The sequence below is a fragment of the Streptomyces sp. NPDC087906 genome (assembly GCF_055584925.1).
Map to the genome: position 1 here is coordinate 1 of NZ_JBVJLC010000018.1, position 57671 is coordinate 57671.

At 70.6% G+C, this 57671-nt stretch carries 47 protein-coding genes (1 of these 47 running past the window's edge); 15 read left to right on the plus strand and 32 right to left on the minus strand.

Features of this window, described 5'->3' with window-relative positions; translation table 11 throughout:
• Positions 1-314: 314 nt before the first annotated feature.
• The 3 genes from ACZ63I_RS33295 to thyX form a co-directional block, all read right to left on the minus strand.
• Positions 315-2000, minus strand: a complete 1686-nt coding sequence (locus ACZ63I_RS33295; RefSeq protein ID WP_469343140.1) for a ribonuclease J — start codon at positions 1998-2000, stop codon at positions 315-317.
• Positions 2001-2126: 126 nt separating this feature from the next.
• Complete coding sequence (dapA, locus tag ACZ63I_RS33300) at positions 2127-3026, minus strand: 4-hydroxy-tetrahydrodipicolinate synthase (RefSeq protein ID WP_469343142.1); 900 nt, start codon at positions 3024-3026, stop codon at positions 2127-2129.
• A 222-nt stretch (positions 3027-3248) separates the two neighbouring features.
• Positions 3249-3986: an FAD-dependent thymidylate synthase gene (thyX, locus tag ACZ63I_RS33305; protein WP_469343143.1), complete on the minus strand. Its 738-nt coding sequence runs from the start codon at positions 3984-3986 to the stop codon at positions 3249-3251.
• A gap of 172 nt (positions 3987-4158) precedes the next feature.
• Between thyX and ACZ63I_RS33310 the strand changes: the two genes are divergently transcribed.
• The gene (locus tag ACZ63I_RS33310) at positions 4159-4398 is read left to right on the plus strand and encodes a hypothetical protein (protein WP_469343144.1); all 240 of its coding nucleotides are present in this window, start codon (positions 4159-4161) and stop codon (positions 4396-4398) included.
• Between the two features lie 106 nt (positions 4399-4504).
• On the plus strand, positions 4505-5047 hold the full coding sequence (locus tag ACZ63I_RS33315; RefSeq protein WP_469343145.1) for a hypothetical protein: 543 nt from the start codon (positions 4505-4507) through the stop codon (positions 5045-5047).
• A gap of 56 nt (positions 5048-5103) precedes the next feature.
• Here ACZ63I_RS33315 and ACZ63I_RS33320 read toward each other — a convergent pair whose 3' ends face one another.
• The 6 genes from ACZ63I_RS33320 to eccD all read right to left on the minus strand — a co-directional run bounded on the left by ACZ63I_RS33320 (position 5104) and on the right by eccD (position 12215).
• A complete protein-coding gene (locus ACZ63I_RS33320) occupies positions 5104-5556 on the minus strand; it encodes a hypothetical protein (RefSeq protein ID WP_469343147.1) in 453 nt (150 codons plus the stop codon).
• A gap of 11 nt (positions 5557-5567) precedes the next feature.
• Positions 5568-6332 carry a 4-hydroxy-tetrahydrodipicolinate reductase gene (dapB, locus tag ACZ63I_RS33325; protein WP_469343148.1) on the minus strand — a complete coding sequence of 255 codons (765 nt, stop codon included), beginning with the start codon at positions 6330-6332 and terminating at the stop codon, positions 5568-5570.
• 19 nt (positions 6333-6351) lie between these two features.
• Complete coding sequence (locus tag ACZ63I_RS33330; protein WP_469343150.1) at positions 6352-7728, minus strand: M16 family metallopeptidase; 1377 nt, start codon at positions 7726-7728, stop codon at positions 6352-6354.
• Positions 7725-9950: a polyribonucleotide nucleotidyltransferase gene (locus tag ACZ63I_RS33335; RefSeq protein WP_469343151.1), complete on the minus strand. Its 2226-nt coding sequence runs from the start codon at positions 9948-9950 to the stop codon at positions 7725-7727. Before ACZ63I_RS33335 ends, ACZ63I_RS33330 begins: the two co-directional genes overlap by 4 nt.
• 351 nt (positions 9951-10301) lie before the next feature.
• Positions 10302-10592 carry a 30S ribosomal protein S15 gene (gene rpsO, locus ACZ63I_RS33340; RefSeq protein ID WP_041983738.1) on the minus strand — a complete coding sequence of 97 codons (291 nt, stop codon included), beginning with the start codon at positions 10590-10592 and terminating at the stop codon, positions 10302-10304.
• A 156-nt stretch (positions 10593-10748) separates the two neighbouring features.
• A complete protein-coding gene (eccD, locus tag ACZ63I_RS33345) occupies positions 10749-12215 on the minus strand; it encodes a type VII secretion integral membrane protein EccD (RefSeq protein ID WP_469343153.1) in 1467 nt (488 codons plus the stop codon).
• A gap of 184 nt (positions 12216-12399) precedes the next feature.
• Between eccD and eccCa the strand changes: the two genes are divergently transcribed.
• Both eccCa and ACZ63I_RS33355 read left to right on the plus strand, forming a co-directional pair.
• The gene (eccCa, locus tag ACZ63I_RS33350; RefSeq protein ID WP_469343154.1) at positions 12400-16350 is read left to right on the plus strand and encodes a type VII secretion protein EccCa; all 3951 of its coding nucleotides are present in this window, start codon (positions 12400-12402) and stop codon (positions 16348-16350) included.
• A 61-nt stretch (positions 16351-16411) separates the two neighbouring features.
• On the plus strand, positions 16412-16657 hold the full coding sequence (locus ACZ63I_RS33355) for a DUF397 domain-containing protein (protein WP_469343155.1): 246 nt from the start codon (positions 16412-16414) through the stop codon (positions 16655-16657).
• Positions 16658-16761: 104 nt separating this feature from the next.
• Here the strand turns inward: ACZ63I_RS33355 and ACZ63I_RS33360 are convergent, their stop codons facing one another.
• The 4 genes from ACZ63I_RS33360 to eccB all read right to left on the minus strand — a co-directional run bounded on the left by ACZ63I_RS33360 (position 16762) and on the right by eccB (position 20431).
• The gene (locus ACZ63I_RS33360; RefSeq protein ID WP_469343157.1) at positions 16762-17058 is read right to left on the minus strand and encodes a WXG100 family type VII secretion target; all 297 of its coding nucleotides are present in this window, start codon (positions 17056-17058) and stop codon (positions 16762-16764) included.
• A 56-nt stretch (positions 17059-17114) separates the two neighbouring features.
• Positions 17115-17453 (minus strand): WXG100 family type VII secretion target, encoded by a 339-nt coding sequence (locus tag ACZ63I_RS33365; protein ID WP_469343158.1) that lies wholly within the window; start codon positions 17451-17453, stop codon positions 17115-17117.
• 137 nt (positions 17454-17590) lie between these two features.
• The gene (gene mycP, locus ACZ63I_RS33370) at positions 17591-18874 is read right to left on the minus strand and encodes a type VII secretion-associated serine protease mycosin (protein ID WP_469343160.1); all 1284 of its coding nucleotides are present in this window, start codon (positions 18872-18874) and stop codon (positions 17591-17593) included.
• A gap of 12 nt (positions 18875-18886) precedes the next feature.
• On the minus strand, positions 18887-20431 hold the full coding sequence (gene eccB, locus ACZ63I_RS33375) for a type VII secretion protein EccB (RefSeq protein WP_469343162.1): 1545 nt from the start codon (positions 20429-20431) through the stop codon (positions 18887-18889).
• A 201-nt stretch (positions 20432-20632) separates the two neighbouring features.
• On the opposite strand from eccB, the gene eccE reads away from it, so the two are divergent.
• From eccE to ACZ63I_RS33415, 8 genes are all read left to right on the plus strand, one after another.
• Entirely contained in the window at positions 20633-21934 is a 1302-nt protein-coding gene (eccE, locus tag ACZ63I_RS33380; protein WP_469343163.1) for a type VII secretion protein EccE, read from the plus strand.
• Positions 21934-22734, plus strand: a complete 801-nt coding sequence (locus ACZ63I_RS33385; RefSeq protein ID WP_469343164.1) for a hypothetical protein — start codon at positions 21934-21936, stop codon at positions 22732-22734. The genes eccE and ACZ63I_RS33385 overlap by 1 nt, the downstream gene beginning before the upstream one ends.
• Before the next feature lie 335 nt (positions 22735-23069).
• On the plus strand, positions 23070-25976 hold the full coding sequence (locus ACZ63I_RS33390; protein WP_469343165.1) for an SCO5717 family growth-regulating ATPase: 2907 nt from the start codon (positions 23070-23072) through the stop codon (positions 25974-25976).
• Positions 25977-26173: 197 nt separating this feature from the next.
• Positions 26174-28045 (plus strand): ABC transporter substrate-binding protein, encoded by a 1872-nt coding sequence (locus ACZ63I_RS33395; protein WP_469343167.1) that lies wholly within the window; start codon positions 26174-26176, stop codon positions 28043-28045.
• A 3-nt stretch (positions 28046-28048) separates the two neighbouring features.
• The gene (locus ACZ63I_RS33400) at positions 28049-29125 is read left to right on the plus strand and encodes an ABC transporter permease (protein ID WP_469343168.1); all 1077 of its coding nucleotides are present in this window, start codon (positions 28049-28051) and stop codon (positions 29123-29125) included.
• On the plus strand, positions 29122-30081 hold the full coding sequence (locus tag ACZ63I_RS33405) for an ABC transporter permease (RefSeq protein WP_469343170.1): 960 nt from the start codon (positions 29122-29124) through the stop codon (positions 30079-30081). Before ACZ63I_RS33400 ends, ACZ63I_RS33405 begins: the two co-directional genes overlap by 4 nt.
• Complete coding sequence (locus ACZ63I_RS33410) at positions 30078-31097, plus strand: ABC transporter ATP-binding protein (protein WP_469343172.1); 1020 nt, start codon at positions 30078-30080, stop codon at positions 31095-31097. Before ACZ63I_RS33405 ends, ACZ63I_RS33410 begins: the two co-directional genes overlap by 4 nt.
• Positions 31094-32101: an ABC transporter ATP-binding protein gene (locus ACZ63I_RS33415; protein WP_469343174.1), complete on the plus strand. Its 1008-nt coding sequence runs from the start codon at positions 31094-31096 to the stop codon at positions 32099-32101. Before ACZ63I_RS33410 ends, ACZ63I_RS33415 begins: the two co-directional genes overlap by 4 nt.
• A 621-nt stretch (positions 32102-32722) precedes the next feature.
• Here ACZ63I_RS33415 and ACZ63I_RS33420 read toward each other — a convergent pair.
• The 8 genes from ACZ63I_RS33420 to rimP form a co-directional block, all read right to left on the minus strand.
• A complete protein-coding gene (locus ACZ63I_RS33420) occupies positions 32723-33676 on the minus strand; it encodes a bifunctional riboflavin kinase/FAD synthetase (RefSeq protein WP_469343175.1) in 954 nt (317 codons plus the stop codon).
• A gap of 104 nt (positions 33677-33780) precedes the next feature.
• Positions 33781-34680 (minus strand): tRNA pseudouridine(55) synthase TruB, encoded by a 900-nt coding sequence (gene truB / locus ACZ63I_RS33425; protein WP_469343176.1) that lies wholly within the window; start codon positions 34678-34680, stop codon positions 33781-33783.
• Positions 34677-35135 carry a 30S ribosome-binding factor RbfA gene (rbfA, locus tag ACZ63I_RS33430; protein ID WP_469343178.1) on the minus strand — a complete coding sequence of 153 codons (459 nt, stop codon included), beginning with the start codon at positions 35133-35135 and terminating at the stop codon, positions 34677-34679. The genes truB and rbfA overlap by 4 nt, the downstream gene beginning before the upstream one ends.
• 40 nt (positions 35136-35175) lie before the next feature.
• Complete coding sequence (locus tag ACZ63I_RS33435; protein WP_041994992.1) at positions 35176-35469, minus strand: DUF503 domain-containing protein; 294 nt, start codon at positions 35467-35469, stop codon at positions 35176-35178.
• Between the two features lie 136 nt (positions 35470-35605).
• Positions 35606-38734: a translation initiation factor IF-2 gene (gene infB, locus ACZ63I_RS33440; protein ID WP_469343179.1), complete on the minus strand. Its 3129-nt coding sequence runs from the start codon at positions 38732-38734 to the stop codon at positions 35606-35608.
• 149 nt (positions 38735-38883) lie between these two features.
• Entirely contained in the window at positions 38884-39174 is a 291-nt protein-coding gene (locus ACZ63I_RS33445; RefSeq protein ID WP_469343275.1) for a YlxR family protein, read from the minus strand.
• A gap of 74 nt (positions 39175-39248) precedes the next feature.
• The gene (gene nusA, locus ACZ63I_RS33450; RefSeq protein WP_469343181.1) at positions 39249-40265 is read right to left on the minus strand and encodes a transcription termination factor NusA; all 1017 of its coding nucleotides are present in this window, start codon (positions 40263-40265) and stop codon (positions 39249-39251) included.
• Positions 40266-40267: 2 nt separating this feature from the next.
• Positions 40268-40762, minus strand: a complete 495-nt coding sequence (gene rimP, locus ACZ63I_RS33455; RefSeq protein ID WP_469343182.1) for a ribosome maturation factor RimP — start codon at positions 40760-40762, stop codon at positions 40268-40270.
• A gap of 146 nt (positions 40763-40908) precedes the next feature.
• Between rimP and ACZ63I_RS33460 the strand changes: the two genes are divergently transcribed.
• From ACZ63I_RS33460 to ACZ63I_RS33470, 3 genes are read left to right on the plus strand one after another with little or no spacing between them, the layout of a single operon-like run.
• A complete protein-coding gene (locus tag ACZ63I_RS33460) occupies positions 40909-41385 on the plus strand; it encodes a hypothetical protein (protein ID WP_469343184.1) in 477 nt (158 codons plus the stop codon).
• On the plus strand, positions 41382-41804 hold the full coding sequence (locus ACZ63I_RS33465) for a DUF4439 domain-containing protein (protein ID WP_469343186.1): 423 nt from the start codon (positions 41382-41384) through the stop codon (positions 41802-41804). The genes ACZ63I_RS33460 and ACZ63I_RS33465 overlap by 4 nt, the downstream gene beginning before the upstream one ends.
• A 24-nt stretch (positions 41805-41828) precedes the next feature.
• Positions 41829-42713 (plus strand): aminoglycoside phosphotransferase family protein, encoded by an 885-nt coding sequence (locus tag ACZ63I_RS33470; protein WP_469343187.1) that lies wholly within the window; start codon positions 41829-41831, stop codon positions 42711-42713.
• A gap of 463 nt (positions 42714-43176) precedes the next feature.
• Here the strand turns inward: ACZ63I_RS33470 and ACZ63I_RS33475 are convergent, their stop codons facing one another.
• From ACZ63I_RS33475 to ACZ63I_RS33525, 11 genes are all read right to left on the minus strand, one after another.
• On the minus strand, positions 43177-44871 hold the full coding sequence (locus tag ACZ63I_RS33475) for a proline--tRNA ligase (protein ID WP_469343189.1): 1695 nt from the start codon (positions 44869-44871) through the stop codon (positions 43177-43179).
• Positions 44872-45002: 131 nt separating this feature from the next.
• Positions 45003-45590, minus strand: a complete 588-nt coding sequence (locus ACZ63I_RS33480) for a GNAT family N-acetyltransferase (RefSeq protein WP_469343190.1) — start codon at positions 45588-45590, stop codon at positions 45003-45005.
• 16 nt (positions 45591-45606) lie between these two features.
• Positions 45607-46467, minus strand: coding sequence for a GNAT family N-acetyltransferase (locus ACZ63I_RS33485; RefSeq protein ID WP_469343192.1), 861 nt, complete (start codon positions 46465-46467; stop codon positions 45607-45609).
• A 220-nt stretch (positions 46468-46687) separates the two neighbouring features.
• On the minus strand, positions 46688-47842 hold the full coding sequence (gene ispG / locus ACZ63I_RS33490) for a flavodoxin-dependent (E)-4-hydroxy-3-methylbut-2-enyl-diphosphate synthase (protein WP_469343194.1): 1155 nt from the start codon (positions 47840-47842) through the stop codon (positions 46688-46690).
• 181 nt (positions 47843-48023) lie between these two features.
• A complete protein-coding gene (locus ACZ63I_RS33495; RefSeq protein WP_469343195.1) occupies positions 48024-49325 on the minus strand; it encodes a M50 family metallopeptidase in 1302 nt (433 codons plus the stop codon).
• Complete coding sequence (gene dxr, locus ACZ63I_RS33500; RefSeq protein ID WP_469343196.1) at positions 49322-50575, minus strand: 1-deoxy-D-xylulose-5-phosphate reductoisomerase; 1254 nt, start codon at positions 50573-50575, stop codon at positions 49322-49324. The genes ACZ63I_RS33495 and dxr overlap by 4 nt, the downstream gene beginning before the upstream one ends.
• A 48-nt stretch (positions 50576-50623) precedes the next feature.
• A complete protein-coding gene (locus ACZ63I_RS33505; protein WP_469343198.1) occupies positions 50624-51115 on the minus strand; it encodes a nucleotidyltransferase domain-containing protein in 492 nt (163 codons plus the stop codon).
• A gap of 71 nt (positions 51116-51186) precedes the next feature.
• Complete coding sequence (locus tag ACZ63I_RS33510; protein ID WP_469343200.1) at positions 51187-53142, minus strand: acyl-CoA dehydrogenase family protein; 1956 nt, start codon at positions 53140-53142, stop codon at positions 51187-51189.
• Between the two features lie 127 nt (positions 53143-53269).
• Positions 53270-54715, minus strand: coding sequence for an aldehyde dehydrogenase family protein (locus ACZ63I_RS33515; protein WP_469343202.1), 1446 nt, complete (start codon positions 54713-54715; stop codon positions 53270-53272).
• A gap of 495 nt (positions 54716-55210) precedes the next feature.
• On the minus strand, positions 55211-56788 hold the full coding sequence (locus tag ACZ63I_RS33520; RefSeq protein ID WP_469343203.1) for a PucR family transcriptional regulator: 1578 nt from the start codon (positions 56786-56788) through the stop codon (positions 55211-55213).
• A gap of 123 nt (positions 56789-56911) precedes the next feature.
• Positions 56912-57671 carry the 3' end of a type IV secretory system conjugative DNA transfer family protein gene (locus tag ACZ63I_RS33525; RefSeq protein ID WP_469343204.1) on the minus strand. 1415 nt of this gene lie beyond the right edge of the window, so the window shows 760 of its 2175 coding nt (coding positions 1416-2175); its start codon lies off the right edge, out of view; its stop codon occupies positions 56912-56914.

The window sequence follows — 57671 nt, forward strand, 5'->3', positions numbered from 1 at the left end:
ACACCCACAAAGGAGTGCAAGGCCGGGGTATCAACATATCTGGCGTTGACTTTTGGCACACTGTTGAGTTCTCAAGGAACGGACGCTTCCTTCAAGTCCCTCTCAGGACTCTCCGGGCGCTTCCCTCCGGTACTGCGTACTTCGTGTTCCCGACTTTATCAGAGATATTCGGGTCCGATTTCCCCCTGCCGGGGAGTGCACCAACCGCGTGAGCGGCCGTGGTTCCCGTTGAGGTGGAGCCGTAAACCTACTGGAGCGGGGGGCCTCGATGCAAATCGAGGCCCCCCGCTCCGAGTTGATCCCGTGACGGGCCGTCAGACCTCGACGACCACCGGGAGGATCATCGGGCGCCTGCGGTAGGTGTCCGAGACCCACTTGCCCACCGTGCGGCGGACCAGTTGCTGGAGTTGGTGCGGTTCCGCGACGCCGTCCGCGGCCGATCTGGCGATCGCCTCGTCCACCTTCGGCAGCACGGCGGCGAAGGCCGAGTCCTCGATGCCCGAGCCGCGGGCCTGGAAGTGCGGGCCGCCGACGACCTTGCCGGTCGTGGAGTCCACCACCACGAAGACCGAGATGATGCCCTCGTCGCCGAGGATGCGGCGGTCCTTGAGCGAGGTCTCCGTGACGTCGCCGACCGAGAGGCCGTCCACGTACACGTAGCCCGCCTGGACCTTGCCCACGATCTTCGCCTTGCCGTCGATGAGGTCGACGACGACGCCGTCCTCGGCGATGACGATGTGGTCCTTCGGTACGCCCGTCAGGGCGCCCAGTTCGGCGTTGGCGCGCAGATGGCGCCATTCGCCGTGGACCGGCATCAGGTTCTTCGGCTTGCAGATGTTGTAGAAGTACAGCAGCTCGCCGGCCGAGGCGTGGCCCGAGACATGCACCTTGGCGTTGCCCTTGTGGACGACGTTGGCGCCCCATCTGGTCAGGCCGTTGATCACGCGGTAGACCGCGTTCTCGTTGCCCGGGATCAGGGACGAGGCCAGGATCACCGTGTCGCCCTGGACGATGCGGATCTGGTGGTCGCGGTTGGCCATGCGCGAGAGCGCGGCCATCGGCTCGCCCTGGGAGCCCGTGCAGACCAGCACGATCTGCTCGCCCGGGAGGTCGTCGAGCGTCTTCACGTCGACCACCAGGCCCGGCGGGACCCTGAGGTAGCCCAGGTCACGGGCGATGCCCATGTTGCGGACCATGGAGCGGCCGACGAAGGCGACCCTGCGGCCGTGTTCGTGCGCGGCGTCGAGCACCTGCTGGATGCGGTGGACATGGCTGGCGAAGCTCGCCAGGATGATCCGCTTCTGCGCCGACGCGAAGACCTGCCGCAGGACGTTGGAGATGTCCCGCTCGGGCGGTACGAAGCCGGGGACCTCGGCGTTGGTGGAGTCCGCCAGCAGCAGGTCGATGCCTTCCTCGCCCAGCTTGGCGAAGGTCGGCAGGTCCGTGAGCCTGCGGTCCAGCGGGAGCTGGTCCATCTTGAAGTCGCCCGTGTGGACGACCATGCCGGCCGGTGTGCGGATGGCGACGGCGAGCGCGTCGGGGATCGAGTGGTTCACCGCGACGAATTCGCAGTCGAACGGGCCGATGCGCTCGCGGTGCCCCTCGGTGACTTCGAGGGTGTACGGGCGGATGCGGTGCTCCTGGAGCTTCGCCTCGATCAGCGCGAGGGTCAGCTTGGAGCCGATCAGCGGGATGTCGGGCTTCAGCCGGAGCAGGTAGGGAACGCCGCCGATGTGGTCTTCGTGGCCGTGGGTGAGCACGACCCCGTCGATGTCGTCGAGGCGGTCCTTGATCGTGGTGAAGTCCGGCAGGATCAGGTCGATGCCGGGCTGCTCCTCCTCGGGGAAGAGCACGCCGCAGTCGACGATGAGCAGACGGCCGCCGTATTCGAAGACGGTCATGTTGCGGCCGATTTCGCCCAGGCCGCCGAGCGGGGTGACGCGCAGGCCACCCTTGGCCAGCTTGGGCGGGGCGCCGAGTTCGGGATGCGGATGACTCAAAAGACTCTCCTCACCACACGCGCCACGTACCCCTCAGGCACGTGGCGCGCATGACATTCGTGCACTTGCGGTGTCTGTGTCCATGTGGGTGTGCTGTCTTCGCTTATTCAGTTGTGAAGTCTGTGGTTAAAGCTCTACCCCACCAGCCGCGAGATCGCTCTTGAGCTGGGCCGTTTCCTGGGCCGTCAGCTCGACCAGCGGGAGGCGCAGCGGGCCTGCGGGGAGTTTCCGCAGGTTGAGCGCGGCCTTGGTGGTGATGACGCCCTGCGTCCTGAACATGCCGATGAAGACCGGCAGCAGCTTCTGGTGGATCTCGGTGGCCTTCTGGACGTCGCCCGCGAGGTACGCGTCGAGCAGTTCGCGCAGTTCCGGCGTGACCACGTGGCCGACGACGGAGACGAATCCGACGGCGCCGACCGAGAGCAGCGGCAGGTTGAGCATGTCGTCGCCGGAGTACCAGGCGAGGCCGGACTGGGCGATGGCCCAGCTCGCGCGGCCGAGGTCGCCCTTGGCGTCCTTGTTGGCGACGATCCGGGGGTGCTGGGCGAGGCGGACGATCGTCTCGGTGTCGATGGGGACTCCGCTGCGGCCCGGGATGTCGTAGAGCATCACCGGGAGTTCCGTGGCGTCCGCGATCGCGGTGAAGTGCTGGTAGAGGCCCTCTTGCGGGGGCTTGTTGTAGTACGGGGTGACGGCGAGCAGGCCGTGCGCCCCGGCGCTTTCCGCCGCGCGGGCGAGCTCCAGGCTGTGCCGGGTGTCGTTGGTGCCGACGCCGGCGACGACATGGGCCCGGTCTCCGACGGCTTCGACGACGGCCCGTACGAGCTGGTCTTTCTCCGCGTCGCTGGTGGTCGGCGACTCGCCCGTGGTGCCGTTGAGGATCAGGCCGTCGTTGCCTGCCTCCACCAGATGGGCGGCGAGCTGCTGGGCACCGTCGAGGTCGAGTGCGCCGTCCGCCGTGAAGGGCGTGACCATGGCGGTGAGGACCCGCCCGAAGGGGGTCTGCGGAGTGGAGATCGGGGCCATGGGTAACACGCTACTCGCTGCTCAGCTCGCTGTGTCCCCCGAGGGGCACTCGCTGTGCCCCCCAAGGGGACCGGACAAGAGGAGCCCGGCACTGCCTGCTCGGGGGTTCAAGCAGTGCCGGGTCCGTTTGATCAGCCTAGATGAACTTCTCGAAACGCCGCAATACGGACACTTCGCTCCACCGTCCGCACATACGTGCCCAGCCAAGGCCCCGCACCGGGATTACGGCGCCACCCGGCCGTTGGCGTTGAAGGCCGCATGGGTGAGCGGCATGAGCGCCGCCCAGTGCTGCTCCATCTTCTCGCCGACCATCTCGATCTCCCGCTGCGGGAAGGACGGGGCCGCGGCCAGCTCGTGCTGGGTGCGCAGACCGAGGAAGTGCATCAGCGAGCGCGCGTTGCACGTCGCGTACATCGAGGAGAACAGGCCCACCGGCAGGACGGCGCGGGCCACCTCGCGGGCGACTCCCGCCGCCAGCATCTCCTGGTACGCCTCGTACGCCTGCGCGTAGGCGGTCCCCATCGTCCGGCCGGTCAGCGCGCGCTGCTCCGGGGTGCCCTCGACGAAGACGTACTTCCCCGGGCGGCCCTCCTGCACGAGCTTGCGCGCGTCGTCGGGGACGTAGAAGACCGGTTGCAGCTCCCGGTACCTGCCCGATTCCTCGTTGTACGACCAGCCGACGCGATGGCGCATGAACTCGCGGAACACGAAGATCGGGGCGCTGATGAAGAAGGTCATCGAGTTGTGCTCGAAGGGGCTGCCGTGCCGGTCGCGCATCAGGTAGTTGATGAGCCCCTTCGACCGCTCCGGGTCCTTCGACAGCTCCTCAAGGGACTGCTCCCCTGCCGTCGAGACGCGCGCTGCCCACAGCACGTCCGAATCCGCTGCGCTGTGCTTCACCAACTCGACGCTCACATCGCTGCGGAAGCTCGGTTTGGTTTCGGCGGGAGTGTCGCTCACCGGCGGGTCCTTCCTGTTGCGTCGCTCGGGCGGCGCCCACTCTACGGGCCGCCACCGACAGCCCCCTTCATTGGTCAATTCGGGGAATTCGGGCACCGAATCACTCTGTTGTTCGTCCTACTGGTTGACGTACGAGAGACCGAAGACCACCGAAGACCGAAGAGAGCCCCCCATGTTCCGCCGGCGTGAAGCCGTCCCGTTCGCATTCGTCGCCGAGGCCGACGCCTTCCGAAGCAACGTCACCCCGCCGCCCAAACAGCGCGCCGACCGGTCGCAGTTGGTGGGCCGTACGCTCACCGGGCTGGTGATCGTCGCCTGTTTCGCCGGTGCGCTGCTGTTCGGGATGCCGGCCTTGCAGTCGGACCAGACGCCCGATCACACCCAGCACTCCGAGGCGTCGCAGGGCCGTTGAGCCGCCGCTCTACCCGTCCGGCCCCCCTGGGGTGGTCCTGGCCGGTCCGGGATCGGTAGCCTCACCGGGCACAGCAATCGAGCGTGCTTGTGAGTGAGGATCAGTCGTGCCCCTGCCCTTCCTGACGGCCGACCGGGCTTTTGACGCGACCGGGGATGATGTCGCGCTCCCGTTCGACGATCATGATCACTGGCGGCGTCCGTACCGCCCTGGCCCCTGGCGGGTCGGAGCGGCGGCGCTGCTTCTGCTGCTCGCGTCCTTCGTCCTGCTCGCCGCGATGATCATCGCCTTCACCGGCGCGGTGTCGGGCGCCGTGGCGTGCATGGCGCTGGCGGCGGTCGCGATCGTCGCCGCCCTGCGGATGCTGCGGATGGGGACGTGGGTCAGCAGGCACGGGGTCAGGCGGGTGGGCATGCTGATGACCACCACCATCGCGTGGGAGCAGGCAGGCGCCGTCCGTACCGTCCAGCAGCCGGTGCGCTGGCTGGGACTGCCGCGCACCGTGCAGGGCCAGGCGCTGGTGGTCGTGCGCCGCAGGGGTGAGCCGCTGCCGCTGCTGACGACGCACAACGCGGACTTCCTGTCCCGCGCCGCCGCCTTCGAACGGGCCGCCGACACGGTCGAGGCGTGGGGCGACGAGTACCGTTAGTGCCGCGACCGGCAATGTCTGCCCGTCAGGTAGCGCCCGCCGGACAGCCTGCGCCGTCAGGCGCGTACGGGCCCGCCGTCATGGAGCGCGATCGCGCGCTGCATGGCTGTGCGGGCCCGTGGCGTGTCCCGGGCGTCGTGGTAGGCGACGGCCAGCCGGAACCAGCAGCGCCAGTCGTCGGGTGAGTCCTCGGTCTCCGCGCGGCGGCGGGCGAAGACCTCGTCGGCCGATGCGCGGTCGATGCGGCCGGCCGGTGTACGGACCAGTTCGTCGACGGGCAGGCCGCCCTCGGCGTCCAGTTCGGCGGCCAGCCGGTTGGCCCGGCTGACGAACTGGGTGTTCTTCCAGAGGAACCAGACGCCGATGACGGGCAGGATCAGCACGGCGACGCCGAAGGTGACCGTGAGGGGTGTGCCCGCCCGTATCAGCAGCACGCCGCGGCTGCCGGCCAGGACGAAGTAGACGACCAGGACGGCAGCCGTGACAAGGTAAGTGATCTTCGCGCGCATGGGTGCCGGTTTCAGCTCAGGTCGAGGAAGTGTTCCAGGCCGAAGGTGAGGCCGGGGGTGGAGACCACGCGGCGCGCGCCGAGCAGGATGCCCGGCATGAAGCTGCTGTGGTGCAGGGAGTCGTGGCGCACGGTGAGGGTCTCCCCCTCGCCGCCCAGGATGACTTCCTGGTGGGCCAGGAGGCCCCGCAGGCGTACGGAGTGCACCCGTACGCCGTCGACCTCGGCGCCGCGCGCCCCGTCCAGCGCTGTGACCGTCGCGTCGGGCTGCGGGCCGCTGCCCGCCTCCGCGCGGGCGGCGGCGACGAGCTGGGCGGTCCTGGTCGCCGTGCCGGAGGGGGCGTCCGTCTTGTTCGGGTGGTGCAGTTCGATGATCTCGACGGACTCGAAGTAGCGGGCGGCCGTCTGGGAGAACTTCATCGTGAGGACGGCGCCGATGGAGAAGTTCGGCGCGATCAGCACACCGGTCTGCGGGGAGGCGGCCAGCGAGGTCTCCAGTTGCGCGAGCCGTTCGTCGGTCCATCCGGTCGTGCCGACGACGGCGTGGATGCCGTGCCGTACGCAGAAGTCGAGGTTGCCCATCACGGATGCGGGGGTGGTCAGCTCCACCGCCACCTGGGCGCCGGCCTCGACGAGGGTCTCCAGCTTGTCGCCGCGGCCGAGGGCGGCCACCAGCTCCAGGTCGTCGGCGGCCTCGACGGCCCGTACGGCCTCGGAGCCGATCCGGCCCTTGGCGCCGAGAACGGCCACGCGCAGCTTGGTCGGCAGTTCGCTCATCGGTCTGCTTCCTCCGGCTTCATGAGACGGCCGCGTCGAGGCGGTCGGCCTGCTTGTCCTTGAGCGGTCCGATGACGGACAGCGAGGGGCGCTGCCCCAGTACGTCGCGGGCGACCGCGCGTACGTCGTCGGGGGTGACGGCCGCTATCCGCGCCAGCAGGTCGTCGGTCGACATGTGGTCGCCCCAGCACAGCTCGCTCTTGCCGATCCGGGTCATCAGCGCGCCGGTGTCCTCCAGGCCGAGGACGGTGGATCCGGAGAGCTGGCCGACGGCGCGGCCGATCTCCTCGTCGCTGAGACCTTCCTCGGCTGCCCGGTCGAGTTCGTCGCGGCAGATCTTCAGGACGTCGTGGACCTGGCTGGGCCGGCAGCCCGCGTAGACGCCGAAGAGCCCGCAGTCGGCGAAGCCCGAGGTGTACGCGTAGACGCTGTAGGCGAGGCCGCGCTTCTCCCGTACCTCCTGGAACAGCCGGGAACTCATCCCGCCGCCGAGTGCGGTGCTGAGGACCCCGAGGGCCCAGCGGCGCTCGTCGGTGCGGGCGATGCCGGGCATGCCGAGGACGACATGGGCCTGTTCGGTCTTGCGGTTGAGCAGTTCGACCCGGCCGGCCGTGCGCAGCGAGCGGTGTCCGGTACGGGGCGCGGCGGGGGCGGCGTCCTTGCCGGAGAGCGCGCCGGCCTTCTCGAAGGCGCGGCGGACCTGGCGGACCACGGTGGCGTGGTCGACGTTGCCCGCTGCCGCCACGACGAGGTGCGTCGGGTCGTAGTGCTTCTTGTAGTAGCGCGCGATCCGGTCGCGGTCCAGGCCGTTGACGGTGTCGACGGTGCCGAGGACGGGCCGGCCGAGGGGGCTGTCGCCGAGCATGGTGTGCGCGAACAGGTCGTGCACGACGTCGCCCGGGTCGTCCTCGGTCATGGCGATCTCTTCGAGGATGACGCCGCGCTCCGCCTCGACGTCGGCGGCCTCGATGAGCGAGCCGGTGAGCATGTCGCAGACGATGTCGACGGCGAGCGGCAGGTCGGTGTCGAGGACCCGCGCGTAGTAGCAGGTGTACTCCTTCGCCGTGAAGGCGTTCATCTCGCCGCCGACCGCGTCGATGGCGGACGAGATGTCGAGGGCGGTGCGCTTCTTCGTGCCCTTGAAGAGGAGGTGCTCCAGGTAGTGGGTGGCGCCGCTCAGGGCCGGTGTCTCGTCCCTGGAGCCCGCCTGCACCCAGATGCCGAAGGTCGCGGAGCGTACCGAGGGGAGCGTTTCGGTGACGATGCGCAGGCCGCCGGGGAGGGTCGTACGGCGGACCGTGCCGATGCCGTTGTCGCCCTTGAGCAGGGTTTGGGTACGGGCGACGGCCCGCGCCTCGGATGAGGTGCGGGCCGTCGTCCTGGAGCTGGCTGTCACTTCTCCGAGTCGTCCTTCGTCTCTTCGGACGCCTCGGCCTCTTCGCCCTCCATGACGGGGATGAGGGAGAGCTTGCCGCGCTGGTCGATCTCGGCGATCTCGACCTGGACCTTCTGGCCCACGCCGAGTACGTCGTCGACGTTCTCCACGCGCTTCCCGCCGGCGAGCTTGCGGATCTGCGAGATGTGCAGCAGTCCGTCCTTGCCGGGGAGCAGCGACACGAACGCGCCGAACGTGGTCGTCTTGACGACCGTGCCCAGGTAGCGCTCGCCGACCTCCGGCATGGTCGGGTTGGCGATGCCGTTGATCGTGGCGCGGGCGGCCTCGGCCTGCGAGCCCTGGGCGGCACCGATGTAGATGGTGCCGTCGTCCTCGATCGTGATGTCGGCGCCGGTGTCCTCCTGGATCTGGTTGATCATCTTGCCCTTGGGGCCGATGACCTCACCGATCTTGTCCACCGGGATCTTGACGGTGATGATCCGCGGGGCGTTCGGGGACATCTCGTCCGGGACGTCGATGGCCTCGTTCATCACGTCGAGGATGTGCAGGCGGGCGTCGCGTGCCTGCTTCAGCGCGGCGGCCAGGACCGAGGCGGGGATGCCGTCGAGCTTGGTGTCGAGCTGGAGCGCGGTGACGAACGTCTTCGTGCCGGCGACCTTGAAGTCCATGTCGCCGAAGGCGTCCTCCGCACCGAGGATGTCGGTGAGGGTGACGTAGTGGGTCTCGCCGTCGATCTCCTGCGAGATCAGGCCCATGGCGATGCCGGCGACGGGGGCCTTGAGCGGCACACCGGCGTTCAGCAGCGACATGGTGGAGGCGCAGACCGAGCCCATCGACGTCGAGCCGTTGGAGCCCAGCGCCTCGGAGACCTGGCGGATCGCGTACGGGAACTCCTCGCGCGTCGGCAGCACCGGCACGAGCGCGCGCTCGGCCAGGGCGCCGTGGCCGATCTCGCGGCGCTTCGGCGAGCCGACGCGGCCGGTCTCACCGGTGGAGTACGGCGGGAAGTTGTAGTTGTGCATGTAGCGCTTGCGCGTCACCGGGGAGAGGGTGTCGAGCTGCTGCTCCATGCGGAGCATGTTGAGGGTGGTGACGCCCAGGATCTGGGTCTCGCCACGCTCGAACAGCGCCGAGCCGTGCACGCGCGGGATGGCCTCGACCTCGGCGGCGAGCGTACGGATGTCCGTGACGCCGCGGCCGTCGATGCGGACCTTGTCCTTGATGACGCGCTCCCGGACCAGGGACTTGGTCAGCGAGCGGTACGCGGCGGAGATCTCCTTCTCGCGGCCCTCGAACTGCGGGAGCAGCTTCTCGCCGGCGAGGGCCTTGACGCGGTCGATCTCCGCCTCGCGGTCCTGCTTGCCGGCGATGGTGAGCGCCTGCGCCAGCTCGGCCTTGACGGCGGAGCCGAGCGCTTCGAGGACGTCGTCCTCGTAGTCGAGGAAGATCGGGAACTCGCCGGTGGGCTTGGCGGCCTTGGCCGCCAGGTCCGCCTGCGCCTTGCAGAGGGCCTTGATGAAGGGCTTCGCCGCTTCCAGACCGGCGGCGACGATCTCCTCGGTGGGAGCCTCGGCGCCGTCCTTGACGAGCTGGATGGTCTTGTCGGTGGCCTCGGCCTCGACCATCATGATCGCGACGTCGCCGTCCTCCAGCACACGGCCGGCGACGACCATGTCGAAGACCGCGTCCTCCAGCTCCGTGTGGGTCGGGAAGGCGACCCACTGGCCCTTGATCAGGGCGACGCGGGTGGCGCCGACGGGGCCGGTGAAGGGCAGGCCCGCCAGGATCGTGGAGCACGAGGCGGCGTTGATCGCGACCACGTCGTACAGGTGGTCGGGGTTGAGCGCCATGATCGTCTCGACGACCTGGATCTCGTTGCGCAGGCCCTTCTTGAAGGACGGGCGCAGCGGGCGGTCGATCAGCCGGCAGGTGAGGATGGCGTCCTCGGAGGGGCGGCCCTCGCGGCGGAAGAAGGAGCCGGGGATCTTGCCGGCCGAGTACATCCGCTCCTCGACGTCCACCGTGAGGGGGAAGAAGTCGAGGTTGTCCTTGGGCTTCTTGGAAGCGGTGGTGGCCGACAGCACCATGGTGTCGTCGTCCAGATAGGCCACGGCGGAGCCGGCGGCCTGACGGGCGAGACGGCCCGTCTCGAAGCGGATGGTGCGGGTGCCGAAGGTTCCGTTGTCGATAACGGCCTCGGCGTAGTGGGTCTCGTTCTCCACTAGTGTTTTCTCCTCGTCTTCGTCCGGTGCCCGTGTGGCAGCGGACGTGGCGGAGAGGCGCACCTGGGTGCGGGCCGGTCTTCGATCGAAGCACCCGGGGCTGCGGTGTGTGCCGCGCCTTTCCGGGAGCCACTACCGAGGACCGGCGGCGGCGCTGGGCGCCTCTCCTCTTCGGTGGTGCTCGTCAGTACTCTTCTGTGCTCTTCGGTTGAGCTCTTCAGTTGTGCTGGCGCGTCCAGATTACTGAGCTTCGGCCAAGGATGACATTCCGGCCGTCCTCGGCGGGGCGCGCGTACGGCGAAGGGAGCGGTCCCCTGGAAGTGGGAACCGCTCCCTTCACGGTGTACGTGCTTATCGGGCGCCGCCGGCGGCGCCACGGCGGATACCCAGCCGGTCGACCAGCGCACGGAAGCGCTGGATGTCCTTCTTGGCCAGGTACTGCAGCAGGCGGCGGCGCTGGCCGACCAGGATCAGCAGACCGCGACGGGAGTGGTGGTCGTGCTTGTGGACCTTCAGGTGCTCGGTCAGGTCCGAGATGCGGCGCGACAGCATGGCGACCTGGACCTCGGGGGAGCCGGTGTCGCCCTCCTTGGTGCCGAACTCGGTCATGATCTGCTTCTTTGTAGCGGTGTCGAGCGGCACGCGTACTCCTCGTGGGTCGTCATGGCCTTCGAGTGCCCCGGGTCGAATTCTCCGGGAGGCTTCCAGTACTCAAATGGCCGTCACTCAGCGTACCAGCCGGTCAGTACACCGCTGACCGCCCTGTGGACGACCCCGCACCGCCCCCCGCACCGCCCGTCAGGAGGTGAGGGCGCGGGCCGAGGCGAAGACGTCGAGTACGGCGAGGCACAGCGGCACCAGGGAGAGCAGCACCACGCTCTCGGCCAGGTCGAGGAGCCGGCCCCAGAAGGGCGAGAGGCCCTTGCGGGGAATGATCAGGCCGATCGCGGTGAGCAGGGCGGCGCCCGCGGCGACGGAGGCGGCGAGCCAGATCGTACGGATGTCGAGGGGGCCGCGGTCGCCGTACAGCAGGAGCTGGCGGACGGGTTCGGCCGGCGGGTTGAGGGAGAGGCCGAGGACGAGCAGGGCGATGGCCACGATGCCGGCGACCAGGGTGCAGGCGACCTGGGAGGTGTAGCGGAAGAGCCGGGCGCGCAGCAGCATCGCGAGGCCCGCGACGAGGGCGAGGAGCTGGCCCCACAGGGTGTGGGAGAAGCCGAGGACGGCGGCGCTGGCGACGACGACGGCCGCGCAGCCGCCGACGAGTCCGAGCAGCATCTCGTGGCCGCGGCGGGCCTGCGCAGCGATGCGCTCGGCGTCGACGGGCTCGGCGTCCGGGGCGATCTCGGGGTCGGTGTCGAAGCCGTCGGCGGCGCTGCGCGGGGCGGCGTAGCCGATGGGCAGCCGGGCGAAGCGCGCGGAGAGCCCCGGCAGGAAGGCAACGACGCCGATGGCGACGGGGGCGCAGACGGCGGCGGTCTCGGTGGCCGACGCCTCGGTGAGGATTTCGACGAAGGTGGCGACGGTGCCCGCGGCGCCGAGGAAGGTGGCGGCCACGAAGGGCGCGTCACCGCTCGGGGTCAGTGCGACGAGGGCGACGGAGGCGACGAGCACGGTGACGCAGCCGAGCAGGAACTGGAGCCGGCCGAGGCCCTGCCCCGCGTCGGGGGCGATGATGCCCGAGCCGCCGATCATCAGTAGCGGCAGCGCGCCGAGGCCGAGGGCGACGGCGCTCGCGCGGTCCCCGTAGACCCGGGCCCGTACGCCGGCGAACGCGGTCAGCAGCAGTCCGGCGGCGCCCGCGATGACACCGGGCAGGCTGTGCATGTTGTGCCGGACGGGGTCGGCGAACCAGAGGACGAAGCCCATGAGGACGAGCAGCAGCACACCGCCGGCGAGTCCGGCGCCGCGGAGCAGGTCGTCGCTCCACAGGTGGCGGTCGCGCTGGACGGCGGAGGCGACCGCGTCCGACACGTCGTCGAAGACGGCGGGCGGCAGCGACTCGGCGAACGGGCGCAGGCTCAACACCTCGCCGTCCAGGACCTGTTGGGCGGCGAGACTGCGCGCGCCTTCGAGGACGGTGCCGTCGCGCCGTACGAGGTGGTAGCCGGTGGGTGTGCCCGGGGCCTGGGTCTGGCCGGTGAGCCGCAGGATCTCCGGGTAGACGTCGGCGACGGCGATGTCCTCCGGGAGTGCGACGTCGATCCTGCTGTCGGGCGCCACGACGGTGACGCGGCAGAAGCCCGTCGCTGCGGTGGTACTCACGTGTTGTGTCCCCCTGAATCGTGGATGCGCACGGTCTGATTCGCGGATGCGCACGATGCGCGCGCCACCCTACCGGGAGCCGTTGTCGGAGGCTGCACGTAGGATCGGCCTCGCGCGGGGAAGACCGTCGCCACGGGGGCGCCGGTACGGAATTGCCCGTCCGTATTGAGGAATTGATGCGCCGGTGAGCCAGATCGTCGTCAAACGCCCACCGCGGTCGCTTCCGCCGGAAGTGCCCACGGATGCACTGACCTTGGAGGCCCCTCCCGAACTGCCGCGTGGGCAGCAGGAGGGCATGCTGATGCAGATCCTGCCGGTACTCGGCATGGGTTCTTCGGTGGTGTTCTTCTTCTCGCCGCAGGCACCGCCGTTCATGCGGATCATGGGTGTGCTGATGCTGGTGTCGACCGTCGGCATGGTGGTCGCCCAGGTCGTCCGCTATCGCAAAGGTGCGCAAGGGCAAATCGCGGATGTCCGCCGCGACTACCTCAAGTACCTGGCCCAGTCCCGCCGTGCGGTGCGCAAGACCGCGCGGGCGCAGCGCGACGCGCAGTTGTATCTGAACCCCTCCCCCGAGCAGCTCTGGTCGGTGGTGGCCGAGGGGTCGCGGGTGTGGGAACGGCGCGTGGGGGACGCGGACTTCGGGCAGGTGCGGCTCGGTCTCGGTGTGCAGCAACTGGCCACACCGCTGGTCGCTCCCGACACGGCGCCCGTGGACGAGCTGGAGCCGCTGTGCGCGGGGGCGATGCAGCAATTCCTGGCGGTGCACGGGTCGTTGGACGGGCTGCCGGTCGCGGTGTCGATGCGCGCCTTCTACCACGTGACCGTGTCGGGCGACCCCGAGACGGCGCAGTCGGCGGCGCGTTCGATGGTGGCCCAGCTCGTCACACTGCACTCCCCCGAGGATCTCAACGTCGCCGTGGTGGCGGCCCCGGGCGCCGTCCCCCGCTGGGACTGGACGAAATGGCTGCCGCACACGCAGGTGCCGGGGCAGATCGACGGCGCGGGCACGAAGCGGCTGTTCGGCGACGATCTCGGGGAGCTTGAGCTGATGCTGCGCTCGCGCCTCGACGGGCGGCCGCGGTTCGGCAGGGACTCCCAGCCGGTCCTCGACCAGCCGCACATCCTGGTGGTGCTGGACGGCGGGATGGTGCCGCCCGACTCGCTGTTCGCCGCCGCCGAGGGCGTGCAGGGCGTGACGATCGTCGAGGTCGTGCAGGGGGATCTCGACGAGCCGCGCGGCGGTCTGTCCGTGGTGGTCAGGCCGGGGCGGCTGTGGATCGAGTCCGGCGCCGGTGTGGCGTACGAGGGTTCGCCCGACGGGATCTCGCTGCCGGCCGCCGAGGCGCTGGCGCGCCAGCTCGCGCCGCTGCGCACGGGCGGCGGCGACGAGGACGAACCGCTGCTGGCCAACCTCGACTTCACCGATCTGCTGAATCTGGGCGACGCGGGCGCGATCGACGTGGCGCGCACCTGGCGTCCCCGGTCGACGGCGGAGCGGCTGCGGGTGCCGATCGGGATCGGCGAGGACGGCTCGCCGGTGATGCTGGACCTCAAGGAGGCCGCGCAGGAGGGCATGGGGCCGCACGGGCTGTGTGTCGGCGCGACCGGTTCCGGCAAGTCCGAGCTGCTGCGCACCCTGGTGCTGGGCCTCGCGGTCACCCACTCGTCGGAGACGCTGAACTTCGTCCTCGCCGACTTCAAGGGCGGTGCGACGTTCACCGGCATGTCGCAGATGCCGCATGTCGCCGCCGTCATCACGAACTTGGCCGACGACCTGACGCTCGTCGACCGCATGGGCGACGCGATCCGCGGTGAGCTGCAGCGCCGCCAGGAGCTGCTGCGCTCGGCGGGCAACTACGCCAACATCCACGACTACGAGAAGGCGCGGGCCGCCGGGGCGGCGCTGGAGCCGCTGGCCTCGCTGGTGCTCGTCATCGACGAGTTCTCCGAACTGCTCACCGCCAAGCCCGACTTCATCGAGATGTTCATCCAGATCGGCCGGATCGGCCGGTCCCTCGGTGTGCATCTGCTGCTGGCGTCGCAGCGGCTGGAGGAGGGCAAGCTGCGCGGCCTCGACACGTACCTCTCGTACCGGATCGGTCTGCGCACGTTCTCGGCGGCCGAGTCCCGTACGGCGCTGGGCGTGCCGGACGCCTACCATCTGCCGTCGGTGCCGGGCTCCGGGTATCTGAAGTTCGGTACGGAGGAGATGACCCGCTTCAAGGCGGCGTACGTCTCCGGTACGTACCGCACGGGCGGGCCCGATCTGTCGGTGGGCCAGTTGCATGTCGAGCGGCGGCCCGCGCTGTTCACGGCGACGCCGGTCCCGGTGGTGTACGCGCAGCCGGACCTCGGTGCGGCCACGCCCGACACGTCGGGGGACGACGCGCTGGCCGACACCGTGCTGGACGTCATCGTGCGCAGGCTCGACGGACAGGGCGTGCCGGCCCACCAGGTATGGCTGCCGCCGCTGGACGAGGCGCCCACGCTGGACTACCTGCTGCCCGGTCTCGCGCCGACGTCGGACCGCGGGCTCACCGCGACGGAGTACAGCAGGCCCGGCGGGCTCGTCGTGCCGCTCGGCCTCATCGACAAGCCCTTCGAGCAGCGCCGTGAGGTGCTGTACAAGGACTTCGCGGGCGCTTCGGGCCACATGCTCGTGGTGGGCGGCCCGCAGTCCGGCAAGTCGACGCTGATGCGCACCCTGATCTCGTCGTTCGCACTCACCCACACCCCGAGCGAAGTGCAGTTCTACGCGCTGGACTTCGGCGGTGGCGGGCTCGCCTCGCTGTCGGACCTGCCGCATGTCGGCGGTGTCGCTTCCCGGCTCGACCCCGAGCGGGTGCGCCGCGCGGTCGCCGAGGTGCTCGGCGTGCTCAACCGCCGTGAGGAGTTCTTCCGGACCAACGGGATCGACTCCATCGCGACGTACCGGCGCAGGCGCGCCGCCGGTGAACTGCCCGGCGAGGCATGGGGAGATGTCTTCCTGGTCATCGACGGCTGGGGCGGCTTCAAGAACGAGTACGACATGCTGGAGCCGGTCATCTCCGACCTCGCGGCACGCGGTCTCGGCTACGGCATCCATGTCGTCGTCACCGCCGCGCGGTACATGGAGGTGCGCTCGGCCCTCAAGGACCAGATGCTGGGCCGGCTGGAGCTGCGCCTCGGCGACGTCATGGACTCCGAGTTCGACCGCAAGGTCGCCGCCAACGTCCCCACGGGGGTGCCGGGGCGCGGCCAGGTGGCGGAGAAGCTGCACTTCATGAGCGCGCTGCCGCGTATCGACGGGGTGAGTGACGCGGCCGACCTCTCGGAGGGCACGGCGGCGTTCGTGGCCGCCGCGCGGAGCAGTTGGTCGGGGCCCGCGGCGCCGACCGTACGGCTGCTGCCGCGCAAGCTGGCGGCCGAACAGCTCCCGAAGGGCTTCGAGTTCCCGCAGCACGGCATCGCGATCGGGATCGACGAGACCAATCTGGAGCCGGTGTTCGTCGACTTCGAGACCGATCCGTTCCTGCTGATCTTCGGTGAGAGCGAGGCGGGGAAGACGGCCGCTCTGCGGCTGATCGCGAAGCAGCTCTCCGAGCGCTACACACCGGACCAGGCGCGGATCGTGGTGGGCGACTACCGGCGTTCGCTGCTGGAGGCCGTACCGAGTTCGCATCTGCTGGAGTACGCGCCGATGGCGTCGGCGATGGACATGCACATGGACGCCATCGGGACGGTGATGGAGAAGCGGGCGCCGAAGCCGGACATCACACCGCAGCAGCTCCGCGACCGGAGCTGGTGGACCGGGCCGCAGCTCTTCGTGATCATCGACGACTACGAGCTGGTCGCGACCAACTCGGCCAATCCGCTGGCGCGGCTGGTGGAGCATCTGCCGTTCGCCAGGGACGTCGGTATCCGCTTCATCGTCGCCCGCAGCGCGGCAGGCGCCTCACGCGCCATGTACGAGCCGTTCATCCAGCGGATGAAGGAGCTGGGCGCGCAGGGCGTGCTGATGTCGGGCGACCCGAGCGAGGGCGACATCCTGGGCAACGTCAGGGCCCGGCCGATGCCTCCGGGGCGCGGCACGTTCGTCTCGCGCAAGCGCGGCGGCGCACTGGTGCAGTTGGGCTGGCTGCCGGACAGGTGAGCCGCCCGCCGCTACGCTGAGAGGCACAGATCGTCCGCAATACCCGGGAGGGACCGCGCCGATGTCCGACGCAGCCGACAAGGAACGCGTGAAGGAAGAGCTTTACGCTCTCGACATCTCCGACGTGGAGTGGCTCGGTGCGCCGGGCACCGAGGCCGACGAGGAGCGGGTGGAGATCGCCTATCTGCCCGAGGGCGCCGTCGCGATGCGCTCGTCGAAGGACCACGACACCGTGCTGCGGTACACCAAGGGCGAGTGGGACGCGTTCGTACTCGGCGCGCGGGACGGGGAGTTCGACCTCAAGTAGCGGTCGCGGGCAGCGCTGAAGGGGGTGTCCGCCGGGCGGACACCCCCTTCGTCGTGCGTGCTGTGCTGTGCGGGCAGGCCGTGCGGTGCGTGCGGTGCGGGTGGTCAGCCCATCTGCATGCGGAAGCGCGCGGCGTTGCCCTTGTCGGTGTCGTGGTAGCCGATGACCGACTCGTCCAGCAGCGCTGCGATCCGCTGCAGGTCCTGGTTCATGCCGGCCATGTCGTTCGTCAGCCGGGTCTGGCTCTCGCCGTAGGCGGTCTTCGCCTCACCGTCCCAGTTCGCGGCAACGGCCTTGACCTTGGCCATCAGGTCTTCGAGCCCCTGGTTGAGCTGGGTGGCGGTGGTCCGGACGTCACCGGCCGCGCTGGTGACGGTGTCGTAATTGACTGCGGTGGTCATGTCTCGCTCCTCAAGACGGGTTCAGCGGGTGCGACGAGCTGCGGGCCGGATACGGCTCAGGCCATGCCGAGGATGGCGCTGCGGCCGGAGGACGTGTCGTCCATCTTCCGGAACGAACGGATGCGCTCGTCCTCCTGGTTGCTGAAGCCGTCGGCGCTCATGCGCATGATCTCTTCGAGCTTGACGAGCTCGACCCGCATCCGCGTCAGCCGGTCGTTGAGGTCCTTCTGGACCCGGTCGTACTCCTTGCTGGCGGCGCCGCGCCAGCCGGCCTGGATGCGGTCCACCACCGCGTTGAGGGAGTTGATACGACGGTGCAGCTCGTCGTGGAAGTCCTGAATCCGGTTGGCGAGATCAACTTGATCCGAACTGGTTACGTTAAGGTCGTTCGACATCCTGCTCCTTCTTCCTGTCTACCTGCAGCGAACGATGCGGGCGGGAAGTACCGCGATGCCGCCCCCGTGTGGGAAACACACGCAAGATGATCCCCACCTCACTCTAGCTACTCACGACGCCAGTTCCAACTGCAAAGTCACGTATGCATACTTGGGGAATCCGGCGTTCCGCGAAAAGGATCTCCGGGTGATTTCCCGGCCCTTTTCCTGCGGCTGTCACGGATGACCGTGGCGGTTCCGGCGACCACTGCCACCAGGACGGCCGCGATACCGAGCGCGTAGGTCGCGTACCGCTCCGTACGCTCCTGCGGTGTCTCGGTCAGCGCCAGATGGGCCGGCTGCGCCGCCGGGGCCTTGGGCGGGCCCGGGTCGGCCCGCGGGGCCTGCGGCGCGTGATCGTCGTCCGTCAGCGCGCGCACCGGGTCGACCACTCCCCAACCGACGTAATTGTCGCGGCCGTTGATACTGCGTTCGGCGGTCTGCTCGATCTGGGCGACGATCTCGCGCGCTTTCCAGTCGGGGTGTTTGGCGCAGAGCAGCGCGGCGACGCCCGCGACATAAGGCGCGGAGAAACTCGTACCGTTGTCGAGGCACTGACCGCCGCCGGGGACCGTGGAGACCATGTCCACACCGGGGGCGGCGACGCCGAGGAAGGTACCGGCCTGGGAAAAGGTCGCGCGTTCGTTGTTGCGGTCGGAAGCGCCGACGGCGAGCACACCGTCGATACCGGCGGGATACGTCATGCGCAGTTTGCCGTCCGTGCCGTCGTTGCCGGCCGATGCCACCACGACGATGTCATTGGCCAGCGCGGCCCGCACGGCTTTGTCGAGGCCCGAGCGGGGCGCCGGTGCTGACACCGTGTCCTGGGAGATGTTGATGACGTCGGCCTTCGCGGTGACGGCGTAGTTGATCGCATCCGCCATCGTGTCCTGATTGCCGCTGTTCTTGTCGTCGTTCTGCCGGATCGGGATGATCGTGGCCTCCGGCGCCAGACCGACGAAGCCGGTACCGGCGCGGGGCCGGGCCGCGATGATCCCGGCGACCTTGGTGCCGTGGCCCACCTCGTCGACCGTGCCGCCGCGCTTGCCGCTCTTGCCGCTCTTGAGGAAGTCCCGGCCCGCAGCAGCGTCGACCGCCGTCTTCAACTGGGGGTTGACGGTGTCGACACCGGTGTCGATGACGGCGACCCGTACCCCCTTGCCCTTGGTGTCCTGCCACAACTCGTCGAGCAGCACCCGCTGGAGCGCCCAGGGGGTGCCGGCGATCTGCTTCTTCATCGGGAACGTGCACTCGCCGGTGCCGTCGAGTGCTGCCGGTGACGCCGGTACGGAGGCGGCGGAGGCGGCAGCGGCGGGCGGCAGGGCCGTCAGGCCGACCAGGGCGGTGGCGCAGGCCAGCAGTGCGCAGGTTCGCAGCGGCATCGTCACCCCTCCCTACGAACCCTGCGGCTGGCGCGCGCTGTTGGTGTCGAGCCGGGGCCCCTTGGACAGGAACTCCGCCCACGCGATGGGCACGAGCGCCGGGGTGACCTTCTCGTAGCCGAGCCTGATCTGTGCCTCGCTCGGCTCGGGCCTGCCGTCCTGCTGCTTCTGCTGGTCGCCGGTGCCGATGTCCGAACGGGACGCGTCGCTGTCGCCGTTGGCCTGGACGGCGTAGCGCAGTCCGGTGTCCGTCACCAGGAAGAGTGAGCCGTCGGGCGTGGTCTGCCGGTCATGCACCTGGGTGAAGAGCAGCCCGCTGCCCGGCGTGACATACGTGCTGGTGCCGCCCGTGGTGACCTCGGCCGGGTAGGCGGGGCCCGCCCAGGTGGACAGCGTGGCGGTGCCCTTGCCGTCGACCTTGCGCAGCACACTGCACACCGTGTCGCGTGCGCCGTCCCCCGCCGCGGAGTTGACCTGGACGGTCCGCTCCTTCGGCCAGGCGTTGCCCGCGGCGAAGAAGTCGGCCTCGGGGGTGATCGACGCGGCGTCCACGGTGGCCGCGGCGCCGGCCATCTTGAGCTCGACCGTCTGCGGGGAGTTGATCAGCAGCCAGGCGGTGAAGTCCGACACGGGCTGGACCTTTCCGGCCAGCACGACGTAGTGCTGCGGTCCCGATCCGGTCTGCGCGGTGAGCACCATCCCGATCCGGTCCTGCCCGGCGGTCAGCCCGCCGCCGACGCCCGCGTCGTCCGCGACCTTGCCCGGGACCTGCGGGAAGTCGACGGGCGTGCCGGTGCGCAAGGTCGCCAGCCAGTCGTCGGTGACGGCCTGCGGCTCCCGGCCCACCCCGATGAGGGCGCGGGTCAGGTTGTCCGTCGGATCGCCCGTGAGCTGGTACTTCGTACCGCCCGCGTCGACGAGATAGCGGGTGCCCTTCTGGCCCCGCACGTAGAGCACTTGGCCGCCGGTGAGCCGCTGCTTGCCCTCGGTGCGGTGGAAGTCGCGGTCGGCGAAGACGAAGGCGGCCTTCTGCACACTGCCGCCCGTGCCGCCGCCCGGCTGCTCGCAGACCGCCCAGCGCTTGGGCTTGGCCGCCTCCGTGTCGCTCGGCAGCCGGTCGGGCGCGTACGGGATCCCGAGGATCGGGCCGCGCGGCGGCTTGCCCGCGTCCAGGATCTTGTCGCTGACCTGGACGACACCGAACTGCTGCGGTGTGAGCAGCAGTCGGGCCGAGGCGAGGTTGAGCACGGGGTGGAGCAGGGTCTCCTTCTTCTTCCCGTCGGGCGTGGTCAGCACCACGTAACGGGTCGTGGAGTCCTTGCCGACGATCACTTTCGTGCCCGGCTTGTCCCAGTCCTTGGGCGCGTTGGGTTTGAACATCCCCAACGCACCGAATCCGGCCAGGATCAGCGCGCCGACGATCACACTCGGCAGGACGGCGCGCAGCGGTCGGGGCGCACCCTCCTCCGAACCTGAAGGTGAGGGTTGGAGAAACGCGGCCACCGTGCGTTTCTTCGCGAAGGTGTACGCGTTCAGCTCATCCCGCCGTGATGCCATGAGTCCCCATAGGTGAAAAAAGGCGCGGTCTCCCGCCAGGGGGTCAGGTAGTCAGCAAGCCCCCCGGGCCCTGCCTGGTTGTCGGACCGGCCCCCTACTATGCCTGTAGACGGGGCGTCGTGGTGTGGCGGGTAGGGTGATCCGGCCGCCAAAGCCCTGTCGTAGCAGGGTGATCGGGACGAATCGGGGGGATTTTCCATCATGGCTTCCGCGACGCAGACGCGGCCCGCCGCGGCAGCGCCGTCCTCGGCCGCAGCACCGGGTCCTGCCGTACCCGGGCTGCCTGCCGTACCCGGACTGAGAGGGCGGCCAGGGCATTTCGGACCGTTTCGCATGCAGCAGTTCGTCCTGGTCGAGCTCGCGGCGGCGGTGCTTCTGGTGGCCTGGGTCATCGACACCCTCATGCTGGTGCCGGCCGGTGTGATCGCCGCGTTCCTGGTGCTGCTCGCCGTGGTGCGCAGACACCGGCGGTCGCTGCCCGAGTGGCTGTCGACGGTGTTCGCCCTGCGTGCGCGCACCCGCAGGGCGGCGTCCCTGGTCATCCCGGCCGGTACGGAACCGGGGCTCGCGCCCGCCGTCGAGTGTGATCCGGCTTTGCGTACGTACTCGTTCAGCGACCGCGACCGGCGCCCGGTGGGCATGGTCGGCGACGGTACGTTCCTGACGGCGGTCGTCCAGATCGAGTCGGAGGGCACGGCGCTGCGCCCCGACCGCTCGGCCCGGCCGCTGCCCGTCAGCCTGGTGCGCGATGTGCTCGATGTCGACGGCATACGGCTGGAGTCGGCGCAGATCGTGCAGCACACCCAGCCCGCACCCGCCCCGCATCTGCCGCAGCAGTCCGTCGCCGCGCGCAACTACGCCCCGTTGCAGGCGCAGACCGGCTCACCGGCCGTCCGGATCACCTGGATCGCGCTCAAGCTCGACCCGGAGCTGTGCCCGGAGGCGGTGGCGGCGCGCGGCAGCGGTCTGACGGGGGCCCAGAAGTGCCTGGTGCGCTCGGCCGACCAGTTGGCGAGCCGGCTGACCGGCGCCGGGTTCCGCGCCACGGTACTGACCGAGCAGGAGCTGACGGCGGCCGTCGCCATCTCGTCGTGTGCCAACCCGATGGCCATCGCCCAGGCGGGCCGGACGGAAACGCCGACGCGCCGCACCAAGGAGACGTCCCGCACCTGGCGGTGCGACGACCGCAGACACACCACGTACTGGGTGGGCCGCTGGCCCCAACTGGGCGGCGGTGGCGCCTCGATGCCCCAGCTCGTCGCCCTGCTCACGTCGATCCCCGCGCTCGCCACCACCTTCAGTCTCACCCTGGGGCGCGGCGAGCGGCAGGGCGTCACGGTCAGCGGGCATGTCCGGATCACCGGCCGCAGCGACGAGGAGCTGGTCGGCGCGCGGCACGAGCTGGAACGCGCCGCGCGCGGGGTCAAGACGGGGCTGGTGCGTCTCGACCGGGAACAGGTGCCAGGAATGCTCGCCACACTGCCGCTCGGGGGGACCCGCTGATGTCCGCACCCACCACTCCCCACCCACGCAACACACCCACCACGCGCAACACACCGGCCACACCGGCGCGGGCGGCGGCGCCGGTCCGTGGCGGTGGCAAGCCGCGTATCGGCTTCGGCCTGATCGGCCCCCGCCGGGAGCGGCACGCCCTCTCGGTCGACGAGCTGACGTCGCTCGCCGTGCCGGTCGGTGACGACGGCATGGTGATCGGCGTCGACGCCAACGGCCGCCCGGCCGTTCTCGGCATCAACAGACCCTCCCCGTACGACGTCACACTGATCGGCGGTCTGTGGACCGCCCAGGTGCTGGCGCTGCGCGCGGCGGCGACGGGCGCGCGGATCGCCGTCGAGACGGGCCGCGCCGCCTCCTGGACGACGCTCGCCCAGGCCGCCGGCGGCGGGCAGCCGTGCATCACGCTGCACGACGTGGGACGCGTACCGCCGCAGGGTGCGTCGGCGGTGAGCCCGGTGATCGTGGTGCGGGACTGCGGGATGCGGCCGCCGCGCGGCCGTGTGGTGTCGGCGCCCTGGCAGTCGGTGCTGACACTGCTGCCGTATCTGAGCCCGGTGGCACCGCGGTTGATGGAGAAGTCGGGACTCGTCGGGATCCAGCGGGTCTCTCCGGACGAAGCCACCCGGATCGGCCGGATCATGGAGCTGCCACGGGCCGAGACGGAGGCGCTGTCGACGCTCGCCGACGGGGTCACGCTGTGGTGCACCGCGCGGGATCGCCAGTTCGTGATGACCCAGGCGACGGACGCCGAGATCGGACTGCTGGGCAGCGCGCGCCGGATGGACTGAAGCGGACGAAGTGAAGCGGTACGCGATTCGCCCGGCAGGTGCGGTTTTTGTCAGGATCTCGCGTGGAAGTGGACGGATTTGCCCCCGGCGGTCGTTCACCTCGTGCCGCAGCAGGTTCACTTGAGCGCGGACGTGACGTAACGGGTCTGCTGTCGTCGGGCGGTACGCCCTGCCCCGGGGTTACTTTTGACGATTAGGGTGGGTCAGGGCGCGGCAGGGAACCTGCGGGCGGACAGGCCGCGTCGGCAGGGGAAGAGCCGGGCGGATCGGGACGTACGGACCGGACGCCCCCACCCACCACGGCACAAGGGTGCTCGACCACACCAGGAGGCAAAGTGAACGGCGATCGGGACGAGACCCGCGGCGGCTGGAACGTGCCGCCCGTGGACGATCAGTCCGACGCGGAGCCCGAGTTGACGGGTGAGTTCACCATCGACTACACCCCGCCCGCCTGGTACACGCAGAACACGCCGGGGAGCACGTCCGGCGACGGTGCGCCCGGCACCGCAGGTGCCGCCACTCCCCCGCCGCCGCCCGCCGGTACGCCTGTCGCCGTGCCGGGGCTCCCGGCCGGCGGTGGGTACGAGCCGCAGTGGACACCGGCGCCCCCGGCTGCTCCCGCGCCCAACACCCCGGCGGAGCCGCCCCGTTCCGCGGATCCCGTGCCTGCCGCGCCCGAGCCGTTCGGCGGGGGTGACATCGAGTCCGGCGCCACCATGCGGTTCTCGCCCGCCGCGCTGAAGCAGGAGATCGCGCGACGCGAGGAGACCGGCGCGACGAGCGCGGCGAAGACCCCGGAGCAGTCGGACACCGACGCCGGCGAGGACGCGCACCCCACTGACGGCACCGGCAGCCCGGCGGACCCCGAGCGCGCCGCCGTGGCGGAACCGACCGCCGGTACGGCCCGTACGGAAGACGGAGCCGGTACGGACGGTACGGACAAGGCGCCTACGCCCGCCGCCCCGGACGCCGATGCGGAGACCGGCCCCGACGCGCACGCCGACGTCCCGGCCGACGAGCCGGGCGACGCGCCGGGTGACGGCGAGACCGCTGCCCGTACCGAGGCGGACGACCACCAGGAGCCGGCCGACAGCCCGCCCTTCGACTTCGACGCGTTCAGCGACCCGGCGCCCCAGGGCGCGTCGACCGCCGAGGACGCGCCGCCCGCCGACGCGCCTCCCACTGACACGCCGCCCGCCGACGCGCCGGCCCCCGCGCAGCCCTGGTCCGCGCAGCCCGCGCAGCCGCTGCCGCCCGCGCCGCAGCCCGCCGCCTCGCCGGGGCTGCCGCCGCTGCCGGCCGCCTTCCAGCCGGCCGCACCGGCTCCCGCGCCGCAGTGGCCCGTACCCAGCCAGGCAGCCGAACACCCGGCGCCGCAACCGCCTCAGCCCCAGCCTCAGTCCCAGCCTCAGTCCCAGCAGCCGCTGCCTCCGCAGCAGCCGCAGGGCGGTTACGGCTTCCCGCAGCAGGGACCGCCGGTCCCGCCGCCGGGTTACGGCTTCCCGCAGCCCGCACCCCCGCAGCCCCAGCCGCCCCAGCACTCGCAGCCGCAGCCACCGCCGCAGGGCGGTTACGGCTTCCCCCAGCAGGGACCGCCCGCGCCGCACGGCCAGCAGCCGTACCCGCCCCAGCAGCCGTACCCGCCCCAGCAGCCCTATCCCGGTCAGCAGCCGTATCCGCCGCAGCAGGGCAGGCCCGGCGCTCCCCCGGTACCGGCGCCCGCGCCGCTGCCTCCGCAGTCGGCGGGGCCCGGCTCGTCGGCCAACCTGCCGGTGCAGGCGTCGCAGAATCTTCCCGCCCAGCAGCAGCCGCCTGCCCCACCGCACCAGCAGCAGCCGCCGCACCAGGCGCCGCCGGTGGATCCGCGCAGCGGGGCGGCCTGGCCGTCCCCCGTCGCGCACGACCACCGCGAGCGCTCGGTGCCCGGCGCGCCGCTGGGTTACACGGCGGCCGTCGAGCTGTCGTCCGACCGGCTGCTGCGCAACAACAAGCAGAAGGCCAAGAGCAGTCGCGGTCCTTCCGCCGGGGCGCGGTTCAAGATCGGTGGCAAGGCGGCGGAGGCCGAGCGGCTGCGCAAGCTGGAGCTGATCCGCACCCCGGTGCTGTCCTGCTACCGGATCGCGGTCATCAGCCTCAAGGGCGGGGTCGGCAAGACGACCACCACCACGGCGCTCGGCTCCACGCTCGCCACGGAGCGGCAGGACAAGATCCTGGCGATCGACGCCAACCCGGACGCCGGGACGCTCGGCCGCCGGGTGCGCCGCGAGACCGGGGCGACCATCCGCGACCTGGTGCAGGCGATCCCGTATCTCAACAGCTACATGGACATCAGGCGCTTCACCTCGCAGGCGTCGTCCGGCCTTGAGATCATCGCCAACGACGTCGACCCCGCGGTCTCCACGACGTTCAACGACGAGGACTACCGCCGGGCGATCGAGGTGCTGGGCAAGCAGTACCCGATCATCCTGACCGACTCGGGCACCGGACTGCTCTACAGCGCCATGCGCGGGGTGCTGGATCTGGCCGATCAGCTCATCATCATCTCGACGCCGTCCGTCGACGGTGCCAGCAGCGCCTCCACGACGCTCGACTGGCTGTCGGCGCACGGCTACGCCGATCTCGTACAGCGGTCCCTCACGGTCATCTCGGGGGTGCGCGAGACCGGAAAGATGATCAAGGTCGACGACATCGTCCAGCATTTCGAGACGCGCTGCCGCGGTGTGGTCGTGGTGCCCTTCGACGAACACCTGTCGGCGGGCGCCGAGGTGGACCTCGACATGATGCGGCCCAAGACGCGCGAGGCGTACTTCAACCTCTCCGCCCTGGTCGCCGAGGACTTCTCGCGCGCCCAGAACGCGCAGGGGCTGTGGACGGCCGACGGCAACCCGCCGCCGCACATGGTCCCGCCGATGCCGGGCATCCCGGGCTATCCGGCGCCGGGTCAGCCGACACCCGGTCAGCCGACGCCCGGTCAGCCCTACCCGGCGCAGCAGCAGCCGCCGTACGGCCAGCAGCCCGGACAGCCGCAGCCGTATCCGCAGCAGCAACAGCCGCCCCAGCACCAGCAGCCCTACCCCTATGCGCAGCCCCACCCGCAGCAGCAACCGCCGCAGCGGCCCGGTCCGCCGCAGGGCTGGCAGAGCCCGTTTCCACCAGAAGGCCAGCCGGATCTGCGGGGTCCCGTCCCGCCGGAAGGTCGCCCTCCGCAGCCCCCGCAGGCACCGCCAGCGCCTCAGCAGTAAGGCGACAGAGGCTTAGACCAATGAGGGTCCGCGCCGTCTTCACGGTGCGGACCCTCAGGGCATTCCCGCAGACCACACCGGGTTTTGACGGCCGTTGACGTGGCTGGACAAGCGCTGATAAACCTTCGCTTCACCAGATGTCGACCCACAGACAACCCAGTTTCTTCTTGCGAGTGATGACACGAGGTCACCGGCCCATGGTCCAGAGTTCCGCGCGCACACCGCGCCTGCCCGTTCGGCTCCGTTCCCGCTTCCGTCTGCTCCTGGCCTCCGGTGCTGCCGCCGCCGCGCTGGTGGCCGCGAGTGTGATCCCCTTCGGCCCGCTCGCCCCCGCGCCGCAGCAGGCGCAAGCCGCTGACAGCGGCGGCAAGAAGGTCCTCACCGTCGCCGTCAGCCAGAGCGTGGACTCCCTCTCGCCGTTCCTGGCCCAGTCATTGGTCAGTACCAGCATCCACCGGCTGGCCTACGAGTACCTGACCAACTACGACGCCAAGGACGCGCACGCCGTCCCGGGCTTCGCCACGGCCTGGAAGTCCTCGGCGGACAAGCTGACCTGGACCTTCACCATCCGGAACAACTCCAAGTGGTCCGACGGTGTGCAGGCGACAGCGGCCGACGCCGCCTGGACGTTCAACAAGATGATGTCGGACCCGAACGCGGCCACCGCCAACGGCAGCTTCACCGCCAACTTCAAGAAGGTCACGGCGCCCGACCCGACCACGCTCGTCATCCAGCTCAAGAAGCCGCAGGCCACGATGTTGGCGCTGGACGTGCCGATCGTGCCCCAGCACATCTGGGAGAAGGTCACCGACTTCTCGAAGTTCAACAACGACAAGTCGTTCCCGATCGTCGGCAACGGCCCGTTCGTCATCACGGACTTCAAGGTCGACCAGTACATCAAGCTCAAGCCGAACAAGTCCTTCTGGCGCGGCGCGCCCAAGTTCGACGAGCTGGACCTCCGGTACTACAAGGACCAGGACGCGGCGGTCGCCGCCCTGCAGAAGGGCGAGGTCTCCTTCGTATCGAACCTGACCCCCGCCCAGGCCACCGCGCTCAAGACCACCGACAACATCAAGGTCAACGACGCACCGGGCCGCCGCTTCTACGCCCTCGCGACCAACCCCGGCGCGAAGGCCAAGAACGGCGAGAAGATGGGCAACGGCAATCCCGCGCTGCTCGACCCTGCCGTGCGCAAGGCGCTGTTCGAGTCCGTCGACATCGACACCATCATCGACAAGGTCTTCCAGGGACACGCCGCCAAGGGTGAGGGCTACATCCCGCCGCGCTTCTCCACGTACTTCTGGAAGCCGTCCGACAGCCAGCGCATCGCGTACGACCCGGCGAAGGCCGCGCAGACCCTCCAGCAGGCCGGCTACAAGAAGAGCGGCGGCAAACTGCTCGGCAAGAACGGCAAGCCGCTGAACCTGCGCATCCTCTGCCACGCCACCGACCCGAACGACAAGGCCGTCGGCAAGTACCTCCAGGAGTGGTGGGCCAAGCTCGGCATCGGGCTGAAGGTCGACTGCCTCGACAACGTCGGCGACCCGTGGCTCGCCGGCGACTACGACCTGGCGATCGACGGCTGGTCGGTCAACCCCGACCCGGACTACGTCCTGTCCATCCACACCTGCGACGCGCTGCCCGCCACGCCGAAGGACAGTCCGGCCACGGACAACTTCATCTGCGACAAGCAGTACGACGCGCTGTACAAGAAGCAGTCGGCGGAGTACGACCCCGCCAAGCGGGCCGATCTGGTGAAGCAGATGGAATCGCGGCTTTACGACACCGGATACATGAATGTCATGGCCTATCCGAACGCCGTCGAGGCGTACCGTACGGACCAGATCAAATCCATCACGACGATGCCGGAGGCCGCCGGCAACATCTGGGGCCAGGACGGCTACTGGAGCTGGTGGTCGGCCGTACCGGCGGACAGCAGCAGTGACAGCTCCGGCGGCTCGTCCTCGACCGGCCTGATCATCGGGATCGTGGCTGTTGTCGTGATCGCCGGCGGACTCGGGCTGTTCGTCATGATGCGTCGCCGTTCCACCGCGGAAGACCGTGAATAATCCATGAGCACCGCAAGCACCCCCGGTGTGGCGCGGGAAGCGGCCGGCGGCCCGGTGAAGACCGGGCCGTCCGGCGCCGCCGCCCGCGCAGGCTCCGGCACCAAGACCGCGTATCTGCTCTATGTGGCGGGCAAGCTGGCAGGCGCCGTCGTCTCCCTCTTCGCCGTGCTCGTCACCAGCTTCTTCCTCTTCCGGGTCATCTCACGCGACCCGATCAGGACCATGACCCAGGGCGTTCCGACGTCCGCCGCCCAACTGGCCACGCTGCGACATCAGTTCGGTCTCGACCTGCCCATGTGGCAGCAGTTCACGAACTACTGCGGCGACGCGCTCACCGGCGACCTCGGCACGTCGTACCAGTTCCACGCGCCGGTCGGCCATCTGATCCTGGAGAAAGTCCCGGCGACACTGCTGCTCACGGGTGTCGCCGTGCTGATCTACTCCGCGCTCGGCCTGTGGCTCGGCACCCGCTCCGCCTGGCACAACGGCGGGCCCGGCGACCGGTTCAACACCGGGCTCGCGCTGACGCTGTGGTCGGTGCCGGGCTTCTGGCTCGGGCTGCTGCTGATCATCGTGTTCTCCGTGGGCATCGGCCCCATTCCGGGGATATTTCCCACGGGAGGCATGTCGTCGGGCGACTCGTCCGGCTTCGGGTACGTCATGGACGTCGCCCATCACATGGTGCTGCCGGTGATCACCCTCGTCGCCGTCGGCTACGCGCAGACCCTGCTCGTCATGCGGTCCTCGCTGCTGGACGAGATGGGCAGCGACTATCTGACGACGGCCCGCGCCAAGGGGCTGCGGGACGACCTCGTACGCCGCAGGCACGCCGTGCCCAACGCGCTGCTGCCGACGGTCACGATGGTCTTCATCAACGTCGGCTTCGTGGCGGGCGGTTCGATCCTCGTCGAGACCGTCTTCTCCTGGCCGGGCCTCGGCCAGTTGTTCTACCAGGCGCTGAGCGTGCCCGACCTGCCGCTCGTGCAGGGGCTGTTCGTGGTCTTCGCCGGTGCGATGATCCTGATGAACCTCCTCGCCGACCTGCTCTATCCGCTGCTCGATCCCCGGGTGGGCCGATGACCGTCGCGAATACCCAGACCCCCGACACGCCGGACACCCCCGGACCCGTCGAAGCGCCCCGGGCGCGGGCCAGTTCCTCGCTCGCCTGGGAGCAGCGGCGCGCGTCGACCGCCCGCTTCTGGCGGCAGTACCGGACGAACCGGGCCGGTCTGATCGGGCTCGTCGGGCTCGTGGTGATCGGGCTCATCGCCGTGTTCGCCCCGCTGCTCGTCGGCAGCGACGTGCAGAGTGTGACGCAGGCGCCGGGCAAGGCGCTGGAGGCGCCGAGCGGTCAATTCCCGCTCGGCACCGACCAGTTCGGCCGGTCGCTGCTCGGCCTGCTGGTCTGGGGCTCCCGGGTCTCGCTGACCGTGGGGCTGCTGGCAGCCGCGCTGTCCGTGGCCATCGGGACCCTGGTCGGCATCATCGCCGGGCACTTCGGCGGCTGGTTCGCGACCGTCGTCATGCGGATCACCGACTGGTTCCTGGTGATGCCCACGCTGGTACTGGCGATCGTGCTGACCACCGTGATGTCCCGCTCCATCTGGACGGTCATCCTGGCGATCGGTGTGACGAGCTGGCCGACGACCGCGCGGCTGGTGCGCGCGCAGACCATCGCCGTCGAGTCACGCCCGTACATCGAACGGGCCAGAGCGCTCGGCGGCGGGCACGGCCATGTCATGAGCCGGCATGTGCTGCCCAATGTGATGCCGCTGGTGCTCGCGCAGACCACGCTCGGCATCTCCAGCGCGATCCTCACCGAGGCGACGCTCGCCTTCCTCGGTCTCGGCGACCCGACGGTCGTCTCCTGGGGCGGCATGCTCCAGGACGCCCGCGAGGCGGGCGCCGTCTCCTCGGGCCACTGGTGGTACCTGGCGCCGCCCGGCATCGCCATCGCCCTGGTCGCCCTGGCCTTCACACTCTGCGGTCGCGCCATCGAGACCGTGCTCAACCCGAAGCTTGGGGTGGCCAGATGACGTCGTCGAACCTGCTGGAGATCAAGGACCTGCGGGTCACCTACGGCTCGGGAGCAACCGCCGTCCCCGCCGTACGGGGTGTCGACCTCGCCGTCGAGCCCGGCAAGAAGCTCGGGATCGCGGGCGAGTCGGGCTGCGGCAAGTCCACGCTGGCCCTGGCCCTCCTGCGGCTGCTGCCCGCGACGGCGAAACTGTCCGGGGAGATCCTGCTCGACGGCGAGGACGTCCTCACGATGAAGTGGGGCCGGCTGCGCGCGGTGCGCTGGGCGGGCGCCTCGATCGTCTTCCAGGGCGCCATGCACTCGCTCAACGCGGTGCACCGCATCGGGGACCAGATCGCCGAACCGGTCCTGCTGCACCAGCACGTGACCCCGGCGGCCGGCCGCAGGCGCGCGGTCGAACTGCTGGAACAGGTCGGCCTGCCGGCCGCCCGCGCCGACGCCTATCCCCACGAGCTGTCCGGCGGACAGCGCCAGCGCGTGATGATCGCGATGGCGCTCGCCTGCGATCCGCGGCTGATCGTCGCCGACGAACCCACGACGGCGCTGGACGTGATGATCCAGGCGCAGATCCTGCGGCTCATCGAACAGCTCGTCACGGAGAAGGACATCAGCCTGCTGATGATCAGCCACGACCTGGCCGTCCTCTCGGACACCTGCGACCGGCTCGCCGTCATGTACGCGGGCCGGATCGTCGAGGAGGGCCCGGCGAAGGCGGTGTACGACAACGCGGCGCACCCCTACGGCAACGCGCTGTCCGCCGCCTTCCCCCGCATCGGCGACCCGGCGTCCCGGCGCGCCCCGCGCGGGCTGCCCGGCGACCCGCCCGACCCGTCGGCGCTGCCGTCCGGCTGCACGTTCCATCCGCGCTGCCCGGTCGCCCTCGAGAGCTGCGCGCACGAGGACCAGGAGCTGCGGGACGCGGGCCCGGACAGGCGCGCGGCGTGCGTGCGCGTCGGTACGCCGTCCCCGGCGGCGGCGTCGGCCCCTGCCGCGTCGGCGGAGAGCCCGGAATGACGGCCACCCCTCAGGAGCTGCCCATGACCATCACCCCCCTGCTCTCGGCCGCCGAGCTGAACGTCACCTTCCCCGGCAGGCGCGGCGCGGCCCCCGCCCGCGCGGTCGACGGGGTCGACCTCGACATCGGGGCCGGCGAGATCGTGGCCCTGGTCGGCGAGTCCGGCTGCGGCAAGACGACACTGGCCCGCGCGCTGCTCGGTCTCGTCCCGCCCACGTCTGGTGCGATCACCTTCGCGGGCGAGCGGCTCGACTACCACGCCCGCGCGCTGAAGTCCTACCGCAAACGCGTCCAGTTGGTCCTCCAGGACCCGAGCGGCTCACTCAACCCCCGGCACACCGTGTACGACGCGGTCGCCGAGGGCCTACGCATCCACGGCCGCCCGGCCGACGAGCGCGAAGCGGTCGCCGAGGCCCTGTCGCTCGCGGGCCTGCGCCCGCCCGAGCGGTTCTTCCTGCGCTACCCGCACGAGCTGTCCGGCGGCCAGCGGCAGCGCGTCGTCATCGCCGGCGCGCTGGTCCTGAAGCCCGAACTGATCGTCGCGGACGAGCCCGTGGCGTCCCTGGACGCGTCGGTACGCGGCGAGATCCTGGCGCTCCTGCTGTCGCTACGCGACGAACTCGGCCTCTCCGCGCTGGTGGTGACCCACGACCTGGGCCTCGCGTGGAACATCGCGGACCGGGTGGCGGTGATGTACCTGGGCCGGATCGTGGAGACGGGCCCGGTCGAAAAGGTCCTGACGGAACCTCAGCACCCGTACACGCAGGCGCTCTTGTCGGTACTCCCGGAGTCGGAGGGCGTCCCGGTGGTCCTGACGGGCGAACCCCCGGACCCGTCCCGCATCCCGAACGGCTGCCGCTTCCACGCGCGCTGCCAGGTGCTGGCGTCGGGCGAGGCGGAACGGGCGGGCGTCTCGGAGCAGTGCCGCACGAAGCAGCTACCGGTGCTGTCGGGGGGCGACGCGACGCAGGTCGCGTGCCACTGGGCGGCGACGGCGGGTTAGCCGTTTCGCCGGGGCGGCCGGGTCTGGGTTGCGGTCCGCTTGTCCGGTTCCGGTGTCCGGGGCCTCCGGAGGGGGGTGTCCGGACTGCGGCGTCGCCGTCCGGCGCGGTTGGGGGTGCGGGTTTTGGTTGCGGCCCGCTTGTCCGGTTCCGGTGTCCGGGGCCTCCGGAGGGGGGTGTCCGGACTGCTCGATCGCTAGAACTCCTACGCTTTACGTCCGGACACCCCCCTCCTGCGGCCCCGGCCCCCTCCCGTCGGTGGGCCCCCAGCCCAACGTCCGCGTGGACGCGGCTTGCGGGGTCCGTGCTGGCCGGGGGCCGCGTCCCTGGCGTGGGCGCCCGGCCCCTTGCCGCCGGTGGCCGATAGCACCCCATCCGGGCCCGGGGGCTGAAGGGGGTCGTGCAGGGGTGGTGTCCGGAGCGTAAAGCGTGATTTGCGGCGCATGTCCGGGTGCACCTCGTGTCAGAGGTGCACGCGCCGTAAATCGTGCAGCGCAGGACACGACCCCGGAACGGCCCCCGGCGACAACAGCAACCCAGACACGTGAACCCCGAACCGCGCCGGACGGCGACACCGCCCCCGGCGACCACCGCAACCAAGACACGTGAACCCCGCCGGGCCGCTACGCCGCGTCGTACCGCGCGATCAGCTCCCGCGACTTCTTCACGTCGTCCCCGATCGCCTCCAGCAGCGCGTCGATCGACTCGAACTTCTGCTGGCCCCGCACGTACGACAAGAAGTCGACCGTCACATGGAGCCCGTACAGGTCCAGGCCCACCCGGTCGATCGCGTACGCCTCGACCGTGCGTTCCGTCCCCGCGAACTGCGGGTTCGTGCCCACCGAGATCGCCGCCGGCATGCGTTCGCCGGCCGCCGTCAGCCAGCCCGCGTACACGCCGTCCGCGGGGACCGCCGTGTGTGGCAGGACCTCCACGTTGGCCGTCGGGTAACCGAGTTCGCGGCCGCGTTGCGCGCCGCGCACCACGATCCCCTCGACGCGGTGCGGGCGGCCGAGGATCTCCGCCGCGCCCGCCACGTCGCCTTCCGCGACCAGCCGGCGGGTCAGCGTGGACGAGAAGGGCTCGCCGCCGCCCGCCGCGCCGGTCACGTAGAGGTCGACGACCTCGACCTCGTAGTCGTACGTCTCGCCCAGCTCGGCGAGGACGGTGACGTTGCCCGCCGCCTTGTGGCCGAAGCGGAAGTTCGGGCCCTCGATGACCGCGCGCGTGTGCAACTTGTCGACCAGCACCTTCACGATGAAGTCGGCCGGTGACAGCTTCGAGAACTCGACGGTGAACGGCAGGATCAGTTGCGCGTCCACGCCCAGCTCCGCCATGAGTTCGGCGCGCCGGTGGTGGGGCGCGAGCAGCGGGGGGTGGCTGCCGGGGCGTACGACCTCGCTGGGGTGCGGGTCGAAGGTCACCACGACCGACGGCACGCCCAGCTCACGGGCGCGCTCCACGGCCCTGCCGATGATGAGCTGGTGGCCGCGGTGGACCCCGTCGTAGGAGCCGATGGTGACGACGCTGCGCCCCCAGTCCTGGGGGATGTCCTCCAAGCCGCGCCAGCGCTGCACTGTGACCGCTCCTCGCCCAAACCGTGTACGTGATTGCCGATGTAGCCAGGTCCAAGACTGCCATGCCGGGACGTTCCGCTCCGCATCGGCATCGCGTGAGCCGGTCAGCCGAAGACGGCCAGGCTCTTCGCCTTGCCGTGCTGCTCCTCGACGAGCGCCAGGAAGCGTCCGTCGGGTCCGAACACGGCGACCGGCGCGCTCGGGAACGCGGGCATCTCCAGCCGCACCCCGTTGAGCAGCAGTTTCGCCCGTCGTTCGTCGACGTCCCAGCGGGCGAACGCGGCGCCCGCCGCGTCGGCGACCGGCATGACGGTCAGTTCTTCCTGGAGCTGGTCCAGGGTCTTCGCGCCGTCGATGGCGTACGGCCCGACCCGGGTCCTGCGCAGGGCCGTCAGATGGCCGCCGACCCCGAGCCCGGCGCCGAGATCGCGGGCGAGGGCCCGGATGTAGGTGCCGGAGGAGCAGACGACGGAGACGACGAGGTCCATGACGGGGGTGCCGTCGTCGGCGACGGCCGGGCGTACGTCGTACACCTGGAACGACGAGACGGTGACGGGCCGCGCCGGGATCTCGAACTCCTCGCCGCCGCGCACCCGCGCGTACGACCGCTTGCCGTCGATCTTGATGGCGCTGACCTTCGAGGGGACCTGCATGATCGGCCCGGTCAGCTCGGCGACACCGGCGTCGATCGCTTCGCGGGTGACCGCGGAGGCGTCGGCGGACGAGGTGGCCTCGCCCTCGGCGTCGTCGGTGACGGTGTCCTGGCCGAGCCGGATCGTGCCGAGGTACTCCTTCTCCGTCAGCGCGAGATGGCCGAGGAGTTTGGTGGCCCGCTCGACGCCGAGGACGAGCACGCCCGTGGCCATGGGGTCGAGGGTGCCGGCGTGGCCGACCCGGCGGGTCCTGGCGATCCCGCGCATCTTGGCGACGACGTCGTGCGAGGTGAAGCCCGACGGCTTGTCGACGATGACAAGGCCGTCGGGCGTCGCGGTCTGCTGTGTCATTCGGAGCTGTCGCCGTCCGTCTCCGCGATGTCGTCGTCGCCGGGCTTGCGGTACGGGTCGGCCTCGCCGGCGTAGGTCTTGCCGGTCGACACCTCCCGTACCTCGGCGTCCTTGGCGCGCGCCTTGTCGAGGAGGTCCTCGATGGTGCGCGCGTTGTCCGGCAGGGCGTCGGGGACGAAGGCCAGGCTCGGTGTGTGGCGCACACCTGTCTGCCGGCCCACCTCGGAGCGGAGCACGCCCTTGGCGCTCTCCAGGGCGGCCGCCGAAGCTGCGCGCTCCTCGTCGTCGCCGTAGACCGTGTAGAAGACCGTGGCCTCCCGCAGGTCGCCGGTGACCCGGGCGTCCGTGATGGTCACGAAGCCCAGCCGCGGGTCCTTGATACGCCGGTCCAGGGTCTCCGCGACCACGACCTGGATGCGATCGGCGAGCTTGCGTGCCCGCGCGTTGTCGGTCACCGGTCCGTCACTCTTCCTTCTGGGTTTCTGGTGCTACAGGTCAGTCGTCTTCGCCGTGCAGGCGCCGCCGTACGGCGAGCAGTTCCACCTCGGGGTGGCCCGCGACCATGCGTTCGCAGCGGTCGAGGACGTCCGTGAGATGGCCCCAGTCCCCCGACACCACCGCGAGGCCGATCTCGGTCCTGCGGTGGAGGTTCTGGTCTCCCGTCTCCGCCGCGCTGACCGCGAACTTGCGTTGCAGCTCGGCGACGATCGGACGCACGACGGAGCGTTTCTCCTTCAGCGACCGTACGTCGCCGAGGAGCAGGTCGAAGGACAGTGTCCCCACGTACATGCGGATCCGGATGTCCCGCCGGTTCGGGGTCATTTCCCCCGCCATCGCTTGGCGCGGGTATATGAACCGTACACGCGCGGCCGGGGCCGATCGACGGAAATTATCTCCGTCGACCGGCCCCGGCGGTCGCCGTGCGTCAGCCGCGCGGCTTCTCGCGCATCTCGTACGTCGCGATGACGTCGTCGATCTTGATGTCGTTGAAGTTCCCGAGGTTGATACCGCCCTCGAAGCCTTCGCGGATCTCGGTGACATCGTCCTTGAAGCGGCGCAGACCCTGGATGTTGAGGTCCTCCGCGATGACCTTGCCGTCGCGGACGAGCCGGGCCTTCGTGTTGCGCTTGACCTCGCCGGAGCGGATGAGAACACCCGCGATGTTGCCCAGCTTGGAGGAGCGGAAGACCTCGCGGATCTCCGCCGTACCCAGCTCGACCTCTTCGTACTCCGGCTTGAGCATGCCCTTGAGGGCCGCTTCGATCTCTTCGATCGCCTGGTAGATGACCGAGTAGTACCGGACGTCCACCCCTTCGCGCTCGGCCATCTGCGCGGCACGCCCAGCGGCGCGCACGTTGAAGCCGATCACGATGGCGTCGGAGCCCATCGCCAGGTCGATGTCCGACTCGGTGACCGCACCCACACCGCGGTGCAGCACCCGGATGTCGACCTCTTCGCCGACGTCGAGCTGGAGCAGCGAGGACTCGAGGGCCTCCACCGAACCGGACGCGTCGCCCTTGATGATGAGGTTGAGCTCCTGTACCAGACCTGCCTTGAGGGCCTCGTCCAGGTTCTCCAGGGAGAACCGGACGCCCCTGCGGGCGAAGGCCGCGTTCCGCTCGCGGGCGGCACGCTTCTCGGCGATCTGCCGGGCCGTGCGGTCGTCGTCGACAACGAGGAAGTTGTCGCCGGCGCCGGGGACGTTGGTGAGTCCCAGGACCAGGACGGGCGTCGAAGGTGTCGCCACGTCGACGTTGTCGCCGTTGTCGTCGAGCATCGCCCTGACGCGGCCGTACGCGTCACCGGCGACCATCGTGTCACCGACGCGCAGCGTGCCGCGCTGGACGAGCACGGTGGCGACGGCGCCGCGACCGCGGTCGAGGTGCGCCTCGATCGCGATGCCCTGCGCGTCCTGCTCCGGGTTGGCCCGCAGGTCGAGCGAGGCGTCGGCCGTGAGGATCACGGCCTCCAGCAGGCTGTCGATGTTCAGACCCTGCTTGGCGGAGATGTCGACGAACATGGTGTCGCCGCCGTACTCCTCGGCCACCAGACCGAACTCGGTGAGCTGACCGCGCACCTTGGTCGGGTCGGCGCCCTCGACGTCGATCTTGTTGACCGCGACCACGATCGGCACGTCGGCCGCCTTGGCGTGGTTCAGCGCCTCGATCGTCTGGGGCATCACACCGTCGTTGGCCGCGACCACCAGGATCGCGATGTCGGTGGACTTCGCACCACGGGCACGCATGGCGGTGAACGCCTCGTGGCCCGGGGTGTCGATGAAGGTGATCCTGCGCTCTTCACCGTTGACGTCCGTGGCGACCTGGTAGGCACCGATGTGCTGGGTGATACCGCCGGCCTCGCCCGCGACGACGTTCGTCTTGCGGATCGCGTCCAGCAGCCTCGTCTTACCGTGGTCGACGTGACCCATGACGGTCACGACCGGCGGACGGGACACGAGGGATTCCTCGCCGCCCTCGTCCTCGCCGAACTCGATGTCGAAGGACTCGAGAAGCTCGCGGTCCTCCTCCTCCGGGCTGACGATCTCGACGACGTAGTTCATCTCGCCGGCGAGCAGGTGCAGCGTCTCGTCGGAGACGGACTGCGTGGCAGTGACCATCTCGCCGAGGTTCATCATCACGGCGACGAGCGACGCCGGGTTGGCGTTGATCTTCTCCGCGAAGTCGGTGAGGGACGCACCGCGCGACAGCCGGACACTCTGGCCCTGGCCACGCGGCAGCATCACGCCGCCTACCGACGGGGCCTGCATGGCCTCGTACTCCTGGCGCCTCTGCCGCTTCGACTTGCGGCCACGGCGGGCGGGCCCGCCGGGACGGCCGAACGCGCCCTGTGTGCCACCGCGGCCACCGGGACCACCCGGACGTCCGCCGAAGCCGGGACGGCCACCGCCGCCACCGAAACCGCCGCCTCCGGGACGACCCGGAGCGCCGCCGCCACCACCGGGGCGACCGGCGAAACCGCCGCCGCCACCGCCACCGGGACGACCCGCGAAACCGCCGCCGCCACCGGGACGACCGCCGCCACCGCCACCGGGGCGGGCTCCGCCACCGGGACCGCGACCGCCGCCACCGGGACCGCCGCCGGGGCGGGGTCCGGCAGCGGGACGCTGCGGCATCATGCCGGGGTTCGGCCGGTTACCGCCGGGCGCGCCGCCGGGACCCGCGGAGCGCGGGGCCTGCGGACGGGGCATGCCGCCGGGGGACGGACGGGACGAACCGCCGGGACCCGACTGCGGACGGGGACCGCCCTGGCCCGCACCCTGCGGACGCGGTGCGCCACCGGGGGCGCCTGCGCCGCCGGGACGCGGGGCGCCGCCACCGGGACGCGGCGACTGCGGCCGCGCCATGCCGGTGGAGCCACCCGAGGTGAAGGGGTTGTTGCCCGGACGCGGGCCCGCGGGACGGGCACCGGGACGCGGGGCCTGGCCGGGACGCGCGCCGCCGGGGCGACCGCCCTGGCGCTGCTCGCGGTCGCCGCCCTGGCGCTGCTCGCCCTGACCGCCCGTCGGACGGGCCGCGGGACGCGGGCCGGGGGTGGCACCGGGCCGGGGACCGGCGGCCGGAGCCGACGGAGGCGCGGTGAACTCCGGCGCGGCGGGCGCGGCCGGGGCCGGCTTCTGCGGTGCGGCGGCAGCCGCGGGCTTGGGCGCCGGGGTGGCCGGACGGGGTCCGGGACTCGGTGCCGCAGCGGGGGTGCTGCCGTTGGTGCTGGGGGCGCTGCTCGCGGGGGCCTCGGCGGCGGCCGGCTTGGGGGCCGGGACACCGGGCTTGGGGGCAGCGGGACGTGCCGCCTGCGCCGGTGAGGGCGCTGCGGGCTTCGCGGGGGACGCCTTGCGGGGCGCCCCGGGCTTGGCAGCGGGCTTCGCGCCGTTGCCGGCGGGCCCCTGCAATGCGTCGGTCAGTTTACGTACAACCGGCGCCTCGATGGTCGAGGACGCCGAACGGACGAATTCACCGAGTTCTTGGAGCTTGGCCATGACGACCTTGCTCTCGACGCCGAACTCCTTGGCGAGTTCGTATACCCGGACCTTAGCCACTTCGCTCCTTTTAGGTCCGGGTTACCGCCGGACCGTCGCTACTTCATGGGCGTACTCATCGCGTACTCATCGAGTGCTCATCGCAATCTCGACCTACTTCCAACTCGCGAGGTACCTGAACCGCACGGGGTTCCGTGCCGTACGTCTTCTTACCGTGCTGCCTGCGCTGTGATTGCCTCGACGGCCTGGCGCAGGTCCGCGCTGTCGAGCGGTCCCTGGACCCGGAAGGCCCGGGGGAACGCCCGGCGGCGGACCGCCAGATCGAGACAGACCAAGGCGGGGTGCATATACGCACCCCGGCCGGGCAGCGTACCGCGTTGATCGGGAACACATTGTTCACCGTCCACCACGATGCGCAGCAGATCGCTTTTGGCCGCTCGTTCCCGGCACCCCACGCACGTTCGCTCAGGGCAGGCTCGGGCCTTCGTCCGGCCAGACACCATTAAGTCTACCTCCCCGTACGGACCTCACCCCTACGGGGCAAGATTCGAACACCTGCTGTCCCAAAAGATCGTCAAGCGTGATCGGCCTCGGCCGGATCAGCCGACTCGGACTGCTCGGTGTCGGGACGGATGTCGATGCGCCAGCCGGTGAGCCGCGCGGCGAGCCGGGCGTTCTGCCCTTCCTTGCCGATCGCGAGCGACAACTGGTAGTCCGGTACGGTCACCCGCGCCGAGCGTGCGGCCATGTCGACGATCTCGACCTTGCTGACCCGGGCGGGCGACAGCGCGTTCGCCACCATCTCGGCCGGGTCCTCCGACCAGTCGACGATGTCGATCTTCTCGCCGAGCAGCTCGGCCATCACGTTGCGCACCCGGGCCCCCATCGGGCCGATGCAGGCGCCCTTGGCGTTGAGCCCCGACCGCAGCGACCGCACGGCGATCTTGCTGCGGTGCCCCGCCTCCCGGGCGATGGCCGTGATCTCGACGGATCCGTCGGCGATCTCGGGCACCTCCAGCGAGAACAGCTTCTTCACCAGATTGGGGTGGGTACGGGACAGCGTCACCGAAGGACCGCGTACGCCCTTGGCCACCCGGACCACATAGGTGCGCAGCCGCAGCCCGTGCGTGTAGTTCTCGCCCGGCACCTGTTCCTGCACCGGAAGGATGGCCTCCAGTTTGTCGTCCAGCTTGACGAGGACGTTCTTCGGGTCCTTGCCCTGCTGCACCATGCCGGCCACGACATCGCCCTCACGGCGCGCGTACTCGCCGAACGTGACGTCGTTCTCGGCGTCCCGCAGCCGCTGCTGGATGACCTGGCGCGCGGTGGTCGCGGCGATCCGGCCGAAGTCCGAAGGCGTGTCGTCGAACTCCTTGGGCTCCTGCCCCTCCTCCAGATCGGCCGCGTCCTCCTTGGCCCACACCGTCACATCGCCGTTGTCCCGGCTCAGTACGACGCGTGCGTGCCGGCGGCTGCCTTCGGTGCGGTGGTACGCGATGAGGAGGGCGGACTCGATCGCCTCGACCAGCAGGTCGAAGGGGATCTCCTTCTCTTGTGACAAGCCCTTCAAGAGCTTCACGTCGATATGCACGGCTACGCCTCCTCTTCCTTCTTGTCCTTGCGGCTGAATTCGAGCTCGACACGCGCCTTGGCGATCTGCGCGAACTCCAGCCTGCGGGCGGTGGCCTTCCGCCCCTTCACCCCGGGCACCTCGACATCAAGGCCCTCGTCGTCCACGGCCAGGATCCGGGCCACCAGCTCCCCCTCCGGCAACTGGAACCTGGCGAGCCTGCCGACGGCGCGCACGTAGTGGCGGTGCTCGGTCAGCGGGCGCTCGGCCCCGGGTGAGGTCACTTCGAGCTGGTACTCGTCCTCGCCCATGGCGTCGGTCTCGTCCAGCGTCGTGGAGATGGTGCGGCTCAGCTCGGCGCACTCGTCGAGATCCACACCGTCGTCGGAATCCACGACGATCCTCAGCACGCGACGCCGGCCGGCCCGAGCGACCTCGATCTCTTCCAGATCAAGGTTCTTGGCGCTGACGAGCGGTTCCAGCAGTCCGCGCAGCCTCTCGCTCTGGGTGGTGCTCATCCGGGTGACTCCTCGGCCGCGTCTGCTGTTGTGGGATCGTCCTGCGTCAGACGGCAAGGGTATCCGGTCCCAGGGGGTGTTGCCGTCCACATGGGGCTGACCCGCAGGTACGCTCGCCTGCGATGATCACTGCGAGGGAGAGACGCGTGGGTACGACACGGAGGCAGCTCCTCCTGGGCGCCGCCGCGGCCGGTCTGCTGACGGCCTGCTCCTCGACCGACGCCGACCGCCACGGGCCCGGCGAAAGCGCGTCGGTGCGCGCCGAGAACGCCCTCAGGGTCCGTACGGCGGCCACCAGCCGGACCCTGCTCGCGCAGTACGACGCGGTGCTGGCCCGGCATCCCGGCGAGCGGGCCACCCTGGCGCCGCTGCGCGCGGCGACCGCCCAGCACGTGTCGGCGCTCTCCCCGGCGGGGAAACCCCCGGCCGCCGCCCCCACCGCCGCGGTCTCCGCCGACCCGGCCGAAGCGCTCAGGGCACTGGCGACGACAGCCCGCCGCACCACGGACGCCCAGACGGCCGCCCTGCTGGACGCGCCCCCGGAACTCGCCCGTCTGCTGGCCTCCGTGGCCGCCGCGAGCGCCACCCACGCGTACCTGCTGACCGAAGGAGCGGCCCGATGAGCACCGGTGCACTGGAGGCGGCGCAGGCCGCACTCGCCGCCGAGCACGCGGCCGTGTACGGGTACGGAGTCGTCGGCGGCCGGGTCGGCACGGCCCGCGGCGCCGAGGCGTCGGCGGCCTACGCGGCACACCGCTCACGGCGCGACGCCCTGGCCCGTACCGTCCGCGACCTGGGCGGCGAACCCACCGCCGCGGCGGCCGCCTACGCGCTGCCCTTCCCGGTGGCGGGCGCCGCGTCGGCGGAACGCCTCGCGGCCCGCCTGGAGGACAGGGTCGCCGACGTCTACTCCGACCTCGTACGCGCGGCCGAAGGCCCACTGCGCCGGCAGGCCGCCGACGCACTCCGCGAGGCAGCGGTGCGCGCGGCGCGCTGGCGCGGCACCGGCGTAGCCTTTCCGGGACTCGCCGAGCGGTCGTGAGCCAAGAAGGGGAACTACGTACGTATGGCTTTTGAACCGCCGGAGCGTCTGCTGCGCACGCTCGGCGAGACGTACGGAGAATCCGCGGCCACCCCATGGCTCGCCCAACTGCCCGCCCTCGCGGAGGAAACGGTCACCCGCCAGGGCCTGACCGTCGAACGCGTGGTGGCGCCGGGCGGCCGGAGCAGCCTGGTGATGCTCGTCCGCAGGAGCGACGACTCCCCCGCCACCCTCAAGATCGCCCCACCGTTCGCAGCCCCCGCCGTCGAACACGCGGCACTGGCCCACTGGAAGGGCTGGGGCGCCGCGGAGGTCCTGGACGACGCACTGCTGCTGGAACGCCTGCACCCGGAGATGTCCCTGCGCTCGCTCCCGGAGGCGAAGGCACTGCTGGAGGCAGCGGGAACGCTGCAACGCCTCTGGGTGGAGCCGCCGGTGAACCACCCGTTCGAAACGGTGGAGACCCGCACGGAACACCAGGCCAAAACGATGGCCGCGACCCAGGACGAAACCGCGGCCCCACTGATCACAGCAGCGCTCCAGGCCCGAGCGGACCTCATGACCGGTCCGACGGAGACGATGCTCCTGCACGGCGCGTTCCGCCAGGGAAAGGTCCTGGCGGGTGACCGGACACCGTGGCTGGCCGTGGGCCCCGAGCCGCTCGTAGGTGAGCGGGCGTACGACCTGGCGAGGCTGGTACGCGACCGGGTGGAAGATCTGGTCGCCTCGGACGCCGGCGCCTCAGCGGCCCGCCGCCGGATCAACCGGCTGGCGGACTCCCTGGACGTCGACCGTGAACGACTGCGCGGCTGGACGCTGTTCCGCGCGGTGGAATCCGCGACGCGCGCCCTGACGGCCCGTCACCGCCAGTCCGCCGAGCTGCTGTTGGAGTTCGCGGCCTGGCTGTGAAGGGGGCCGCGCAGGGGTGGTGTCCGGAGCGTAAAGCGTGATTTGCGGCGCATGTCCGGGTGCACGGCGTGGGGGACGAGTACGCGCCGTAAATCGTGCAGCGCAGGACACGACCCCGGAGGGGCCCCCGGCGACAACCGCAGCCAAAACCGGCAACCCCGAACCGCGCCGGACGACGACACCGCGCCCGACGACCACCGCGCCGCAAACCCGCAACCCGAACCGCCCCGGACGACGACACCACAGCGCAGGAGGCCACCCCGGAGCGACCCCCGGCGACAACAGCAGCCAAAACCGGCAACCCCGAACCCCGCCGGACGACGACACCGCCCCCGGCAACCACCGCACCGCAAACCCGCAACCCCGAACCGCGCCGGACGACGACACCGCCCCCGGCACGGACCGCAACCGACCCGCAACCACGCAACCGACACCCGCACCCGCACCCGCACGGCCGGAAACATCAGACCGCGGTCAGCCGAGCCACCGCCTCCGCCACCGAAAGCTCCTCGCGCTCCCCGCTGCGCCGGTCCTTCAGCTCCAGCACGCCCTCGGCCGAGCGCCGCCCCGCCACCAGGATCTGCGGCACACCGATCAGCTCGGCGTCCGTGAACTTCACGCCCGGCGACACCCCGGGCCGCTCGTCCACCAGCACCCGCAGCCCCGCCGCGGCCAACTGCTCGGCGACCGACACCGCCAGCTCCGTCTGCAGCGCCTTGCCCGCCGCCACGACATGCACGTCCGCCGGCGCGATCTCGCGCGGCCAGCACAGCCCCTGCTCGTCCGCCGACTGCTCGGCCAGCGCCGCCACCGCGCGCGAGACGCCGATCCCGTACGAGCCCATCGTCACCCGCACCGGCTTGCCCTGCTGGCCGAGTACGTCGAGCTGGAAGGTGTCCGCGTACTTGCGGCCGAGCTGGAAGATGTGGCCGATCTCGATCGCGCGGTCCAGGGTAAGACCCGCACCGCACGCCGGGCACGGGTCGCCCACCTCGACCACCACGACGTCCAGGTAGTCGTCGACCTCGAAGTCCCGCCCGGCGACCACGTTGCGCGCGTGCGTGCCGACCCGGTTCGCGCCGGTGATCCACGCCGTGCCCGGGGCGATCCGGGGGTCGGCGATGTAGCGGACCTTCAGGTCCTGCGGACCCACGTAGCCGCGTACCAGATCCGGCCGGTCCTCGAAGTCCTCGGCGGTGACCAGCTCCACCACCGCGGGGGCGAGGTGTTCGCCGAGCTTGCCGAGGTCGACCTCGCGGTCGCCCGGCACACCGACGGCGACGATCTCGCCGTCGACCTTGACCAGCAGGTTCTTCAGCGTGGCCGAAGCGGGCACGCCGAGGAGCGCGGCGAGCGACTCGATGGTCGGGGTGTCCGGCGTGTCCAGTTCCTCGACGGCAGGGTGGTCGACGGCGCCAACCGCCGGTGCCACGAACGTCACCGCCTCCGTGTTCGCGGCGTAGTCGCACGCCGGGCAGTCCACGAACGTGTCCTCGCCCGCCGCCGCCGGTGCCAGGAACTCCTCCGACGCCGAGCCGCCCATCGCACCGGAGACGGCGGAGACGATCCGGAAGTCGAGTCCGAGCCGCTTGAAGATCGCCTGGTAGGCGCGGCGGTGCAGGGCGTACGACTCGGCCAGCCCCTCGTCCGTGGTGTCGAAGGAGTACGAGTCCTTCATCTGGAACTCGCGTCCGCGCAGTACGCCCGAGCGCGGCCTGGCCTCGTCGCGGTACTTCGTCTGGATCTGGTAGAGCATCACCGGCAGGTCCTTGTAGGACGTGCACTGGTCCTTGACGAGCTGCGTGAAGATCTCTTCGTGGGTCGGGCCCAGCAGGTAGTCGGCGCCCTTGCGGTCCTTCAGCCGGAACAGCAGGTCGCCGTACTCCTCCCAGCGGCCGCTCGCCTCGTACGGCTCCCTGGGCAGCAGCGCGGGCAGCAGGACCTCCTGCGCGCCGATCGCGTCCATCTCCTCGCGTACGACGCGCGAGACGTTGTCGAGGACCTTCTTGCCCAGTGGCAGCCAGCTCCAGATGCCGGCCGATGTGCGGCGGACGTAACCCGCGCGTACGAGCAGCTTGTGGCTGAGCGTCTCCGCGTCGGCCGGGTCGTCGCGCAATGTCTTGGCCATCAAACGGGACATGCGCTGGACCTGGGGCATGGGAAGCACTCCTGCGTTCTCTCGGGTGATGCCAGGAGATTAGCCGTGCGGCGCCCGCACCCGGAAATCACTTCTTCACGAGGACGGCGGCCCGGGACACACGGACCGCGGCCCGGACGTCAGCCCGGACGTCACGTGTCCGACGCGGCCGGCCCCGGTCTGCGCAGCGGCAGCGTCGCCCCCATCACCGCGTACGGCCGCGCCGCGCTCGGGAAGTGCACCTGGCGCGCGAGGTCCTGGTAGCCGAGCTGGCGGTACAGATGGCGGGCCGGGCTCTCGACGTCGATCGCCGACAGGATCGACCGGGGCTGGGTGACCCCGTCGGTGATGACGGTGATCAGGGCGCGGCCGATGCCCCTGGCCTGGTAGCCGGGGTGGACATGGAGTTCGGTGATGACGAAGGAGTCGTCGAGCCAGCCGTCCGACTCGGTCCTGCGCAGATACGGCTCGACGACGGTCGACCACCAGTGGGTGCGCTGGTTGGGCAGCCCGTAGACGAACCCGACGAGTTTGCCCTCGTCGGTGGTGGCCCCGAAGGAGCGGCAGCCCGGGTACATCAGATGCCGGAGCACGATGTGCCGCCGTACGTCGATCTCGTCGTCGCTGAGCCCGAAGGCGAGGGCCTGTACGGCGAGGGCGTCGTCCACGCGCGCGGTGAGATCGACCGGCCCTACCTGCACGTCGGGGGTCCGGGGGTCGTCCCCGGGGATGCTCAGCATGTGCGGAACCCTACTTTCAGAACAGCACGCTCATGAAGGCGCCCACCTCGCGGAAACCGACCCGGCGGTAGGCGGCCCTTGCGGGGGTGTTGTAGTCGTTCACGTACAGGCTCACGACGGGGGCGACGTCGGCCAGCGCGTACCGGACGACGGCCGCCATGCCGGTCTCGGACAGGCCCTGGCCGCGGTAGGCGGGGTCGACCCAGACGCCCTGGATCTGGCAGGCCCGGTGGGTGGCGGCGCCGATCTCGGCCTTGAAGATGACCTTGCCGTTGTCGATCCGGGCGAACGAGCGCCCCGCGCCGACGAGTTCGGCCACGCGTGCCTGGTAGAGGAGTCCGCCGTCGCCGGCGAGCGGTGAGACGCCGACCTCTTCGGTGAACATCGCCACGCAGGCCGGCATGATCGTTTCGAGTTCGTCCTTGCGGATCCGGCGGACGTACGGGTCGGGGGTGACGTCGGCGGGGATCTGCTCGGTGACCATCAGCGGCTGGTTGGCCCTGACCTCGCGGGCGGGGCCCCAGCTCGGCTCCAGCAGCCGCCAGAGCTGCGTGGTGGCTTCGACGGGGCCGACGATGGACGAGCAGCGGCGGCCGGTGCGGCGGGCGCGGTCGGCGAAGCCGCGTACGGCTTCGCGGGTGGCGCAGATGGGGACGAGGTTGGCGCCGGAGTAGCAGAGCGAGCGCAGATGTCCGTCGGCGTACCAGCCCCACATCTCGCCGCCGAGGCGCCACGGGTCGAGTCCCGCCACCTGGACGCGTGAGGTCACGAAGGCGTTGGCGACCGGCTCGCTCTCGAGGATGGCGAGCGCTGCGCCGAGTTCGCTGGGTTCGAGGACCCGGGTGGTGGTCTGCGTCAACACTGGGGGCCTCACCATACGGTCTGCTGATCTGCGAACTCTACCTGGCGGCCTCCGGGGACGCCTCCCGTGGGCCCGCACAGGTACGGGCCCCGCCGCCGGTGCCTGTGGGGGCACATCGGCGGCGGGGCCCGCTGCGGTTCGTACGACCGGTGGAAAACCCAGGTCGGCCACCGGTGGAAAAGCCGAGTTGACAACCGGGGGAAACCCGGGTCGGTGACCGGCCGGAAAACCCGGGTCAGCTCACAGCGACCTCGGGCTGGCCCGAGGCGATGCCGTCCTTCTCCATCTGCTCGGCGATCTTCATGGCCTCGTCGATCAGGGTCTCCACGATCTTCGACTCGGGCACGGTCTTGACGACCTCGCCCTTGACGAAGATCTGGCCCTTGCCGTTGCCCGACGCCACACCCAGATCGGCCTCGCGCGCCTCACCCGGACCGTTCACCACACAGCCCATGACCGCCACGCGCAGCGGCACCTCCATGCCTTCAAGTCCGGCCGACACCTCGTCGGCGAGCTTGTACACGTCCACCTGCGCCCGGCCGCACGAGGGGCAGGACACGATCTCCAGCCGGCGCTGCTTCAGATTCAGCGACTCCAGGATCTGCAGTCCGACCTTGACCTCTTCGGCCGGCGGGGCCGACAGCGACACCCGGATCGTGTCCCCGATGCCCTCGGACAGCAACGCGCCGAACGCGACGGCGGACTTGATCGTGCCCTGGAACGCCGGGCCCGCTTCCGTCACACCGAGGTGCAGCGGGTAGTCGCACTGCTCGGCGAGCTGGCGGTAGGCATTCACCATGATCACCGGGTCGTTGTGCTTCACCGAGATCTTGATGTCCCGGAAGCCGTGCTCCTCGAACAGCGACGCCTCCCACAGCGCCGACTCCACCAGGGCCTCGGGAGTGGCCTTGCCGTACTTCTTCAGCAGCCGCGCGTCGAGCGAGCCGGCGTTGACGCCGATCCGGATCGGGGTCCGGGTCTCCAGCGCGGCCTTCGCGATCTCCCGCACCTTGTCGTCGAACTGCTTGATGTTCCCCGGGTTGACCCGGACCGCCGCACAGCCCGCGTCGATCGCCGCGAAGACGTACTTCGGCTGGAAGTGGATGTCCGCGATCACCGGAATCTGCGATTTGCGCGCGATCGTCGCCAGCGCGTCCGCGTCGTCCTGCGTCGGGCACGCCACTCGGACGATCTGACAGCCCGACGCCGTCAGCTCGGCGATCTGCTGCAGCGTCGCGCCGATGTCCGACGTACGCGTCGTCGTCATCGACTGGACCGACACCGGCGCGTCCCCGCCGACCGCCACCGAGCCGACCTGGATCTGGCGGCTGACCCGGCGTTCGGCGAGCTTGGTGGGAACGGACGGCATTCCGAGTGAAATTGCAGTCATCTGGTGTGCAACCCCAAGGTGTGGATCGAGGTCCCGAGATCGGCGGGCTCCAGCCCCCGAGATTACGCCACCGCGCGTCGAACGAGCACACCGCTACGAAGAGTCCACTCAAAAGTAAGCAGCCGGACACAAAAAGTGTCCGGCCGCTGCAAAACGGGAAGATTTCCCCGAATCGACTGATTTAGCTGATCTTCACCGGGTTGACCACGTCGGCGATGAAGACGAGCGCGGTGAAGCAGATGAAGAGCCCTGCCACCACATAGGCGACGGGCATCAGCTTCGCCACGTCGAAGGGGCCCGGGTCGGGCCTGCTGAAGAGCCGCGCCACGTTGCGCCGCAGCGCCTCCCACAGCGCCCCCGCGATATGCCCGCCGTCGAGCGGCAGCAGCGGCAGCATGTTGAAGAGGAACAGCGAGAGGTTGAACCCGGCGAGCAGGAACAGCAGCATCGCGATCTGGCTCTGCGCCGGGACGTGCAGCGTCATCACCTCGCCGCCGATCCGGGCGGCGCCGACCACGCCGACCGGCGAGTCCGCCTTGCGCTCACCGCCGTCGAAGGCCGCGCGCCAGAGCGCCGGGATCTCGGACGGCAGATCGACGATCCGCTTGGCGCTGTCCTCGATCATGGTGCCCATGCGGTCGACGGACTGCCCGAAGGTCAGCGGGATGATCTCGGTGGAGGCGGCGAAGCCGAGATAGCCGGCGGGTACGTACTTGTCCTGCACGACATCGCCGTTGGAGTCCTTCTTCAGGACGGTGTTGCTGAGCAGCTTGGCGTGCAGCACCTGCTCCGAGCCGTCGCGCTGGACGGTGATGGTGGCGGGGCCGATCGTCTTGCGGATCAGGTCGGAGAGCGTGCTCCAGTCCGCGACCTTCCGGCCGTTGAAGGCGACGATCTTGTCACCCTGCTTGAGTCCCGCCGCCTTGGCAGGCGAGACCGGGTCGCCCTTCTCACAGGTCTGGCGCTTCTCGCTCTGTGAGATGACGCACTGCTGGACGGCTGCGACGTCGGTGGTCTGCGTCTGGAAGCCGTACGACATCGCGACGCCGAGGAAGATGGCGACGGCGAGGATGAGGTTCATGAACGGCCCGGCGAACATCACGATGACGCGCTTCCAGGGCTTGCGCGTGTAGAACAGCCGATTCTCGTCGCCGGGCCGCAGCTCCTCGAAGGCGGCGGAGCGCGCGTCCTCGACCATGCTGCGCCAGGGCGAGGTGGACCGGGACTCGATCCGGCCGTCGGCGCCCGGCGGGAACATCCCGATCATTCGGATGTAGCCGCCGAGCGGGATCGCCTTGATCCCGTACTCCGTGTCGTTCTTCCTCTTCGACCAGATCGTCGGCCCGAATCCCACCATGTACTGGGGCACCCGGATGCCGAACATCTTGGCCGTCGAGAGATGGCCCATCTCGTGGAAGGCGATGGAGAAGAGCAGCCCCACGGCGAAAATGACTATGCCAAGGACCGTCAACAGGATCGTCATGCGCGAGCCTCCGCTGTTGCCTTCACTGCCAGTTCCCGGGCCCGGGCCCGTGCCCAGGTCTCAGCTTCGAGGACGTCACCGACGGTGAGCGGGGTTCCCCTGCGGGGGCTCCCGTGCTCGGCGACGACTTCGGTGACGGTATCCATGATGCCGTTGAACGGCAGCCGACCCGACAAGAACGCGTCCACACACTCCTCGTTGGCGGCATTGAACACCGCGGGAGCCGTGCCGCCCAGCGCTCCGACCTGCCGGGCGAGTCCCACGGAGGGGAACGCCTCGGTGTCGAGCGGGAAGAACTCCCAGGACGACGCCTTGGTCCAGTCGAAGGCGGGCGCCGCGTCCGGCACCCGCTCCGGCCAGCCGAGTCCGATGGCGATCGGGCCGTGCATGTCGGGGGGTGTGGCCTGGGCGAGGGTCGAGCCGTCGCTGAACTCCACCATCGAGTGAACGTACGACTGGGGGTGTACGACGACCTCGATGCGTTCGAAGGGGATGTCGTACAGCAGATGGGCCTCGATCACTTCGAGCCCCTTGTTGACGAGGGTCGCCGAGTTGATCGTGATGACCGGCCCCATGGCCCAGGTGGGGTGGGCGAGGGCGTCCTCGCGGGTGACGTCGGCGAGTTCGTCGCGGGTACGGCCGCGGAAGGGGCCGCCGGAGGCGGTGACGATCAGCTTGCGCACGTCGGCGCGGGTGCCGGCGGCCAGCGCCTGGAACAGCGCGGCGTGCTCGGAGTCGACGGGGATGATCTGCCCGGGGGCCGCGGCGGCCTTGACCAGCGGACCGCCGACGATCAGCGATTCCTTGTTGGCGAGCGCGAGGGTGCGGCCGGCTTCGAGGGCGGCGAGCGTCGGCGCGAGGCCGATGGAGCCGGTGATGCCGTTGAGCACGGTGTGGCAGTCGGAAGCAGCCAGTTCGGTGGCGGCCTCGGGCCCCGCGAGGATCTCGGGAAGCGGCTCGCCGGGCCCGTACTCGGCCCGCAGCGCCTCCCGGAGCACGGGCACCGTGTCCGGACGCGCCACGGCGACCGTCCGCACCCGGAGCTGCCGCGCCTGCTCGGCGAGCAGGGCCACCCTGCCGCCCGCGGCGGACAGCGCGGTGACCCGGAAGCGGTCGGGATTGCGGAGGATCAGGTCGATGGCCTGGGTACCGATGGACCCGGTGGAGCCGAGGACGACGATGTCCCGGCGGCCTTCGGCCGGATCGAAGGCGAGGTGGGGGTCCGCGAGAGGGGCGGGGCTGTCGCTCATGGACCCCATTCTTGCCCCATCCCCTGTGTCCGGGGACAGGGCGCCCGGTCAGAAGTGGGTCGCGATGCCGAATTTCGCCCGCAGCAGGGCCATGTCGTGCAGGTCGCGGTCGGCGGGCTCGTACCCCTGGTGGAAGCGGACCTGCTGCGCGGCGGAGACGCAGGGGACGACGGTCCCGCCGATCGTGCCCGTGGTGAAGCAGTCCGCCGGGTAGCGGAAGGGCTCGTCGGGGTCGGGCGACGCCTGGATCGCGGACCCGTCGGGGGCGAACACCAGCGGATGCAGATCGACCTCCCGCCCGCCGGGATGCGCGAACACGAAGCGCACGGGCCGCGCGTCCACCGTCTGCACGAACCCGGCCCCGCCCAGCACGCCCAGCAGCACGGGCTCGTGCTCGACCCGATGGGCAAGATCGAGATCCCGATGCCCCCGACTCTCCTCCCCCACAAGGGCGTCCACCCCCCAGCCCCCCTCGACCCACACGTCGACTCCGGCGCCACGAAGCAGCGCGAGCAGGGCCAGTACGTCATCGGCGGTCATCACGCGGAGCAGATTACGGCGCCCGCGCGGTGACGGACCCCGCGCGGGCGCCTGTTGTGCTGCTCGCGTGCTTACTTGATGGGGCGGTGGACGTTGTCGCGTTTCGAGGGGCCCGGGGTCGCGTCGGCGATCCAGGGGCCTTCGCCGCTCGCGTCGATGACGCCTTCCTCCAGCCAGGTGTACGTGCCGGACAGGACGCCGTTGACGACCTTGTGGTCGATGTCGTCCGTGTTCGACCACAGGCGGCCGAACAGCTCCTCGACGCGGATCCTGGACTGCCGGCAGAAGGCGTCGGCCAGTTGGTACGCCTCGCGGCCGTGGTCGCCGCTCGTGCGGAGCAGTTCGGCGCGTACGCAGGCGGCGCTCATCGCGAACAACTCGGCGCCGATGTCGACGATCCGGCCGAGGAAGCCCTGCTTGGTCTCCATCCGGCCCTGCCAGCGCGACATGGCGTAGAAGGTGGAGCGGGCCAGCTTGCGGGAGCCGCGTTCCACGTAGCGCAGGTGCGCCGCCAGGTCGGGGTGGCCCGGGTGGTGGAACTCGCCGTACGAGTTGGGCAGTTGACCGGCGCCGGCGACCAGCTTCGGCAGCCAGCGGGCGTAGAACTTGCCCGCCTGCGCGCCCGCCTTCGCCTTGTCGGAGAGGGACTTGTCGGGGTCGATGATGTCGCCGGCCACCGCGAGGTGGGCGTCGACGGCCTCGCGGGCGATCAGCAGGTGCATGATCTCCGTCGAGCCTTCGAAGATGCGGTTGATCCGCATGTCGCGGAGCATCTGCTCGGCGGGGACGGGGCGTTCGCCGCGCGCCGCCAGCGAATCGGCGGTCTCGAAGCCCCGGCCGCCGCGGATCTGGACCAGTTCGTCGGCCATCCGCCAGCCCATCTCGGAGCCGTACAGCTTGGCCAGGGCCGCCTCGATACGGATGTCGTTGCGGTTCTCGTCGGCCATCTGCGACGACAGGTCGACCACGGCCTCCAGCGCGAACGTCGTCGCCGCGATGAAGGAGATCTTCTCGCCCACCGCCTCGTGCTTGGCGACCGGCCTGCCCCACTGCTCACGCTCGGCCGCCCACTCGCGGGCGATCTTCAGACACCACTTGCCCGAGCCGACGCACATCGCGGGCAGCGAGAGCCTGCCGGTGTTCAGCGTCGTCAGGGCGATCTTGAGTCCGGCGCCCTCGGGGCCGATCCGGTTCGCCGCCGGGACCCGGACCTGGTGGAAGCGGGTCACGCCGTTCTCCAGGCCGCGCAGGCCCATGAACGCGTTGCGGTTCTCGACCGTGATGCCCGGCGAGTCCGCCTCGACGATGAACGCCGAGATGCCGCCCTTGTGGCCTTCGGACTTCGGCACCCGGGCCATCACCACGAGCAGGTCGGCGACGACGCCGTTGGTCGTCCACAGCTTGACGCCGTCCAGCACGTAATCGTCGCCGTCCGGGACGGCGGACGTGGCGAGCCTGGCCGGGTCCGAGCCCACGTCGGGCTCGGTCAGCAGGAACGCGGAGATGTCCGTGCGGGCCAGCCTCGGCAGGAAGGCGTCCTTCTGCTCCTGGCTGCCGAACTGTTTGAGCGGCTGCGGTACGCCGATCGACTGATGCGCGGAGAGCAGCGCGCCGATCGCGGGGTTCGCGGAGCCGACCAGCGCCAGGGCCTTGTTGTAGTACACCTGGGTGAGACCGAGACCGCCGTACTTGGTGTCGATCTTCATGCCGAGCGCGCCGAGTTCCTTGAGGCCGTTGATGACCTCGTCCGGGATCTTGGCCTCGCGCTCGATGAGCGCGCCGTCGACCTTCTCCTCGCAGAACGTCCGCAGCTTGGCCAGGAACGCCTCACCGCGCCGTACGTCCTCCTGTGCGGGCATCGGGTGCGGATGGATGAGGTCAAGGCGGAAGCGGCCGAGGAACATCTCCTTGGCGAAGCTGGGCTTGCGCCAGCCCTGCTCACGGGCTTCCTCGGCGACCTGCCGTGCCTCACGCTCGGAGACCTTGGGCTGGCCCTGGGGTGCGGATGCGGTGGATGGGGCGGACATCAGAACTCACCTCGCCACGAAGTCGGGTGCGACACTGCGTACCGGCCGGTACTACTCGTCCGTATCTACCCGATTCCCCGCACCCGCACCAGTCGTGGGCCGACCAATCAACGCGGCCCGGCGGCGGCTACAGGGCGAGGCCCGTCAATACCATGACGCGCTCGTACGTGTAGTCGTCCATCGCGAACCGCACGCCCTCGCGGCCGACGCCGGACATCTTGGCGCCGCCGTACGGCATCTGGTCGGCGCGGTACGAGGGGACGTCGCCGATGATCACGCCACCGACCTCCAGGGCGCGGTGCGCGCGGAAGGCGGCCTGCACGTCATGCGTGAACACCCCCGCCTGGAGGCCGTACTTCGAGTCGTTGACGGCGTCGAACGCCTCGCTCTCGCCGTCGACGCGGCGCAGGGTGAGCACCGGCCCGAAGACCTCCTCGCAGGAGATGGTCACGTCGCCGGGGACGTCGGCGAGCACGGTGGGCGCGTACGAGGCGCCGTCCCGCTTGCCGCCGGCGAGGAGCCGCGCCCCGCCCCGTACGGCCTCGTCCACCCACGCCTCGACCCGCTTGGCCGCGTCCTCGCTGACGAGCGGGCCCACGTCGGTGGCGTCGTCGGCGGGGTCCCCGGTGACCTGCGCCTCGACCGCGGCGACGATCTTCGGCACGAGCCGCTCGTACACCGAGGCGTCGGCGATGACCCGCTGCACGGAGATGCAGGACTGGCCGCCCTGGTAGTTCGAGAACGTGGCGATCCGGGTCGCGGCCCAGTCCAGGTCCTGCTCGCTCGCGTAGTCGGCGAGGACGACGGCCGCGCCGTTGCCGCCGAGTTCGAGCGTGAGGTGCTTGCGCGGGACGGAGTCCATGATCGCGAAGCCGACCTTGTCGGAACCGGTGAACGAGATCACCGGCAGCCGCTCGTCCTGGACGAGGGCGGGCATCCGGTCGTTCACCACGGGCAGCACGGACCAGGACCCGGCGGGCAGCTCGGTCTCGGCGAGCAGCTCACCGATGAGCAGCCCGGACAGCGGGGTCGCGGGGGCGGGCTTGAGGATGATCGGCGAACCGACGGCGATGGCCGGGGCGACCTTGTGCGCACAGAGGTTGAGCGGGAAGTTGAACGGCGCGATACCGAGGACGACACCCTTGGGGAACCGCCGCGTCAGCGCGAGCCGCCCCGCGCCGCCGGCATCGGTGTCGAGGCGCTGCGCCTCACCCCCGTTGAACCGCCGGGCCTCCTCGGCGGCGAACCGGAACACGGACACGGCCCGCCCAACCTCGCCCCTGGCCCACTTCATGGGCTTGCCGTTCTCGTCGGAGATCAGCCGGGCGATCTCCTCGGTCCGCTCGACGAGCCGACGCGACACATGGTCGAGCGCGGCGGCGCGCACATGCGCGGGCGTGGCGGCGAACTCGCCGAGCACGGCGTAAGCGGCGGCGACGGCCTCCTCGACCTGCGCGTCGGTCGGCACGGCGACGATCCCGACGAGCCGGCCGTCCCAGGGGGAGGTGACGTCGAAGGTGTCCTGCGAGGTGGCCTGGCGGCCGGCGAGCCAGAAGGCGTGGGTGGAGGTCATGGCGGGTCCCGGCCCTTCAGAACGGTGGTGGCGATGGGGTTGTCTGGGACCACGGTAGGGGGGCGGGGGTGGGAGGTCGTTTGTCCGGGGTGGAGTGGTGGGGGTGGGGGGACGCGACGGTTTGTACGTGTGCCGGTGGGTGGGCGGTTGGGTGTGCCGGTGGGTGTGCCTGCGGCGCCGTTCCCCAGCCCCGCCCCTTCCCGAAACCGGGGGCAGGCCCCCGGACCCCCCGGTGCTCGGCGCCGCCCCCGCACGAGGGCTGCGCCCCGTGCGGGGGCGGACCGGGTGGGGGCCGGGATGGCGCCCCCGGCTGCTGCTGCGCCGTTCACACTGCGCGGAGTGGTAGGCGCGACCGGGGTCTTGGGGCTGCCCCCGGCACGGCGCTCGGCGCCTGCGAACAGCACGCCGCAGGCACCGGCTCGGGGGTCCGGGGCTGGCCCCGGTTTCGGGAAGGGGCGGGGCTGGGGAACAAGCCGCCGCAGGCGACGCGGAGCGTTACGGCGGGGACGGCTCCGCCGTCTTCAGCGCCAGCCACAGCTCCATCCGTACATCCGGATCGTCCAGCGACCGCCCCAGAATCTCCTCCACCCGCCGCATCCGGTACCGCAGCGTATGCCGGTGCACCCCCAGGTCCGCCGCCGCCGCGTCCCACTGCCCGTGGTGCGACAGCCAGGCCCGCAAGGACGCCGCCAGGTCACCGCGGCCCTTCGCGTCGTGTTCGTACAGCGGGCGGAGCATGCCGTCGGCGAAGGCGCGTACCGCGTCGTCGGCGAGGAGGGGGAGGATCGAGCCCGCCGCCAGTTCCTCGTGTTCGACCAGGGCGCGGCCACGGCGGCGGGCGACCGAGAGGGCCTGTTCGGCCTGTTTGTACGCGCCGGCCGCCGCGATCGGGCCCGTCGGGGCCGAGAGGCCGATGGCTACTCCGGCCTCTTCGGACTCGCGCGAGGCGTACGCCACGGCCGCGGCGACCACCGGGCCGCCGTCGACGGCCAGGACGACCAGTCGTTCGTCGCCCTCCGGCACGACCAGGATCGCCTCGGCCGCACGGGACGCGGCGGCTTCCAGGGCTTCGGCCAGTACTTCCAGCGGGTGGTCGGCCTCCCGGTCCTGCCCCGCCGACGCGTCCGCGCTCTCCGCGACCAGCAGCCGGAACGGCGCGTCCAGCAGTTCCCCGTAGAGGTCGCCGGCCACGGCGCGCGCGTGGTCCGGCTGGCCGGAGAGCAGCATGCGCAGCACCGCGGCGCCGAGTCGCTGCTCCGCCTCCTGCAAGGCGCGGGAGCGTTCTGTCGTGAGGGTCAGCAGGGCGACCGCCGAGTGGACCGCGTACCGCTCGGCCGTGCCGGGTGCCGCCGCCGTGCCGACGGCCAGTACGCCCCGTACCCGGCGCCCGGTGCCCAGGGACTGGAGTTCCACCCGGTCGTCGGTGTCGGCGGCGTCGCCGCCGACCACCGTGGACGCGGGGGCGGGCCGCTCGCCCAGCCGGGCCACGTCGGCGGTCAGCCGGGCGGCCCGTCTCGCGGCCCAGTCGGGCGCGGCGGCGACGACGGCGCCCGACGTGTCGTACAGCGCCGCCCAGCCGTCGATGTGCGCGGCGAGCCGGGTCAGCAGCGCCGCCGGGCCTTCGGTGAGCGCGGCGTTCGTCAGCTCGCGCTGGATCTCGAAGCCGGCGCTCACCGCGTGGTACTGGTCAGCGGCGATCGCCTGCGAGACCGCCTTGCTGATCGCCAGGAACGCCGTGCGCCGGGGGACGCCGAGCAGCGGCAGCCCCTCGCTGCGCGCCGCATCGACCAGCGCGTCCGGGATGTCCTCGTAGTTGACGCCGACCGCGAAGCCGAGCCCGGCCACTCCCGCGCCGACCAACCGCCGTACGTAGCGCCGCATGGCGGCGGGGTCCTCGGCGTCGAGGGTGGTCGCCGTGACGAGGAGCAGCTCCCCGCCTTCCATGTACGGCACGGGGTCGGCCAGCTCGCTGGCGTGCACCCAGCGCACAGGGGTCTGCAACCGGTCCTCCCCGGCGCGCACCGAGAGCTTGAGCGCCGAGTGCTGGACGAGCGATGCGAGCGTGGGCGGCATGGCGGAACCGTAGGGCTTTCAGCAGCGGGCGGGTGGAGACGGAGAGGTCGTCAGATCAATCTGGCCGTCCCGTATGAACGGCCACTCCCGATTCTGCCAGGTTGTCCGAAGCCCGTCCCGGTCTCAGTGCCGCAAATCCACCAACAGCGGTGGCGCATGCTCGCCATCGACCGTCCGCAGCGACAGCACCGCATGCCCGGCCGGCACCGCGTGCGCCAGGTCCGACGCCGACCACCGCTCGCGCTCGACCTGCCGTACGGTCACGCCTTCCGTGGTCACCGCCTTGCCGCTGACCAGCTTGCGGAAGGAGTGGATGGCCCGGGTCAGCGGCTGGTCGGCGAAGACCGTCCGCTGGGTGACGTCGCGGGTCTCCACCCACTCCGTGCCCCACGCCTCGGCGAACCGCTTGCCGTCCCATGTCGTGATGCCGGCGAACGCCATCCGGCAGCCGACGGCGCCGAGCAGCGCCGTGTGCAGCGTCTCCGGTACGTCGTCCAGCGTGCGCAGGGTGAGGACGGCCCCGGCGTTCACGGACCGCAGCCGCTGCACACCGCGCAGCGTCTCGGGGGTGAGGGTGCGGGTCGCGTCGTCCAGGACGAGACAGGCGAACAGCGAGTGGTCGGCCCTGACCGCGGCGTTCGCGGTGAACTGGGCCAGCACCAGCCGGGCCAGCAGCCGCGACGCCTCGGCGTGGCCGCGCTCCGGCAGGTCGATACGGACCCGCAGCGGGTGTTCCAGGGCGCGCAGCGAGAACGGCCGGGTCCTACCGCTGGTGTCGAAGAAGCCGGCGAAGGCTGGCCGGTCGAGCAGCGCGATCCGGTCGGCGAGCGCGCGGCCGGGGTCGCCGGGCGCGCCTGCCTGCCGCTCGCGGCCTTCGAGCTCC

Bases quoted from the DNA above. Each gene is read 5' to 3' on its own strand.
- dapA (WP_469343142.1), bottom strand. From the start codon at position 3,026: ATGGCCCCGATCTCCACTCCGCAGACCCCCTTCGGGCGGGTCCTCACC.
- ACZ63I_RS33310 (WP_469343144.1), top strand. From the start codon at position 4,159: ATGTTCCGCCGGCGTGAAGCCGTCCCGTTCGCATTCGTCGCCGAGGCC.
- ACZ63I_RS33320 (WP_469343147.1), bottom strand. From the start codon at position 5,556: ATGCGCGCGAAGATCACTTACCTTGTCACGGCTGCCGTCCTGGTCGTC.
- dapB (WP_469343148.1), bottom strand. From the start codon at position 6,332: ATGAGCGAACTGCCGACCAAGCTGCGCGTGGCCGTTCTCGGCGCCAAG.
- ACZ63I_RS33355 (WP_469343155.1), top strand. From the start codon at position 16,412: ATGTCCGACGCAGCCGACAAGGAACGCGTGAAGGAAGAGCTTTACGCT.
- ACZ63I_RS33360 (WP_469343157.1), bottom strand. From the start codon at position 17,058: ATGACCACCGCAGTCAATTACGACACCGTCACCAGCGCGGCCGGTGAC.
- ACZ63I_RS33365 (WP_469343158.1), bottom strand. From the start codon at position 17,453: ATGTCGAACGACCTTAACGTAACCAGTTCGGATCAAGTTGATCTCGCC.
- mycP (WP_469343160.1), bottom strand. From the start codon at position 18,874: ATGCCGCTGCGAACCTGCGCACTGCTGGCCTGCGCCACCGCCCTGGTC.
- eccB (WP_469343162.1), bottom strand. From the start codon at position 20,431: ATGGCATCACGGCGGGATGAGCTGAACGCGTACACCTTCGCGAAGAAA.
- eccE (WP_469343163.1), top strand. From the start codon at position 20,633: ATGGCTTCCGCGACGCAGACGCGGCCCGCCGCGGCAGCGCCGTCCTCG.
- ACZ63I_RS33385 (WP_469343164.1), top strand. From the start codon at position 21,934: ATGTCCGCACCCACCACTCCCCACCCACGCAACACACCCACCACGCGC.
- ACZ63I_RS33395 (WP_469343167.1), top strand. From the start codon at position 26,174: ATGGTCCAGAGTTCCGCGCGCACACCGCGCCTGCCCGTTCGGCTCCGT.
- ACZ63I_RS33400 (WP_469343168.1), top strand. From the start codon at position 28,049: ATGAGCACCGCAAGCACCCCCGGTGTGGCGCGGGAAGCGGCCGGCGGC.
- ACZ63I_RS33405 (WP_469343170.1), top strand. From the start codon at position 29,122: ATGACCGTCGCGAATACCCAGACCCCCGACACGCCGGACACCCCCGGA.
- ACZ63I_RS33410 (WP_469343172.1), top strand. From the start codon at position 30,078: ATGACGTCGTCGAACCTGCTGGAGATCAAGGACCTGCGGGTCACCTAC.
- ACZ63I_RS33415 (WP_469343174.1), top strand. From the start codon at position 31,094: ATGACGGCCACCCCTCAGGAGCTGCCCATGACCATCACCCCCCTGCTC.
- truB (WP_469343176.1), bottom strand. From the start codon at position 34,680: ATGACACAGCAGACCGCGACGCCCGACGGCCTTGTCATCGTCGACAAG.
- ACZ63I_RS33435 (WP_041994992.1), bottom strand. From the start codon at position 35,469: ATGTACGTGGGGACACTGTCCTTCGACCTGCTCCTCGGCGACGTACGG.
- rimP (WP_469343182.1), bottom strand. From the start codon at position 40,762: ATGAGCACCACCCAGAGCGAGAGGCTGCGCGGACTGCTGGAACCGCTC.
- ACZ63I_RS33465 (WP_469343186.1), top strand. From the start codon at position 41,382: ATGAGCACCGGTGCACTGGAGGCGGCGCAGGCCGCACTCGCCGCCGAG.
- ACZ63I_RS33470 (WP_469343187.1), top strand. From the start codon at position 41,829: ATGGCTTTTGAACCGCCGGAGCGTCTGCTGCGCACGCTCGGCGAGACG.
- ACZ63I_RS33475 (WP_469343189.1), bottom strand. From the start codon at position 44,871: ATGCCCCAGGTCCAGCGCATGTCCCGTTTGATGGCCAAGACATTGCGC.
- ACZ63I_RS33480 (WP_469343190.1), bottom strand. From the start codon at position 45,590: ATGCTGAGCATCCCCGGGGACGACCCCCGGACCCCCGACGTGCAGGTA.
- ACZ63I_RS33485 (WP_469343192.1), bottom strand. From the start codon at position 46,467: ATGGTGAGGCCCCCAGTGTTGACGCAGACCACCACCCGGGTCCTCGAA.
- ispG (WP_469343194.1), bottom strand. From the start codon at position 47,842: ATGACTGCAATTTCACTCGGAATGCCGTCCGTTCCCACCAAGCTCGCC.
- ACZ63I_RS33495 (WP_469343195.1), bottom strand. From the start codon at position 49,325: ATGACGATCCTGTTGACGGTCCTTGGCATAGTCATTTTCGCCGTGGGG.
- dxr (WP_469343196.1), bottom strand. From the start codon at position 50,575: ATGAGCGACAGCCCCGCCCCTCTCGCGGACCCCCACCTCGCCTTCGAT.
- ACZ63I_RS33505 (WP_469343198.1), bottom strand. From the start codon at position 51,115: ATGACCGCCGATGACGTACTGGCCCTGCTCGCGCTGCTTCGTGGCGCC.
- ACZ63I_RS33510 (WP_469343200.1), bottom strand. From the start codon at position 53,142: ATGTCCGCCCCATCCACCGCATCCGCACCCCAGGGCCAGCCCAAGGTC.
- ACZ63I_RS33515 (WP_469343202.1), bottom strand. From the start codon at position 54,715: ATGACCTCCACCCACGCCTTCTGGCTCGCCGGCCGCCAGGCCACCTCG.
- ACZ63I_RS33520 (WP_469343203.1), bottom strand. From the start codon at position 56,788: ATGCCGCCCACGCTCGCATCGCTCGTCCAGCACTCGGCGCTCAAGCTC.